Source organism: Variovorax sp. Varisp85 (assembly GCF_047304045.1).
Classification (GTDB): Bacteria; Pseudomonadota; Gammaproteobacteria; order Burkholderiales; family Burkholderiaceae_C; genus Variovorax.
In genome coordinates this window covers 1-54409 of sequence record NZ_JBGLYN010000032.1, presented here as the reverse complement: position 1 = coordinate 54409, position 54409 = coordinate 1, and the positions used below count along the sequence as shown (strand labels likewise).

Here is a 54409-nt window from a genome sequence, read left to right as displayed (position 1 = left end):
CGCCTGACGGTTGGGCGTCGCGCATCTGGATGATCGGCTGGCCGCTGTGAGGCACCTGGATGACGCCGGGGACGATGCCGTGCGAGCGCAGTTCCATCGGCGCGATGGGGCGCAGCGGCTCGCCTTCGAGGCGGTAGCCGTAGCGGTCGCTCTGCGGGGTGATTTTCCATTCGCCGGCCCAGAAGGCCTCGCGCGAGGCCGGCTCGAAAGCCATGTACTCGGCGGCGGGCAGCACGCGCACGGCCGCGACGCCGTCGCGCTCCAGCGGCAGCGCGATCGCTGGCGGCACCAGGCCGAAGCCGGTACGGAAAGTGCTGCCCGTGGCCGCTGCGCGAAGCACATCGCCTCGGCGCAGCGCGCGTCCCTCGTGCCCGCCGAAGGCACCGCGCAGTTGCGTGCTGCGCGAGCCCAGTACCTCGGGCACGTCGATGCCTCCAGCCACGCACAGCACGGCGCGGCTGCCGCGCTGCGCGCCGCCTTGCGGCAGGCCCAGCGTGAGCACCTGGCCGGCGCGCGCCTGGTGCACCCACCAGGGCAGCAGCGGTTGGTCGTCGAGGCGGGCGGCGCAGTCAGCGCCCGTGAGTGCGAACGCGCAATCCTCGGCGAAACGGACCTTGAACGGGAACACCGGCACCTCGATCGCGGCGGCACCCAGTTCGTTGCCCAGCAGCAGGTTGCCCGCGGCCAGCGCGAGGTTGTCCATGGCGCCGGAGGTGCCGACGCCCCAGCGCAGGCTGCCGGTGCGCCCCAGGTCCTGCACGGTGGCGAGCGCGGCCGAGGAAAGGATTTCGATCATCGGACGATGCCCTCCACGCGGAAGCGGATCATGTCGCCCGGCTGCAGCATGGCGGGCGGGTCCTGCGCCGGATCGAAGAACACCATCGAGGTGCTGCCGATGGTGTTCCAGCCGCTGGGGCCGGCCGAGGCCGACACGCCGGTCTGCGCGCCGCCGATCGACACCGCACCGCCCGGGATGCTCAGCACGGGCACCTTGCGCCGCGGCGTCGCGATGCGCGGGTCCATGCCGCCCAGGTAGCAGTAGCCGGGATGGCTGCCGAGTGCATACACCGGATAGAGCGGCGCGCTGTGCAGCTCGACGACGGCATCGATGCCCAGGCCCGTGTGCGCCATCACGTCGGCCATGTGCGGGCCGCCTTCGCCGCCGTAGACCACCGGGAGCTCGACCACGCGGCCTTCGCGCGGCAAGGCAGTAGCGGAGTCCCAGGCGTCGCACAAACGCGTGCGCAGCGCATCGAGGTGGCGCGGCGCACGCGTGAAGGTGAGCATCAGGTTGTTCATGCCCGGCACGGCCTCCCGCACTTCGGGCCAGGTCTCGGCCTCGCGGGCCAGCGCCCAGATGCGCTGTTGCGAAGGCAGGCTCATGTCGCCGGGCGCTTCGAACAGCAGCGCGGTGGTGCCCAGCAGGCTGGTGGACGGCGAGGTCGAAGATGTCTGTGCGCTCACGCCGCGCTCCTTTGCTGCAGCCAGCGTTCGAGGTGGTGGATGTCGACGCCGCCCGCCGCAAAGCCCTCGTCGCGCAGCAGCGCGCGGTGCAGCGGCACGTTGGTGGCAATGCCTTCGATGCGCGTCTCGGCCAGCGCAAGGCGCATGCGGTCGAGCGCATCGGCGCGGGTGTCGCCGTGCACGATGAGCTTGGCGATCATCGAGTCGTAGTACGGCGGCACGCGGTAGCCGGCGCCCGCGTGCGAATCGACGCGCACGCCGAAGCCACCGGGCACCTGCCAGCCGGTGATGCGGCCGGGCGCGGGCGCGAAGGTGTCGGGGTTCTCGGCATTGATGCGGCACTCGATGGCGTGGCCCTGGCAGCGCACGTCGGCCTGCGCGAGCAAGAGGCGCTCGCCGCGCGCCATGCGCAGCTGCTGCTGCACGATGTCGATGCCGGTGGTCATCTCGGTCACCGGATGCTCGACCTGCAGGCGGGTGTTCATCTCGATGAAATAGAAGGCGCCCTTCTCGTAGAGAAACTCGAAGGTGCCCACGCCGCAATAGCCGATCTGGCGGCACGCGGCCGCGCAGCGCTCGCCCACTTCGGCCATCAGCGCGTCGTCGATGCCGGGCGCGGGCGCCTCTTCGATCACCTTCTGGTGGCGGCGCTGCAGCGAGCAGTCCCGGCTGCCCAACCAAACGGCGTTGCCATGGCTGTCGGCCAGCACCTGGATCTCGACGTGGCGCGGGTGCAGCAAAAACTTCTCGATGTAGACCTCGGGGTTGCCGAAGGCCTGGCGCGCTTCCTCGCGCGTAAGGGCCATGGCGTCGAGCAGCGCGGCCTCCTCGTGCACCACGCGCATGCCGCGCCCGCCGCCGCCGCCCGCGGCCTTCACGATCACCGGGTAGCCAATGCCGCGCGCCAGGGCGAGCACGGCGGCCGGGTCCTCGGGCAGCCCTTCGTCGGGACCGGGCACGCAGGGCACGCCGGCCTTGCGCATCGCACGCTTGGCCGAGACCTTGTCGCCCATCGTGCGGATGCAGGCGGCACTGGGCCCGACGAACACGAGGCCCGCTTCCTCGACGCGTGCGGCGAAGCCCGCGTTCTCCGAAAGAAAGCCGTAGCCGGGATGGATCGCCTGCGCGCCGCTCAACTCGGCGGCGAACAGGATGGCAGACTGGTTCAGATAGCTCAGGCCCGGCGCTGCCGGCCCGATGCACAGCGCCTGGTCGGCCTGCGCGACGTACATCGCGTCGCGGTCGGCCTCGGAGTGCACGGCCACGGTGCGCAGGCCGAGCCCGCGGCAGGCGCGCTGGATGCGCAGGGCGATCTCGCCGCGGTTGGCAATGAGCACGGTATCGAACATCGCGCGTGCCTCCTCATGCGAAGCGGAACAGGGGCTGCCCCGCTTCCACTTCCTGGCCCGATTGCACGAGCACCTCGCGCACGGTGCCCTCGCGCTCGGCGCGGACCTCGTTGAACATCTTCATCGCCTCGATCACGCACAGCAGCTGGCCGGCTTCCACGGCCTGCCCAGGCTGCAGGAAAGGCGGCTCGCCGGGCGCGGGCTGCAGGTGCACCACGCCGTGCAATGGGGCGAGGCATTCGGCAGCGTCGAGCGGCACTGCTTCTTCGGGGGAGTGCCTTGGCGCCCTGCGCGCGGCAGGCTGCCTCGGCGCAGCGGACGCGCCCGCCAGAGCCGACAGCTTCACCAGCCGCAGCGTGCTGCCGTTCTCGCTGAACTCCAGTTCCGCCAGGTCCGATGCGGCCAAAGCGTCGATGAGCGTCTTGATCTGTTCCTGCTTCATGCCGGGGCTGTGGTGGCCGACGCGTTCCGCGAACGCGTGACGGCATGCATGAAAGGTAACGGGCCATGGACACAAAGCCCAAGACGGAATGGCTGTGCCGGGATAAGGCCGGCTTATGACAGCGCGGCAAGCTCGGGTTCGGGCGTCGACGCAACCTTGCCGGCCAGGTCGACCACGAGTTCGAGCAGGATGTCCTTCACGGCCTGCGCGGGTTCGGACAGCGGCAGGTGGTCGGACTGGCACAGCGCCAGCGGCGCCTCGATGACCGGGTCGACGATGGGGAATTGCCAGGCTCCGCAGCTCGCGACCACCTCGCGCGCCATCGACGCGGGCAGGATGGTGGCGCCCAGCCCGTCGGCAATGGCGGCCGTGAGCGTGAAGGCCGATTCGATCTCCGCCACCACGCGCGGCACCATGCCGGCGCGCACGAAGGCCGCGTCGACCAGCTTGCGCACCACGTTGTACGGGCGCGGCAGAAAGAGCTCGATGTCGCGCAGGTCGGCCAGCTTCACCGGCTGCGCGGGCACCGGCATCGCGGCCGGCCCGACCAGGAACAGCGGCTCCTTGAGCAGCGGCACGAAGGTGAGGCCATGGATGGCCTTGTCGCCATAGAGCACGGCCAAGTCCATGCGGCCGTTCATGATGAGTTCGCTCAGCGTGGTGCCGTAGTTCTCGTTCAGGTACAGCAGGATGCCGGGGTGGCGCGCGCGCACGGTGCGCAGCAGCGGCAGCGACAGCGCCGATGCGGCTGTGCCGGGCGCCAGGCCCACCGACACCTGGCCCGAGAGCCCCTCGCCGGCCGCCTCCATGTCGACGCGGGCCTGCTCGCACTGGCGCAGGATGATCTGCGCATGGCGGTACAGCACCTTGCCGGCCTCGGTAGGCGTCACGCCGCGCTTGGTGCGCACCAGCAGTTGCTGGCGCACCTCGCCTTCGAGCGTGGCCAGCTGCTGGCTCAGCGCGGGCTGGGCAATGAAAAGGACTTCGGCGGCCTGCGTGAGGCTGCCGATGTCCACGATCTTCACGAAATATTTGAGGCGTCGCAGGTTCACGCCTTGTCCCCAAGCAAAAGCCAAGCCTAGCACCGCCCCTGCGCGGCCGGTAGGGGGACTCACCATAAGCTGCGCCTATACGACCAGTGAAAAGTCGTCTTGGCCTCGCCCGATCGATGTGCGTACCGTTCAGTCCATGCAAGCCACCACCTCCCACGTTGCCTCCCGCATTGCCGCCCGCGTGCGGCGCATCAAGCCCTCGCCCAGCACCTCGGCCGCCGACCGCGCCAACGAACTGCGCAGGCAGGGCAAGTCGATCGTGAACCTCGTGGTGGGCGAGCCCGACTTCGACACGCCACCCCACATCCGCCAGGCCGCGGCCGCCGCCATCGAGCGCGGCGCCACGCGCTACACGCTGATGGCGGGCACGGTGGAGCTGCGCGAAGCCATCGCCGCCAAGCTCGAGCGCGAGAACGGCCTGCGCTACGCGATGAACGAGATCATCGCGACCAGCGGTGCGAAGAGCGCGATCTACAACGCCTTCGCCATCACGCTGGAGCCGGGCGACGAGGTGATCATTCCCGCGCCCTACTGGGTGTCGTACCCCGACATGGTGTTGGCCTGCGAGGGCACACCCGTCACCGTGGCCTGCCCCGAGGCGAACGGCTTCAAGCTGACGCCCGCGCAGCTGGAGGCGGCCATCACGCCGCGCACGCGCTGGCTGCTGATCAACTCGCCGAGCAACCCGACCGGCGCCAGCTACACGGCGGCCGAATACGGCGCACTGGCCGAGGTGCTGCAACGCCATCCACACGTGATGGTGATGACCGACGAGATCTACGAGCACATCCGCTTCGACGGCGAGACGACGCCCCACATCCTCGTGGAGGCGCCCGCGCTGCGCGACCGCACGCTGATCGTGAACGGCGTCTCCAAGACCTACGCGATGACGGGCTGGCGCATCGGCTATGCGGCCGGGCCGGTGGACCTGATCAAGGCGCTGGACACGCTGCTGTCGCAATCCACCGGCAACTGCTGCTCGGTGAGCCAGGCAGCCGCCGCGGCCGCGCTGAACGGCGACCAGAGCTTCGTGGCCGAGAGCGTGGCCGTGTACAGGCAGCGGCGCGACCGCACGCTGGCGCTCATCAACGCCATTCCCGGCCTGGGCTGCGCCACGCCGCCCGGCGCCTTCTACCTCTACATCAACTGCGGCGGCCTGATCGGCAAGACCACGCCCGAGGGCAAGCGCCTGGCAGAAGACGGCGACGTGGTGATGTACCTGCTCGAAAGCGAGGGCGTGGCCGTGGTCGCGGGCACCGCATACGGCCTGTCGCCGTACTTCCGCCTGTCCATCGCCACGTCGATCGAGACGCTCGAAGAAGGCTGCAAGCGCATCGCGCGCGCCGTGGCTGCACTGCACTGAATTCATAAGGACGAACCCATGCCCTACAAAGCCATCCGCAAGAACCCGTCGGCCCCGCAGGTGGCGCCGCACATCATCGCCGCGCTGCACGACATCCCGGTGGCTGCGCTCAGCGACAACATGCACCGCAACATCGGCAGCGTGGGCCTGCAGCCGTACCACCGCCCCGGGCACAAGACCATGGCGGGCACGGCCGTGACCGTGAAGACGCGCGGCGGCGACAACCTCACACCGATGCGCGCCTTCGAGTTCTGCCGGCCCGGCGACGTGCTGGTGATCGACGCGGGCGGCGATGTCACGAACGCGGTCATCGGCGGCATCCTGTCGTTCTATGCCGCGACCATCGGCACCGTGGGCCTGGTGCTCGACGGCGCCGTGCGCGACGTGGCCGAGATCCGCGAGCGCGACTACCCGGTGTACGCGCGCGGCGTGAACCACCGCGGCCCGTACAAGGACGGCCCCGGCGAGATCAACGTGCCGGTGTCGGTGGGCGGCATGATCGTGAACCCGGGCGACATCGTGGTGGGCGACCAGGACGGCCTGATGGCCTTCTCGCCCGACGAGGCCGAGCTGCTGATCGAGAAGGCCCGTGCGCACCTGGAGACGGAAGCGCGCACGATCCTTGCGATGAAGGAGGGCCGCTGGGACCGCTCGTTCCTCGACGTGCTGGAAGCGCGCTGCGCGAACTAGACCTCCCCCAGGCTTTGCGCACTTCGTGTCGCTGCGCCACCCCCCTCACCGGGGGCGACACCGGTGGCCCGGCAAAGCCGGATCCACGGTGTCCCCCGAACAAGCCATATCAGTTTCAAGCGTTGCTGGCAGCAGCGGCTCAGGTAGCTGAGGCACCCTCGCTGACCAGCTTCCACAGCGCCTCGGCCACCGGCGCCATCTGCGCCTGCTGGCGGTACAGGCGGATGTCCACCGGCACGCGCCAGCCGCCCGCACCGGCATCGGCCAGCGCGCCGCTGCGCAGGTCTTCCGCCACCAGGCTCATCGGCAGCCAAGCGAGGCCGCGGCCCTCGAGCGCCATGGTGCGCAGCAGCGCGGCATGGTGGGCTGTGAAGACCACCGACAGCGACGCGGCGAAGTCCTTGCCGAACTCGCTGTCCTGGATCGCCCGCATGATCCGCCCCAGGCCCGAGGCCTCGCTGTAGGCCAGTACGGAGGGCGACCGGCCCGTGCCGAGCACGTGCAGCGGCGCGCCCTTCGCGTCCGCCGCGGACACCGGCACCAGCACGTCTTCGCTCAACCGCTGCACCGGGTACTGCGCCTCGTCGAGCCGCCCCGGCGCACCCGCATGGCCGTGGCACAGCACGAACTGCACGCGGCGCTGCAGCATCAGGTCTTCGCAGGCGTACGAACTGTCGGAGACGGTCTGGATCGGGCCCGTGTGCAGGCGCGATTCGACAGTGCCGAGCCAGCGCGGGAAGAAGGTCAGCGACAGCACGTGCGTGGCTGCGAAGCTCAGGCTGGCTGCGTCGAGGTCGTGCGCGGCGCGGGCCTTGATGCGCGCGGCCTGCAGGCCGGCCAGCACTTCCTGCAACAAGGGCTGGAAGCGCTTGCCCGCGGCCGTGAGCGCCGTCGGGTGCGCGCTGCGATCGAACAGATCGACGCCGACCCACTCCTCCAGCGAACGGATGTGGCGGCTGAACGCGGGCTGCGCGATGGAGCGCGCCTGTGCCGCACGCGAGAAATTGCCGGACTCGGCCAGGGCCAGGAAATCTTCCAGCCATTCCAGGTCGAGCGGTCGGTTGCCAGGGCCCATGCGCAGCGCGGTCGGTTGAATAGTTGTATGCGATTCGAGTATTGGACGGCCCATGCCCCGCCGGCAAAAGATGCACCTCATTCCTGCACCTTGAACCACCACGGAGACACAGCATGCCTTCCATCGCGAATTATCGCGGGATCATTCCCGCCATTTCCTGCCCCTTCACGGCCGACCACCGCATCGACGAACCCGCGCTGCGCAAGCTGGCCTCGTGGCTCGCGGGGCATGACGGCGTGGTGGCAATCATGACCAACGGCCACACCGGCGAAGTGTTCTCGCTGACGCCTTCCGAACGCGCCGAGGTGACGCGCATCGTGGCCGACGAGCTGCGCGGCCGCATGCCGGTGATCTCGTCCATCGTGTGCGAAGGCCTGGCCGAGGCCGCCGAGCATGCCCGCGCCGCCCAGGCCGCAGGCGCGGTGGCGCTCGACGTGATGCCGCCGCACCACTGGCTGCGCTTCGGCTTCACGCCCGGCCATGCGCTGCAGTACTTCGAGGCCATCCACCGCGCCGCGCCGGAGCTGGACCTGGTCTGCCATGTGTATCCGGCCTGGACGCGCGCCTCGTACTCGTCGCAGCTGCTGGCGGAGCTGGCCCGCCTGCCCTACCTGCAGGCCTTCAAGGTGGGCCAGCGCGACATGAACAAGTACGCCCGCGACATCCAGGCGATCCGCGAAGCCGATGCGTCCAAGGCCATCCTGACCTGCCACGACGAATACCTGCTGGCCTCGATGGTGCAAGGCGTGGACGGCGCGCTGGTCGGCTTCGCGACCTTCATACCGCAACTCATCATCGACCTGTGGAACGCCGTGAAGGCCGGCGACCTGAAGAAGGCGATGGCGGTGCAGGCGCTCATCACGCCGCTGAAGGACGCGGTGTACGGCGGCGGCGAGCCGACCGGCGAGGCGCATGCGCGCATGAAGGGCGGCATGTTCCTGGCCGGCGTGCTCGACAACGCCACCGTGCGTCCGCCCACCGAGGCGCCGAATGCACGCGAGATGGATGCGCTGCGCGCCGCCGTCGAGCAGGCAGGCCTCTCGAAGCGCTGAGCCCACGGGGCCGCGGTGCCCCGATGAAAACCACAAGGAGACAAGAGACATGCAACGCAATCATTTCCTGCGCACCGCGCTGGCCGCCCTCGCGCTGGCCGCCGCGTCCACCACCGGCTTCGCGCAGACCTGGCCCAGCCGCCCGGTGCGCATGGTGATCCCGTTTCCGCCGGGCGGCACGCTCGACACCATCGGCCGCCTGCTGGCGCAGAAGCTCGGCGAGCAGACGGGCCAGAGCTTCATCGTGGAGAACCGCGCCGGGGGCAACGGCATCATCGGTGCCGACGTGGTGTCGAAGGCGCCGGCCGACGGGTACACGCTGCTGTTCAACGCCTCGACCTTCACCACCGCGCCGATGACCATGAAGTCCGTGCCCTACGACGTGGTGAAGGACTTCACGCCGGTGGCGCTGGTGGCGAAGGCGCCGCTGTCGGTGGCCGTGAACAAGAACCTGCCGGTGAGCGACGTGAAGTCGCTCATCGCGTATGCCAAGGCGCACCCCGGCAAGATGACCTTCGCGGTGGGTTCGATCGGATCGGCGGGCCACCTGTCGACCGAGCTGCTCAAGCGCGCGGGCGGCGGTCTCGACTACCTGATCGTGCCGTACAAGGGCACCGCGCCCGCGTTCCAGGACCTGATCGGCGGGCAGATCGACGGCTTCATCGACCCTATCCTCGGTTCGCTGCAGTACCACAAGAGCGGCATGCTGAAGGTGATCGCCGTCACCTCGGCCGCGCGCGCCGCGAGCCTGCCGAACGTGCCCACTGTGGGCGAGAGCATCCCGGGCTACGAGTTCTACAGCTGGTACGGCCTGTGGGGTCCGGCGAAGCTGCCGGCCGCCGTCACGCAGCGGCTGAACACCGAGGTCAACAAGGCGCTGGGCACCGACATGCGCGAGACGCTGAATGCGCAGGGCCTGCTGCTGACGCCGGGCAGCGTCGAAGACTTCGTGAAGTTCCAGGCCGACGACATGGCGCGCTCGAAGAAGATCATCGTGGAGGGCAACATCCATGTCGAATGAAGCTGCCCCGCACGCAGTGGTAACGGGCAGCAGCGGCGGCATCGGCCGCGCCATTGCGTCCCACCTGCTGGAGGCGGGTTGGCACGTGAGCGGACTCGACCTCGCCGCGCCGACGCTGTCTCACGCGCGCTTCGTGCATATAGCCGTCGACCTGTGCGATGCCGGCGCCATCGACCGTGCGACGGGCGACTTGCAAGACGCACAAGCGCTCGTGCATGCGGCCGGCGTGCTGCGCGTCGGCCCGCTGGGCGCCCTCGACCACGCAGGCGGCGAGCTGATGTGGCGCCTGCATGTCGACGCGGCCACGCGGCTGGCCGACGCGCTCGTGCCCGCGATGGCCGCGCGCGGCTGCGGCCGCGTCGTGTTCGTCGGCAGCCGCGTCGCGCAGGGCCTGCCCGGCCGCGGCCAGTACGCAGCCACCAAGGCGGCACTGATCGCGCTCGCGCGCAGCTGGGCCGCGGAGGTCGCGGCGCAGGGCGTGACCGTGAACGTGGTGTCGCCCGGCGCCACGCAGACCTCGATGCTGCAGGACCCGGCCCGCGCGGGCAGTGCGCCGCGCCTGCCGCCCATCGGCCGGCTGATCCAGCCCGAGGAAATCGCCGCGCTCACGGCCTTCCTGCTGTCGCCGACCGCGGCGGCCATCACGGGGCAGGACATCGCCATCTGCGGCGGATCGTCGCTGCACCGCTGACCTGTCTCCTCTTTCTTCCCCAGAACCACCGACCATGAAAATCGTCAACATCCTCGAGTCCACCCGTCCCATCAAGTCGGACATCCGCAACGCCTACATCGACTTCTCGAAGATGACCTTGAGCCTCGTGGCCGTGGTCACCGACGTGATCCGCGACGGCAAGCCCGTCGTCGGCTACGGCTTCAACTCCAACGGCCGCTACGGCCAGGGCGGGCTGATCCGCGAGCGCTTCCTGCCGCGCCTGCTGGAGGCCGAGCCGGCATCGCTGCTCGACGAGACCGGCGACAACCTCGATCCGCACAGGATCTGGGCCCGCATGATGATCAACGAGAAGCCCGGCGGCCACGGCGAGCGCTCGGTGGCCGTGGGCACCATCGACATGGCCGTGTGGGACGCCACCGCCAAGATCGCCGGCAAACCGCTGTACCAATTGCTCGCGGAGCGCTACGGCACCGGCACGCCGGACCCGCGCGTGTTCGTGTACGCGGCCGGCGGCTACTACTACCCCGGCAAGGGCCTGGAAGGCCTGCAGCGCGAGATGACCAGCTACCTGGAGCGCGGCTACTCGGTGGTGAAGATGAAGATCGGCGGCGCCACGCTGGCCGAAGATTGCGAGCGCATCGAGTCGGTGCTGAAGATCCTCGGCCCCGGCCAGCAGCTCGCGGTGGACGCCAACGGCCGCTTCGATTTGCAGACGGCCGTCGACTACGGCCGCGCGCTGTCGCAGTACCCGCTGTTCTGGTACGAGGAGGCCGGCGACCCGCTCGACTACGAACTGCAGGCCAAGCTCGGCGAGGTGTACGCCGGCCCCATGGCCACGGGCGAGAACCTGTTCTCCATGCAGGACGCGCGCAACCTCATCCGCCACGGCGGCATGCGGCCCGACCGCGACTGGCTGCAGTTCGACTGCGCGCTGAGCTACGGGCTGGTGGAGTACCTGCGCACGCTCGAGATGCTGAAGGCACACGGCTGGTCGCCCTCGCGCTGCATTCCGCACGGCGGCCACCAGATGTCGCTGGCCATCGCGGCCGGCCTCGGGCTCGGCGGCAACGAGAGCTACCCCGACCTGTTCCAGCCCTACGGCGGATTCCCCGACGGCGTGAAGGTACAGAACGGCCACGTCACGCTGCCGCCGCTGCCGGGCATCGGCTTCGAGGGCAAGGCCGACCTGATCACCGAGATGCGCGCACTAGCAGCCTGAAAGCAAGCACGGCCGGTCTGTTCGTGGGGCACCGCGGAACCAGCTTTGCCGGGCCGCAGGTGTCGCCCCCGGCGAGGGGGTAGGCGAAGCGACACGAAGTGCGCGAAGCCTGGGGGAGTATCAAGGATGAAAGCCGGAGCGGCGCACGACCGGCTCCCATTGCTGGCGATAGTTCTTGAGCATCTGCGCGGTCTCGGCCGCGTTGCTGACCACGGACGTGATGTAGAGCGCGTCGGCCGCCTTCTGCAGTCCCGGGTCTTTCATGACGTCGCGAATCGCGTTGGACAGCACTTGCACCTTGGCGGGCGCCATCGTGCTGGGCGCGAAGAAGGTGTTCCAGCCGTCGGCATCGATCTTCATGCCGGCTTCGCGGAAGGTGGGGACGTTGGGCGCGAAGCTCGCGCGCTTCTTGCCTGACGTGGCCAGGATGCGGATCTTGCCGGCCACGTGCTGCGGATAGAGCGAGTCGAGCGTGTCGATCGCGATCGGCAGGCTGCCGCCGCTCAGGTCGGCTGACAGCGGCGCCGAGCCGCCATAGCCCTTGATCTCCGGCTGCACGCTCAGCGCATCGCCCACCATCAGGCCGAAGAAGTGGGGCAGGCTGCCCGTGGCCGGCACGCCGAAGACCGCCTCTTCAGGGTGCGCCCAGAGCCGGCCCACGAGGAACATCGCGCGGTCGAGCTGGAGCTTGTTGCCGACCGCCAGCGCAAAGTCGTAGCTGCTGACTTGCGAGACGGGCACGAAGTCCTTGTCGGGATCGTAGCCCGCGTCCTTGAACACCAGCGGCGCGACCACCATCACGGCGGGGTTGCCGAGCATCAGCACGTTCTGCCCCGCGGGGGCGCGCTTCACTTCCCTGGCCGCGAGCCGGCCGCCCTCGCCCGGACGGTTTTCCACGCTCACCTGGATGCCGAGCTTCGGCGTCAGCCGCTCGGCGATCAGTCGCGCGATGCGGTCAGTGCTGCCGCCCGCGGCATAGCCGACCACGAGCGTGAGCGGTCCGCCCTCGAGCGCGGCGGGCGCCTGGGCATGGACCAAGGGGGCGCAAGCGGCCAGGGCGACGCCCCACGCCATGAGCTTGCGCCTGGAAAGAAATACGGGCATCGGTTCTCCTGCGGGCAGTTGTCGTGAACGGGGGGCGCGCACGGTTTTCACGGCGAAAATCGCGCGCCCGGACTGTTTCCATTCGTTCAAATTTGTTACCGGTTTATACACATACACAAACAGTTGATCTAATTCACTATCCGTCCGCCGAGGCGGGCGAACCACATTTCCTGCCCCTTCTCCCTTCCGTCATTCCTATGCAACAAGCTTTTCCCGATGCAGCAGCGTTGCGCTCGCCCCGCTCCCTGGACGATCTGCTGCTGTACCGGCTGTCGCGTGCCGTGCGCGCAGGCAGCGGCATGGCGACCCGCCTGGTCGAAGGGGGCTTCGGCATCACGCGCCGCGAGTGGGGCATGGTCGCCACGCTCGCGCAGGAGGGCGAGATGACCTCGTCGACGCTCGCCACGCACCTGCACCTGGACCGGGTGCGCACCTCGCGCGGACTGCGCAGCCTGGTCGAGAAGAAGCTGGTGGAGCGGCGGCAGGACTCGCAGGACCGGCGCGAGGTGCATGTGCAGCTGAGCGCTTCGGGCCGGCAACTGTTCGGCCGGCTGTTTCCGCGGATCGCAGAGCTGAACACGGAACTGCTGGAAGGCATCGAGCCTGCGCACCTCGACATCTTCCTGCAGTGCCTGCGGCATCTGGAACAGCGTGGAGTGCAGTTGCTTGCACAGGGGGTGGTCGCGGAGAAGGCGGACCGCCGCTCGGGGGGAACGCGGCATCGGTGGCCGGAGCGCGGGGGCTGACGGCGCCCTTGCATGGCCGCAATCGCGAACTAGACTGAAGCATGAGGGCACCCGCGGTGCCGGGGGCCAAGGAGCGTGCCATGTACAAGCGTGTTCTTGTCCCGACCGACGGCTCTGCGCTCTCGGAGCAAGCGGTCAACACCGCCATCGAGCTGGCCTTGTTGACCAATGCGGAACTGGTGGGCGTCACCGTCGCTCACATCGAGCCCGTCGGCTACTTCGAAGGCTCGATGATGCTGAGCCAGCGGGACATCCAGGCCTCTCAGGCGCAGACGGACCAGGCCGCGCAGCACCTGGTCGACAGGGTCGCAGCCCTCGCGCTCGGCAAGGGGGTTCGCAACGCCCAGGCCATCGTCATGAAGTCGAACCAGGTCGCCGAAGCCATCATCGCGACCGCGAAGAACCAGCAGTGCGACCTGATCGTGATGGCCTCGCACGGGCGACGCAGCCTGGCGCGCCTGCTGATGGGCAGCGAGACGCTGCATGTGCTGACGCACTCGCACGTTCCGGTGCTGGTGCTGCGATAGGCAGCTCGCCGCTGGCGGCGCCCGTTCAGGCCAGGCTCGGTTCGCCGCCTGCCTGGGGCTGCTGAGCCTCCTGATCCAGCCATTGCAATTCACTCAGGAGGTACGGCCTGGAAAGAGTCATTCCGTCCAGCCGGACGCGCACGGCCAGGCCATACACCTTGGTGATCGTTCCCGGCTTCCCCTGAAACTCCACCCGCGCCCCTCTTCGGACGGGGGCCCTGAACTGGGCGTAGATTTCCTTGATATTCATCGCAAGGGTTCCTGTGAGCAGTTGGCCGGAGAACCGCGGTGATGGTTGTGTGGTCTGGTCATTTCGTAGGGGGCAAGCAGCCGGAGGCTGCATCGCGGATGCGTCATCCCGGATTGGGTTCCGCAGACGATGGGTCGCGGGGAGGACGCGAGCATGAATACGTTTGAGGCTGAGCCACCGGCTCCTCATGCTCGGCAGCGCATTCCGCGTGTCCCACCGCGCATTCACGCTCGCCATCGGCCATGACCGCGCTCGGCGCCATGCCGAAACGAGCTCGAAAACGCCGTGAGAAATGCGCAGCCGATACAAAGCCGCAGCGGGCGCAGATCTCGCCGATCGTGGCGCTGCCGCGCCGGGCTCCTCGCAACAGGCCATGGGCCCGCTCCAGCCTGTGCGCCATCAGCTCGGCGCCGAAAGTCATTCCGTCCTGGGCCATCCGCGCATGCAGGCTGCGCACCGAGATGCCCAGCTTCTCGGCGACGACCTGGGGATTCAGGGCGGGATCGGCATACATCTGTTCGACGACCTGCCGCACCTTGCGCCTGAAGAAGCTGCGCTCCCTGCGAACCGTCGTCAGCTCCCCTTCCCTTGCGCCAAGAAGAACAGCATGCACGGCTCCAACGAGCAGATCGGACAGCCTCTCGGATTCGGCCTTTTCGAATGCATGCGGCCACGCGCTGAGCATGCGCATCTGGCCGGCCAGAAGGTGGAGTGCGGCGTTTTGTGGCTGGGGGCGCGCAATCAGGCTTTCAACGGCACTCGCGTGAGGACCCAGCGCCGCAAAGGGTATGGCCAATGCGAGCATGCTGACCGACTGCCGATGGTCGAGCCGGTATTCACGCCTGCCGTCGATCAGGAATGGCTGCCCGGGCGCCGCCTGCATGCCTCGTTCGAGTTGCAGGACGTCGCATTTCCCCGAGGTATAGAGATCGATGAAGAGAAACGGCCGTTCGAGGCGTGCCAGGTCCGAGGCCGTGCACTCGACGTCATGCGGCGAGCAGACCTGCACATGGTTGAGCGCCAGCTCCTCGAAGCCGCGCGTCGTGAGCGTGGCTTCGAAATCGTCGGGCCACGGCACGTTCGGGGTCACCGGCGTCTTCGCCTTCTGGCCCGCCTCGCGCCAGAATTCCGCTCGGCGCTTCGGCTCGATGTGCAGCGTCGACCATCGGTTGAAAATCATCGCGCAGCAGGGCGATCGAGGTCCGCGATCTGTTTTCGATCCGGCACCGGAATCACAGCCATTGCAGGGTGTGCCCGATATTTCCTCTTTCGCCCCGCCCTCCCTTCACTCGGTTTTCGGGCGAGAGAATAATCACAAAATCGATTTTTCCGCGATGGACTTGTCTATAAGCGCAGGAAAAATTGACTCCTGGCGCAGTTCGCCCTCCAGCCCGGCTCGCCCATCGCGTAGCCAGCAGCGTCTCGATGTCGTGTACGCGGCGCCCTGTGGCGCAGGGTCGGCCTGCTTCACGATGCGCTCGGGCGATGTGCCAGTGACCACATGGAACCGGACCGGAATGCCATGGCGGAAAAAGGTCTCGGGATTGCCGATGTCGCCCGTCGGCCGCGAAAAGCGCGTGTCGAGCATCAGCACGCCGAGGAAGGCGCCGGCATTTTGGGTCATGTCCGTGGGGCTGGCCATTCATTCATTCCACCGTGCTGCGGCGGTCGATCTTGCGGCTCAGCACGATGGAGGTGTGCGTCTGGTTGATGCCGTCGATCTGCCCCATCTGGTCGAGGAGCTTGTCGAGCTGTTCGGGAGTGCCGCAGCGCAGCAGGACCATGTAGTCGAACTGGCCGCTCACGGCCCATACCTCCTCCACCTCGGGCAACCGCTCAAGCGCCTTGATGGTCGCGGGGGCGCCCTTCGCATTGACGCTGAGGCCGCAGAAGGCTCGCACCACGGCCTGTTCGAGCCGCTGGCCAAGGCGCACGCCATACCCCGAGACGATACCCTCGCGCTCCAGCCGGGCAATGCGCGCGACCACGGTGGTCCGTGCGATCTTGAGCTTGCGCGCGAGGTTGGCGGCAGGCTCGCGGGCGTTGGCTTGGAGCAGCGTCAACAGATGGCGGTCCAGGTCGTCGAGTCGTTGGTCCATGGCAGCCCCTGCAGCGGAAATGAGTGGATTGTGACCCGCGCGAAGCGAATGCCCGGGCGCCGGTGTCGGGAGCATCACCATCGTCAACGCAGCGATCGATGGACAGCGAGAAGCCGGAACAATTTCATGTCAAACTGGAATCAACGCGGGCCGTCATCTGCCACGCCTTATTAGAGAATTACGCTAGCGATCTTACGTTTTAGTCATCATGTTCAGACGCGAATTTCTTCCCCCCATGGGCCAGCTGCTGGCCTTCGAAAGCGCAGCGCGCCACGCCAGCATCTCGCGAGCCGCGCAGGAACTCCACCTGACGCAGAGCGCCATTTCGCGGCAGATCAAGCTGCTGGAAGAGCAACTGGGCACGGCGCTTTTTCATCGCGTGCGGCAGCGCGTGGTGCTCACCGAAGCCGGCCGCGTGTATGCGGCCGAGCTTCGCGGCGGCCTGGACAGCGTGTCCAACGCCACCCAGCGCGTGGTGACCATGGGCGGGATGGGAGAGGTGCTCAACCTCGCGGTGCTCCCGACATTCGCAACGCGATGGCTGATCCCGCGCATGAAGCGTTTTGCCGCGCTGCATCCGGGCGTGACGGTCAACTTCGCAGCGCGGACCGAGCCCTTCGATTTCGCGCGCGAGCCCTTCGACGCGGCGATTCACTTCGGCGCCGATTTCTGGCCGGGCGCTTCTTGCGACTATCTGCTCGGGGAGAGCGTGGTCCCGGTGTGCAGCCCCGAGTTCAAGCGCCGCAGCGGCATCCACACGCGCGAGGACCTTGCGGGCCAGTGCCTTCTTCATCAGTCGTCGCGCCCCATGCAGTGGTCGGAGTGGTTCGAGCAGGTCAAGGTGAGCGCCGCGCATGCGATGCGCGGCCCGCGCTTCGAGCACTTCGCCATGCTCGCGCAAGCGGCGGCGAATGGCCTCGGCGTTGCGCTGGTGCCGAAGTTCCTCATCGAAGAAGAGCTGGCCTCCGACCGGCTGGTGGTGCTGTTCCGCGAGGCGCTGCTGACGCAGCGGGCCTACTACGTGGTGGTGCCGGAAGTCGCCGCCGAAAATCGCCTGGTGCTGGCGTTTCGCGATTGGCTGGTGGCCGAGGCGGCCGCGTCGCGGCCGTCGAGTGCCTCGTCGAAATCAACTCCGCCTGCGGCCGCCGGACGTTGAATCGCCTCGAGCAGCGGCTGGGCAAGCAGGATCACAAGGAGCACTCATTCGAGATCGAGATTGGAAGCGCCCAACCTGACGAACCGCGTCGTCGAAACGACGAAGCGTTCAGCCCTTTCGCCGATCTGCTCTCTACCATCCGTCAAAACTCGCTTCTACAGTTCTTTTCACAGGGCAACGGTGCCCCGCAGGAGAAATGAAATGACGAAAGTGAAGATCGAAAATGTGCTGGTCCTGGGCGCCGGCAAGGTCGGCAGCACCGTGGCCGACATGATCGCGGAGTACCACCGCCTGCCCGTGACGCTGGCCGACGTGAGACCGGGCCGCAACGATGAAAGCGACCCGCTGGTGCGGCGCATTGCGCTCGACGTCGAAAACAACGAATACCTGCGCACCGCGCTGCGCGCGCACTCGGTGGTGATCAACTGCCTGCCGTTCTTCCTCGCGCAGCGCGTGGCCACCGAAGCGGCGGCATGCGGCGTCCACTACTTCGACCTCACCGAGGACGTGGCGGCGACGAAAGCCATCCGCGACATATCGAAGACGGCCACCTCGGTCCTCATGCCCCAGAGCGGCCTGGCGCCCGGCGTGATCGGCATGCTCGGCGGCTATCTTGCCAGCCGCTTCGACGAACTCTACGACCTGCGCCTGCGCGTGGGCGCCCTCACGCGCAATGCCACCAACAGCCTGCGCTACAACTTCACCTGGAGCATCGACGGCGTCATCAACGAGTACTGCAACCCGTGCGACGCCATCGTGAACGGCCAGCTGGTGTCGGTGCAGCCGATGGAAGGGCACGAGACCTTCACGCTCGACGCCGAGGCCTTCGAAGCCTTCAACACCTCCGGCGGCCTGGGCACGCTGTGCGAGACGCTCGCGGGCAAGGTGCGCAACCTCGACTACAAGACCATCCGCTATCCCGGCCATTGCGACGCGATGAATTTCCTGCTGCACGACCTGCGCCTGATCGAGCGCCGCGACCTGCTGCGCCAGGTGCTGGAGCATGCCGTTCCGCACAGCCGCGAAGACGTGGTGATCCTGTTCGCCTCGGCCTCGGGCCGTCGCGACGGCCGCTTCGAGCAGGAGACGCGCGTCGCGCGGGTGTTCGGAGCGCCGCTGCGCGGCAAGGACCGCACCGCCATCGAGCTGACCACCGCCGCCGGCGTCGTCGGCGTGTTCGAGCTGCTGCGGCAAGGCAAGCTTCCCGCGCTCGGCTTCGTCGGCCAGGAGCAGGTGCCGCTCGGGCAGTTCCTCGCCACCAAGGTCGGCCACTATTACCAGGGGCTCGGCGTGGCGTCTTCCGCACCTGCGCCCAGGCCCAAGGGCGAGCCCGCGCACGCCTGACCGCCTCTCTGGCCAACCGCGTGCTGCCGGTGTATTCCTGGCTCGCCAGCAAGGAGCTCGATCCGCTGGCGCCGAGGCCCGGAGACGTCGCGTACCTGGCTTGGGGGTTGTCGCTTCGTACCGTTACTCGAACCGTATCTCGGCCACCGTAGGCGCATTCGGTTCCCTGGTGTTGGCGTTCGCGAGGGCGCCGTCCTTTTCGATCCTGAACCAGTAGCGGCACCCGGTTCGCGAAATCATCGTCACGCACATCGCACCATCGGGGTTGAGAAACCATTTGCCCGACGCTCGGCCGGGGCCGCTCCGGTTGGCGAAGTCCACGCGGCCGTCGGCGTAGAACTGCCAGCTCGAGACCATGCCGGTCGCGAGATTGTTTGAAACGATGGGTTTGCCGATCAAGGTGCTCTCGATCTCGGTCTTGCTCAGAAACACGCGATCATGAGTGGGCGCCGACTCATCGGAGATGGCGGGGACGGCAGCAATGCAAAGCAGCGTGCGGATGGCGTAACGTGTGAACATGACATGCCCTTCTGACGTCGCCGAAAACGTCATTCGGAGGGGGCAAGCTCGGCCAAAATGTTGGCCCGTCGCGCTGAGGTGCGCGCGGTGGCGAAGTTGTTCTTCGACAAGTCTGCTCAGTTGAATCATTTCCTCTAGTAGTGGTCGGCTGTCATCCAGCCAGATTCGCTTGAATGCATGCGTGAATGCATTCGTGTACGGTTGCATGCGGGAGCCGGCGCCCCTCGGTGCGTGCACCGCTTGATCAATGAACGTTCTCGTTTTGCCGCCAGCATTCCAGGAAGCCGGCACGCATCGCGATGCGAGCCATCGACTTCAATGGCGTTACAGGGCATTAACCAAAAAGTGTCCTTGTCCCGCGCATCGGGTAAGACCCATGTGCAGGAATATGGCTTGCTTTTTTCTGCTTTCCACAGCCTCTCGGGGCGGTTGTGGCCAGAAAGCGGATCGACAAAGGCGGTGTTCGATTTCAGCAATGACACAACGGTGCTCCGATTGCCCTTCGGTGAGTGACCGAAGAGCGGTCTGAGATGGCGGTCGGAGGCGACTTCGCAAGACGCCGGAGATCGCGGGAATGCACTGTGAAGGCAACTTCGATCCTGCTTGTATTTCGTTGTGTCGCATGTACTGCGTTTGTAGCACTCATGATCTGGCTGCCCTGGTCGATGTCGAATATCTCAGCGACCTCCCGAAGCCGTGCAACGCAGCCGCCTGACGCTTTTCGCCAATCGCCGGGAGTACCGCTGCCATTGCCGCGAGGCACCCGCGGTGTGCCAAGATCGAGGCGCTGGGCCTGCAGGTGGCCGGCGGCAAGCCCGAAGCGTTCCAGAAGACGGTACGGGCGGACGCCGCCATCTACGCGAAGATCATCAAGGACGCGAACATCCGCCTGGCGCCCTGAAGCCGCGCCACCGCTGCGCGCCAGTGCCGCGCACATGGCGCAGTGGCCTGGATCGACGGATTCCCTAGGGGCCTGGGGATGGGCCGCAGATCGGTGCGCATCCTTGTCGCTGGAGCGTACTCGCTGGGTAGTCTGCCTTCGTGCAGAACCGCTTTCGGCAAGGCCGTTCAGCTCCTGCACGCGCGGTACCGGGCACTCGCCGCAGGCGGCCGGAGGTCGGCTTCCGCTGCTGCAAAGCCGACCTCCGCTTCCCGCACAAGCTGAGGATCAGTTCTGCGCTGGCGTCGCAGCGGAAACGGCTGCGCGCAACCCCAACTCATAACTGTCTACGCCGAAACCGCAGATCTGTCCCCGCACGATCTCTGCGAAGACCGAGTGGTGGCGGAACTTCTCCCGCGCATGGATGTTCGACATGTGCACCTCCACCACGGGCACCGTCAGAATTGCCAGCGCATCGCGGATTCCGTAGCTGTAGTGCGTCCATGCACCGGCATTGATGAGCACTGCGTCCACGCCCTCCGAGAAGGCGCGATGGATGCGCTCGCACATCTCGCCCTCGCTGTTGGTCTGAAAGCTCTCGATCCCGGCACCCAGCTCCTTGCCCAGAGCTTGCAGCCGCTGGTCGATTTCCTCGAGGGTTGTCGTGCCGTACTGCTTCGGATCGCGCTTGCCGAACATGTTGTGGTTGATGCCGTGAAGCATGAGGATCTTCATGATGCGTCTCCGAAATGAGCTGTCAGACCAAGGGAATGGTCATGCGGTCGATCACGGCGCGGGTGTCGGGGCGCACGCCGCGCCACCATGCGAAGGCTTCCGCGGCTTGCTCGACCAGCATGCCGACACCATCGGCCAGCCTTGGCACGCCGGCGTTTTGCGCCAAACGCAGGAAGGGAGTGAGCCCTTTGCCGTAGGCCAGTTCATACGCCAGGCGCGCGCCCTGCAGGGCCTCGACCGGCAAGGGCGGCAACTCGCCCCTGAGACTGGCCGAGGTGCCGTTGATGACGATGTCGAATTCTTCGCCCGAAAGATCGCCGTAGGCGCATCCCTCGACCTTGCCGTGAGCCGCGAACTGCCTTGCAAGATCGTCCGCCTTGCCCTGCGTACGGTTCGCGAGCACCAGCACCGCTGGTTGCTGTTCGAGAAACGGAAGCAGTGCGCCACGGACCGCACCACCTGCGCCGAGCACCAACATGCGCGCCCCCTTGAGCGCGAAGCCAAGGTTGCGTTGGATGTCATTGGTGAGCCCCAGGCCATCGAAGTTGTCGGCCACGATACGGTCACCCTCGAACTTGAGTGCATTGGTCGCGCCTGCAAGTTGCGCGCGTTCAAGCCTTTCCGTGGCCAAGGCAAAGGCCTGAAGCTTGAACGGCGCCGTCACGTTCATGCCGCGTCCGCCAGCGCTGCGAAATGCATGCAGATCGTCGGCGAAGTGATCGAGAGATCCTTCGATCGCGCTGTAGTCGATGTCCTGTCCGGTCGAGGCTGCAAAACTGCCGTGGATGTAGGGCGACTTCGTGTGCCCGATGGGGTTGCCGATGACGGCGTACTTGTCGGTCATCTCGAGAAGCTCCTTATGCGCTGTAAAGCACGCCGTCGGCCTGCATGTCTGCGATCTGTGCGGCGTCGAAACCCAGGCTGGCTGCGATTTCCGCGTTGTGCTCGCCCAACTCGGGCGCGACCTGCATGATCGAGGTATCGCCGCCCGACATGCGGAAAGGCAGGTTCGGCAGGCGGATCTTTCCGAGCACCGGGTGGTCCTGCTCGACCACCATTGCGCGCGCCTGGATCTGTGGGTCGGCCAGCACTTCGTCGATGCGCTGGACCTTCGCGGCCGGCACGTCGATGCCGTCCAGCATCTTCAGAAGTGCCGCCACCGGTCTTGCCGATACCCAGGGCTTCACCACTTCGAGGATGCCGGTGCGCTGTGCGTTGCGACCCGCCGAGGTATGCAACATCGTGTCGGTGCCGAAGCCTGCCGGGCCACCTGTCTGTTCCACCAACGCAGCGAACCTCTTCCAGGCGTCGTCGACTTGCGCCGCGATGACGACGTCGCCGTCCTGCGCGCGGAACACGCCGTAGAGCGTCGAGTTGGGCATGTCGTGCCCTGTCTGCACCGGTACTTCCTTGCCTCCCGACAGCGTGTAGCACTGCACCGCGTATTCGTGCATCGACACCAACGTGTCGTACAGCGCCATGTCGATGTGCTGCCCGCGCCCGGACTTCACCCGACCGAGGAGGGCCGCATTGATGGCCGCCACCGCATGGATGCCGGTGTACATGTCGCCTAGCGAGATCCGCAGCAGAGGCGGCGCTTCACCGGGATTGCCGACCATCTGCATGATCCCGCTCTTGGCTTCGGCGATGAGGCCGAAACCGGCGCGGTGCGAGTCGGGGCCGGTATGTCCGTAGGCCGAAATCGAGCAGTAGACGAGGCCGGGGTTGGTCTCGGCCAGTTCGGCATACCCCAGGCCGAGCTTGTCGAGTGCACCGGGCCGGTAGTTCTCGACGAACACGTCGGCACTGTCGACGAGCTTCTTCATCAGTGCGCGGCCGCGGGGATCCTTGGTGTTGACGCTCAACCCCTTCTTGCCCATGTTCTGCTGCAGGAAGTAGCCGCTGTGGTCACCGACGAACCAGGCATGCTGGCGGCCTGCGTCGCCCGACCCCGGGCGCTCGACCTTGATGACTTCCGCACCCAGTGCGGCGAGGCAGCGCCCCACATACGGACCGGCCAGGAAGTGGCTGTAGTCGATGACGCGCATGCCGGCCAGCGGCAGCGCTTGTTGCGACGACGCGCTCATGCCGGCCTCCTTGGCACCATCACGCGGTGCTCGCCCTTCTGCACGACCTCATCGCGCTGGTTGATCAGTTCGGACGGCAGCACGAGGATGCCCCAGCCCGGCTTGCTCTTCGATTCGCGCTTGGTGCCCACGTGGAACCTCACTCGCACCGTGTCGCCCAGCTTGATCGGGCCAACGAAGCTCCATTCCCAGCCCAGCGACATGCCGGGCATGAAGCGCAAGTCGCTCCTGGTCTTCAACCCGTCGGCGATCGACAGGCCGAACAGGCCGTGTGCCACGCGAGTGCCAAACGGCGTCATGCGGGCATAAGCCTCGTCTGTGTGCACGGGGGTGTGGTCGCCGCTGAGGTCGGCGTAAGCCATCACGCGCGCCTCCGTCACTTCGTAGGGCGGGCTGACGCAGGTGGCGCCGACGACGGCGTCGTCCCAATACTTGTCTTCGATGGTCAGTGATGTCATGGGTGTCTCTCCTGGATTGAAAGGTTCAGGCGCGTGGATCGATGGCAAGCGCGCGGGCCACGGTGCCTGCGCTGGCCTGGATGAATTCGACGGCCAGGCCATCCGGCAGGCGCAGCCAGTTGCGGCCTTGCGGCATCTCGGTGACGCCGAAGGCTTGTGCAGCGGCGAGTGCGGCCTCGAGGTCTTCGCACATCACGCCGATGTGGCCGAGGCGGCCCTCGGGTCCGGCGTAGTCAGGCTTGGCCATGAACTGCATGCCGCCGAGCGTCCAGTATTGGATGGGCTCCTCGAAGGTGCCTTGCACCTCGCGCATCGTCATGCCGCAGACATCGTGAAAGAACCGGATGTGCCAATGGATGTCTGCCACCCAGATGGCGACATGTTCGACGTAAGCGCGCGGACGGGTCATTTCGCCTCCATACGGCGTTCGATGCCCTTGATGGCAGCGACCAGCGTCTGATTCACGGGGGTCGGCACGCCGTGTTTCAGGCCCGCGCGCACAACGGCGCCGTTGATGAAGTCGATCTCGGTGATGGAACCCTTCTCCAGGCTTTGCAGCATCGAGGTCTTGAACTCGTAAGGAAGCCCTTCGGCAGCCATCATCCAGGCGTCGCGCGGCGAGCCGATGGACAACTTCACGCCACCCGCTTCGGCAACAGCCATTGCCTCGCCCACTGCTGCAAGGGCTGCAGCTTCGATCTCCGGTACTGCGTAAAGGCTGCCGTACACCTGCCCCGTGATCGCACTCAACGCGCCCGTGGAGACGTTGATGAGGAGCTTGTCCCAGATCACGCCCGTGATGTTGTCGCTGACCTCGCACGGCAGCGCAGCGCGTTCGAATTCGGCGGCAATGGCCGCAGCCCGTGCACTGATGCGGCCATCGAGTTCGCCGATCACCGTGCGCTTGTTGCGTGTGCCCGCGATGATGTGGCCCGGCCCGAGGAACACGCCGCCGACATAGGTCTTGCCGGCCAGCACATGCTCCGCGCCGGCGACCTCCGCCAGGATGTCTTCATGCCCCATTCCGTTCTGCAGCGACATCACGGCGGTGTCCGGACCGACGACGGACAACGCGCCCTCGATGGCTGCACGCGTATGGAAGGACTTGACCAGCACGATCACCAGATCGGCCGGAGGCAAACCTTCGACGCTGGTGACGGCACGCACCTTCACCATGCGCTCGTTGTCGCCGTCCTTCATGCGCAGGCCATCGCGTCGGATGGCGTCGACGTGGGCCTGGAACGGATCGATGAGCGTCACATCGGAGCCACCCGCCGCGAGGGTGCCCCCGATGGCGCATCCGAGGGCGCCTGCGCCCAGAAAGTAGATCTTCATGCGTGTCTCCTGATGGAATGACACAACGATAGTTTTTTCAGGCCATGTCACCAATGACATGGATGAAATGGTCTACATTCCGTTTTGAAATGGAAGCGGGCGACTATCCGACGAATACGGGGACCGGCATGGTCAGCGTCAAGCTGCTGTGCCTGTTCGACCTCGTCTACAGCACACGCAGCGTGACGCGCGCGGGTGAGCAGATGGGGCAGAGCCAGCCGACCGTGAGCAATTGGCTCGGCCGCTTGAGAAAGCAACTCGGGGACGAACTTTTCGTGCGCACGGTCGACGGCATGCAGCCAACGCCGCGCGCGACGGAACTCATCGTTCCTGTACGCGAAGCCTTGGCGGCATTGCGTCGTGTCGCTGCGCCCGAGCCGGCCTTCGAGCCGGCCAGCGCCACGCGGCGCTTCCGCATCTGCATGACCGATGCGAGCCACATCACATTGCTGCCGCAACTGCTGGCGCACGTGCGCGCGGCTGCGCCGGGCATCGTCCTGGAGGCTGCACGCATCGACGAGCAGACCGGGCCGGCGTTGCAATCGGGCCAAGCCGACCTGGCCATCGGCCTTGTGCCTTGGCTCGAGTCAGGTTTCTTCCAACAGGTGCTCTATCCGCAGGACTGGGTGTGCCTGGTCAACGCCAAGCATCCGCGTGTGAACGGCAAGCGCATGGGCTTGCGCGAATACCGGGCCGAAGCGCACGTCGGCATCTCCGGTGGAACTGGCGTTCAGTTGCTGGAAGCCGCGCTGCAGCGTCACCGCGTGGTGCGACGCATCCTGCTGGAACTCCCGGGATTTCTCGGTCTGGCCGCGATCGTGTCGACCACCGACTTGATCGCCACGGTGCCGCGACAGATCGGCGAGACGCTGGCACGGACAACCGGCCTTTCGGTGTTCGATTGCCCCGTGCCCGTGCCGCCTTTCACAGTCAAGCAGCACTGGCACGCCCGATACAACCAGGATCCGGCAAACCGCTGGCTGCGAGGCCTGTGCGAGCACCTGTTCGCGCGAAATTTGCGAAAGGCTCAGTGAAGGCCGTGCGCGCCTGGTGGCAACGAGTACCCGCTTACTTTGCAAACGACTGGCCTGCGCGAATGCTCCGATTGAAATTTAGTGTTGACGAAGCCGGCCCAGATACAGAGGCATACGCAAACCGGGCTCCAGACGCTCCGCGCGCCGAACAATCTTCCCATCAGTCCGGAAGCGCATGCGGATCCGGCTGACCACCATTCCGGTGCTCATCAATCACTTCGGATTCAAGGAAATTTCAAATGACCGATTCCTCTCAGTTGCCCCGTCGCTCTTTCCTGGCCAAGGCGGCGCTCGGCGTGGCTGCCGTCCAGCTGACTTCGATCGTGCCCGCCTTCGCCCAATCTGCCGGCACAGGCGCCGTCAGACGCCTCGAGCCGCTCAAGAGCATCGACGCCGGCAGCCTCAGCATCGGATATTTCGAAGCAGGTCCGGCCAACGGCGCGCCTGTGATTCTTCTGCACGGCTGGCCCTACGACATCCACATGTTCGTCGACGTCGCACCACAACTGGCCGCCGCGGGCTTCCGCGTGATCGTGCCGTACCTGCGCGGCTATGGCACCACCCGGTTCCTGTCGGCCGACACCCCGCGCAACGGCCAGCAGTCGGTGGTCGCCGTCGACATCATCGCGCTGATGGATGCGCTGAAAATTCAGTCAGCCACCGTTGCCGGCTGCGACTGGGGCGCACGCACGGCATGCATCATGGCCGCGCTGTGGCCGGAGCGCGTGAAGGCGCTGGTGTCGGTCAGCGGCTACCTCATCGGCAGCCAGGAGGCCGGCAAGATCCCCCTGCCCCCGCAGGCCGAGTTGCAATGGTGGTACCAGTACTACTTCGCGACCGAGCGCGGCCGCGCGGGCTACGAGAAGAACCGCCACGACTTCGCCAAGCTCATCTGGCAGATCGCATCGCCGAAGTGGAACTTCGATGCGGCCACCTTCGATCGCAGCGCCGTCGCGTTCGAGAACCCCGACCACGTGGCCATCACCGTGCACAACTACCGCTGGCGCCTGGGCCTGGCCGACGGCGAAGCGAAGTACCAGGCACTGGAAGACCGACTCGCCAAGGCGCCCGTGATCGGCGTGCCGACCATCACGCTGGAGGGGGACGCCAACGGTGCGCCGCACCCCGAGCCCAGCGCCTATGCGAAGAAGTTCTCGGGGCGCTACGAGCATCGGCTGGTGAGCGGCGGCATCGGCCATAACCTGCCGCAGGAAGCACCCGAGGCCTTCGCAAAGGCCGTGATCGACGTCGCGCGCGGGTGAGTCGCGTCCGCCGTCGTCGAGCAATCACCTCCAAGGCACAGGAATACAAGCCATGTGGAACATCTATCAGGCATACATCGATGGGACCTTCGTGCCCGTACAGGGCAGCGAGCGGCTGGAGATCGTCAACCCCGCAACCGAGCAGGTCATCGGCACAGTGACCTTGGCGAACCGCGACGATGCGAAGCGAGCGATCGATGCGGCCAATCGGGCACAGCCGGGGCTGGCCGGCAGCACCAAGGCACAGCGCATCGAGATGCTCAAGCGCCTCGAGGCGGCCGTGCTGGCGCGCACCGACCAGATCTGCGAGGCCACGATCGAGGAGTACGGCGGCCCTTTGGCCCGCTCGCAATGGGTCAGCAACTACGCCTCGCAATGCTTCGCGAGCACGGCACGGATGCTGCAAGACTACGTCTTCGAACGCCGCTTGGGCGACGCCACTGTGGTGATGGAGCCCGTCGGCGTGGCCGGCCTCATCGCCCCCTGGAACAGCACGACCGGAAGCATTTGCAGCAAGTTGGCATCGGCCATCGCCGCGGGCTGTGCCTCGGTCGTCAAGCAGAGCGAGTTGGGCCCGCTGCAGGCGCAGGTCGTGACCGAGGCATTGCATGACGCGGGCCTGCCGGCCGGCGTCGTCAATGTACTGCTCGGGCGCGGCGGCGATGTCGGCGACGAGATCTCCACCAACCCGGGAATCGCAAAGATCTCGTTCACCGGTTCCACGCAGACCGGCAAGCTCATTGCGCGCGCAGGCCTGGATACCATGAAGCGCGTGAGCCTGGCGCTTTCGGGCAAGTCGGCCACCGTGATACTGGACGACGCCGACCTGGTCGCCGTGTTGCCCATGGCGCTGAACGCGGCCTTCATGAACAACGGCCAGGCCTGCGTGGCCGGCACGCGACTGCTGATCCCGAACGTGCACATGACGCAGGCGATCGAACGCCTGCAGGCCACGGTGACCGCCATGCGCGTGGGCGATCCGCGCGACGCCGCCACCGCCGTCGGGCCGCTCGCGAGCAAGGCGCAGTTCGAGCGCGTGCAGCATTTCATCCGCCGCGGTCTGGCGCAGGGCGCGACGCTCGTGGCCGGCGGCGAAGGCCGCCCGGACGGTCTTGACAAGGGCTGGTTCGTGCGGCCCACCGTATTCGCCGGCGTGCGCAACGACATAGACATCGCACGCGAGGAAATCTTCGGGCCGGTGCTCTCGGTGATCGGCTATGACGACGAGGATGAAGCCGTTGCCATCGCGAACGACTCCGTGTACGGCTTGCAGGCCTACGTCTTCTCGTCGCAGCCGATGCGCGCCCTCGGTGTGGCCTCGCGGCTGCGCGCCGGCACGGTGCTGGTCAATCGCATCACGCCCGAGTTGATCGCGCCATTCGGCGGCGTCAAACAGTCGGGCATCGGCAGAGAGTTTGGCATCTTCGGCATGGAAGCATTCCTGGAGCCCAAGACCATTGCCATCCCGAACGGCCTTGTGCTGCCCCGTCAGGCAGCTTGAGCACGATCGCTCGCCGGTTGGGTTCACGGCCCCGCGCCGGGGGCACGCTCTACGCCGCCGAGTCTCTCAGCAACCGTTGGGCTGCTTGCAGATCTGCAGTCTCGAAGCCTTCGGTGTAGCGAGCGAGGACGCCCGCGAGCCCAGACCGTACGTTTATCTCAGGTCCAGACTCGCGATAGCTAGAGCCACCCGAACACCCGGCATGAAGAGCCGTGCGATCGCGGCGTCGATGATTCCGACAACGAGCATCCAGAGGTAGTGGCGCATACTTCTTCCCGTGCATATTGGTGGGCCGCCGTCTTCATTGAGCCCAGACTGCCTGGATCACCGAAGACATCGCCACGATCAGCGGATCGCTCGCACGCTCAGCCGAAGTGACAAAGAACAACTGCGCATCGATCCTGGCCGCGCTCCAGACCATCCAGTCTTCCCGCTCGGCTCCCAGCACGGCAACCTCCTCCCGCAAGAGCGCGCAGCCGCTGCCTGAGCGAACAAAATCATCCAGTCCGCTGGTGTCCTCGCTTCGCAGGACCACATTGGGATCGAGCCCCTGCTGCTCGAACAAGGAGCGCAGCATCTGATGGACATGTGATTCGATCGCGCCGTCGATCCATGGAAGGCTCGCCAGAAAGCGCCAGCCCCAGCTGTGCATCTCGGGCTTCAGCCGATTGGGAATCGCCACGCGATAGCTGAGCGATCGCAGAGGATGCCACTGCACGTCGCGTGGCGGATTCGGTGCCACGATGAGTGCGCAGGACAATCCACCGCCCCGCACCTGATCCAGAAGGTGCAGCAAAGGCAGGCTGCGCGTACGAAGCTCTACCAGAGGCAGCCCCTGCTGCATGCCTCCCAGCAACGCGCCGAGCCGAAGAAACTCGGGCGTCTCGCCCGGCACCCCCAACTCAATGCTCCCAGAGAGTTCACCCTTCAGGCGCTGCGCCGTTGCTTGCATCTCGGCCGAGGACTGCAGCAGGGCCTCCGCACAGGGAAGCAGGCGCTCCCCCGCCCGGGTCAGGCTCAGCCGGCCGCCGGCGCGAACGAACAGGGCGATGCCGAGGTCCTGTTCCAGCCCTTTGATCTGCGCCGTCACGGCCGGCTGGGTGACGTGGAGTGCATCAGCCGCCTTGGTCACGTTGCCCAGCCGGGCCACAGAGACGAATGCACGGATCTGGTAGAGCTCCATGGTTCACGAACAAGCGCGTCAGGCTGCGAAAAGACGCACTTGGGAGGGCTCCAACCCGAGACTCACCGCGCATCCGGCGGGGAACTTGGAAAGACCCGCGTAGTGCGGTTGATCCACTTCGACGGCCTGGTTTCCGACCCGCACGCGATAGCGGGAAAACTCCCCGAGGAACTCGCTCGCTTCCACCGTTCCCGGCATCCATACGAAGCGCGCATCGCGCGCCGCGTCGACGACATCCACTCGCAGCGAATGCGGCCTGAACGTTGCCAGTACGCGGTCAGAGGCCGGAGCGTCCGACGGGAGCTGGAACGGCAGCCCTCCCACGCCGTCGATGTCGAGCGTCACGGTGTTGCCCTGGCGACTGCTGACGCGGCCGGCGAGGCAGTTCATCGTCCCCACGAAATTCGCCACGAACGGGTTGACGGGATAGTCGTAGAGCATCGCGGGACTGCCTACTTGCTGCAGCACGCCGCGATCCAGGATTGCCATGCGGTCTGCCGTCGTCATGGCCTCTTCCTGGTCATGGGTGACGAAAATGGTGGTAATGCCGAGCCGCCTCTGCAACGCCAGGAGCTCCTGGCGCATCTGTACGCGCAGCGACTTGTCCAGATTGGAGAGCGGCTCGTCCAGCAAGAGCACCTGTGGCTCGATGACGATGGTGCGCGCCAGCGCAACACGCTGCTGCTGGCCGCCGGAGAGCTGGCTCGGCTTGCGCTTGGCATAGCGCAGCAGGTCCACGGTCTCGAGCGCGGCCGCCACCTTGCGCTTGATTTCCGACCGTCCGACCCGGCGTTCCACCAGTCCGAATGCAACGTTGTCCCACACGTTCAGATGGGGCCACAGCGCATAGCTCTGGAACACCATGCCGATGTTGCGTTTCCATGGGGGCATGCCGCTGACGTCCTTGCCATCCACGAGAAGCTCGCCGTGCTGATGCTGGTTGAAGCCGGCGATGAGCCGCAGCAAAGTGGATTTTCCGGACCCCGAAGGTCCCAACAGCGCAAAGAACTCACCAGGCTCGATGAGCAGGTTGACGTCCCGCAGGACTTCCGTCGCTCCGTACGCGAGCCGGAGATTGCGGCACTCGACACTTACTTTTTTCATGATGTCTCCTCAGATCTTCGCGGGAACCGCCCCGAACGGCAGCGGTGCTTCCTCTTCCACAGGTCGCGCGACGAACCGGCTGCTGGTTCGCTCGACGACAACGTGCGATATGTAGGTACCCAGCGCAACAACGACGATGGCCAGCACGCCCAGGGCCGCCCCGGGGCCGCGGCCCGCGACACTCTGCATGTACAGGTAGATGCCATAGCTCATCGGTGCCTGCGACTGGCTGGTGGTCAGCATGATGGTGGCAGACAGCTCGACGGCAGCCGTGATGAAACTGGTGACGAAGCCCGCCAGAATCCCTCCCGCCATCAACGGCACCACGACGCGCCGGATGGTTCGTGCCTTGGTCGCCCCCACGCTTTCGGCAGCCTCCTCGAGCGAGACGTGAATCTGCTGCAATGCCGCCACGCACGACCGCAGCGCATACGGCAGGCGTCGCACGGCGTAAGCCAGCATGATCATGACCCAGGTGCTGGTGAGAAGCACCTCCGTACCAGGGACCAACACACCCTTGAAAAAGCGCAGATAGCCGATGGCAAGGACCAGGCCGGGGACAGCCAGCGACGCCGTTGCTATCACGTCCAGCCAATGGCGTACCGGCAGCCGCGTGCGCAGCAGCAGGTAGGCGATGGTCGTGCCGAGCACCACGTCGAGGCCGGCGGCGAGCCCGCAGTACAGCATCGTGTTGCCAATCATGCTGCCGGCATCCTGGAATACCGTCGCGTAGTGCGCGAGGGTGTAGGCGTCCGGCAAGGGAGAGAAGCTCCACACGTTCCCGAACGATAGCAGCAGCACGCCGATGTGGGGCGACAGAACCAGCAGCATGACCAGCCCGATCCACCCATAGGCCAGAAGCGATCCGGCGGGCGACAGCACGCGCCGCTGAATGGCCCCGCCACCCTTCTGGATCGTCGAGAAGTCCTTGCCCTTGAGCATCCGTGCAGACAGCGACATGGCGGCGATGGAAAACGCGATCATGATCACGCTGGTCACGTAGCCTAGCGGATCTTCCAGCCCCACCTGGGTGATGCGCAGGTAGGCCTGCGGGGCGAGCATGTTGGTCGTGCCCAGCACCAACGGTGTGCCCAGGTCGTCGAAGACCTTGACGAACACCAGCGACGCCCCCGCCACGAACCCCGGCAGCGCCAGCGGGAAAATAACGCGCCAGAAGAGACGCCAGCCGCGGCAGCCGAGGTTCATTGCAGCCTCCTCCATCGCCCCGTCTATGTTGCGCAGCGCGAGCGTGAGGTTCATCAGCACGAAGGGAAAGTAGTGGATGGACTCGACGAAGATCACGCCGCTCAGCCCATCCATCAGAGGAATCGAGAACCCGAGGTACTCGTTGAGCAGCAGGTTGATGCTGCCCGAGCGCCCGAAGATCAGTTGCAGCGCCACCGCACCGACGAAGGGCGGCATGATCAGCGGGAGGACGCCGAGCGTCTGGATCAGGGCGGCGCCGCGGAACTGGAAGCGAACCGTGAAATAGGCCAGCGGCACCGCGATCAGCGAAGCGAACACGGTCGACATCACGGCCACATAGAGGCTGTTGAAGAACGCCTCCTGCATCAGCGGCTGGGAAAAGAATGCGACGAAGTGCCCGATCGTCGGACTCCCGTCTGCATTCACGAACGCGGTGTAGAAAACCCACGCCACGGGCATGACGAGGAACAGCAACAGGAAGACGGCAACCAGACCTGCAGCGCACCACGCGCCTGACCGCACATCCGATGGAAAAAGACCCAGCATGAAGATCTCCATGGCAGCCCGGCATTGCCGCGCTGCACGACATTGTGGTTACTTGAGGAGGGCCTCGGCCTGCTCGGCCAGGCTCCGCGCCTGGTTGTAGTTTTCCAGCGCCTTGCCGCTCCAGTCGCCCTCGAGGCCGGTGATCCGCTTGTTCGCCTCGGCATCCTTCTTGTTGGCCGCAAACATCGTCAAGAAGGCCTTGTCGGCAACCATCGACGCACTCACCAACGGCGTGAACGCGAGGCTGCGAGCCCTCTTGATCAGCGCGGCCGCCTCCGCATGAGGTTTGCGGGCCAGCGCCGCCTCGGCCCCATGAATGGCCTTGGTCGCGGCCTTCAGCTCCTTGTGCCGAAAGGTGATGGTCTGGTCGAAGAGAGACGAGACGACGTTGTAGCGCGTGGCGGAGAGATCCGCGTCGAATTTGACCTTGGTGCGCCTGGCAACCTCATAGGCGTTCGGAAAGCCGGCTGGCATTTTCAGTTGCTCGGGTGGCAACACCGGAAGACGGGAGATCTGCGGAGCAACGAGCAGTTGTTGCCCTTCCTTCGACAGCGAGAACGCAATGAACTTCCTGGCTTCCTCGGCGTTTTTGGCACCGGCGATCAATGCAATGTTGGCTGGCACCATGGCCGTGACGCTCGGGTAGGCGAACTCCACCGGAAAGCCCGAGTACTTGCCTGCGAGGCCGAAGAAATCGATCACCATGCCGATGCCGAACTGCCCGTTGTTGACACCGTCGGGAACGCCGAAACTGCGCTCCGTGATGGCCGCGCTGTTGCCCGTGATCTGAAGCAGTTCCGACCATCCCTTGTCCCACCCCTCTCCCTGAAGAATTGTCTCCACGGTCAGGTGAGTCGTGCCGGAACGCGAGGGCGAGCTCAGCGCCACGTGGCTGAAATAGATTGGTTTGGTGAGGTCGCTCCATTCCGCGGGCGCAGGAAGCTTGTTGGCCGACAGGTACCGCGTGTTCCACATCAGTCCGTACCCGCCGAGTGCCTGGCCGAGGTACATCCCCGAGGCCTCGTTGAGGGGGTAGCTGCCCACGGTCTTGGGGACGGACGGATTCGCCAGCGCCGCAATGGGCTCCAGCAGTTTCCCGTTGACCAGGACCTCGAAGGCATCGGGTGCCGAAGCCCAGAAGACGTCGGGGCGCTGTCCTGCCGGCATTTCGCGGACATAGGCGACGCCTGCGGTGGTGCTCTTGTTCAGGATTTCAAGCTTGATCGAGGGGTTGGCTTTCTCGAACGCCGTCTTGTACGCTTGTGTCAGCTCCTTGGGAAACGATGTCACGACCGACACGGTGCCGGCGTGCAGCGCTGCGCAACCAGCGAGGGCGGCCAGCGTCAGCAAGGGCCGAAAGTCAATGCGCATGGAAGTCTCCGTTGTCTTGGTGATAGTGGGCCCGAGCTTATGGCCGAGGCGGAACGCATTCCAATCACAGTTTTTGATTCGAGGCATTGCCGGGAGCCTCACTCGGGTTTGCCCGTGCAAGTGGCTGCGACAGGTCGCCACCATCTGGCCCCTTGCCGTCATTGCCTTGCATACTCCCCTCTTTCCCGCTTCACCATCGGCCCTCGAAACCGCACCGCCCTTCACTCGCCGTCGGACCACTCTTTCATGCCAAATGACATCTTCATGAAGAAGGTACGCGTGGAATGTCGTCACATTCACTTCTCTCACGGCCCGGCAAAGGCATTGAACGACGTCAGCCTCGACATCGCACCGGGTGAATTCTTTGCCTTGCTGGGGCCATCGGGCTCGGGAAAATCGACGTTGATGCGGGTCATCGCCGGGCTCGAGGCGCCTGACCTGGGCCGCGTGCTTCTGGACGGCCGCGACGTGTCCGAGGAGCCCGCCTGGGCCCGGCAGGTCGCCATGGTGTTCCAGAACCACGCCCTCTGGCCTCATATGTCCGTGGCAGAGAACATCGCCTTCGGCCTGATCGAACGCCGGGTCGAAGCACCCATCGTTCGCATCGCGGTCTCCCGGTGGCTGAGTGCCATCGGCCTGCAAGGCCAAGGAGATCGTGAACCGAACCAGCTTTCGGGGGGGCAGCAGCAACGTGTCGCATGGGCACGGGCCCTTGCCGCCGAGCCCCGACTGCTGTTGTTGGACGAACCGTTCTCCAACGTGGACAAGACGCTGAGACTGGGACTGCGGCAACAGCTGCGCACTTTGCAGCAACACCTTGGCATCACGACCGTGCTCGTCACGCACGATCAGGAAGAGGCACTCGGCTCGGCAGATCGAATTGCCGTGCTGGACAACGGCGCCGTCCAGCAGGTCGGCAGCCCCACCAGCCTGTACGACTACCCGGCCAACACGACCGTTGCCCGTGCCGTTGGTCAATGGAACCTGCTCATCGGCTCGGTGCGCTCGCGGCAAGGTGGTGTGCTGCTGCTCGACGTTGAAGGTGTCGGCGAACTGCGCGTGCCGCTGCGATCGGACACACCCGCCACCTCGCGGCTCTCCATCGGCTTCCGCCCGCATGCCGTGAAAGTCGGCCATCAGGACGACGTGCACGACGCCCGCTACACATGGCTCGCAGGCACGGTGGAGAACGTCGAATTCCTGGGCAGGGCCATCCGCTACCGGGTGCGAATAGGCGATCACGCCGTGCTGGTGGACGAGCCGCATCATCGCGGCGCATCGCGCCAGGCTGTCGGTACCGACATCACGCTCGGAATCGAATTGGCTCGGTGCCGGCAATTCGCGGCCTAGCTTTTCGTCTCGGATTCGCGCCCCCAATGCGTCTTTGATCTCGACCCGAGCGCACCGAGCGCGATGGCCTTATGGCCGTCATCAGAAGACGTGATTGGAAGGATGCCACCTGCTCTGCTATTTTTGCGTCGCCTGCCGCCCCAACCACGGTTGACGAGGGCTATCACACCGGGCGCGCACCGTGAACCCGGTCGTCCTGCCCATGCCGGACGCCCGATCCGCGGTCGCTCCGCACAACGAACGGAGATACTCAATGCGCATCATCACCCGCCAGCTTTGCTGGCTATCCCTTGTCGCCTTCTTGTTCACCGGCTGCACGACGCAAGTGCCGCCGCCGGCCGGCGTGCCGCGGGTCTACGAGAAGACCATCGCCTCGCCGGTCAAGGACGAAACCTACCTCGATCCAGCGCAGATAGACACCACGCGCTTCCTGGCACCACCTCCCGATGAAACGTTCACTCGACGCGAAATTGAGCAGATGCTCGTGCTGCAGCAGCTGCGCACGCCGGCGCAGGCGGAACGATCCATCGCCGACCTAGAACAAAGTATTTTTCGTTTTTCCGACGTGATGGGCGAGCGGTTCAGGAAGGAAGACCTGCCGCGGACCGCCCAGCTGTTCGAGACGCTGTACAGAACCGAAAGCAGTCTCAACAAGCAGGGAAAGGAAAAATGGCAGCGCACGCGGCCTCCGCTGTTCGATCAGCGCATTCAACCGGTGGCACGGTATTCTTCCAGCGGCTCCTACCCGAGTGGTCACTCGACCTTTGCCTACCTCGCCGGGATCGTGCTGGCCGACATGGTTCCGGAAAAGCGTACACGAATCTTTGAGCGTGCCAGCGAGTTCGGCGAAAACCGCGTCCTCGGTGGCGTTCACTACCCTAGCGATACCGAAGCGGGTCGTCGCCTGGCGACGATGATCGCCGTCCTGATTCAGCAGAATCCCGCGTATCAACGCGATTTCGCCGCCGCCCGAAAGGAACTGCGCGCGTTGCTCGACCTGGACAGATGATCGTTGAGCGCGGCCAGGCAGGTTCCGGGGTCGACGCGTCATCTATCGCCATCCGGCAGGAACGTGAAGTACTCGCGCATCGGCCTTCGCTCTGGCAAAACGTAAATCACACCATGCGCATTGCCAAACAGCGGCTTCACATGCGTGTCGTAGAAAAGCGCTGAAACATTGATGCATCCATAGGAGATACGGTGATCTTCTGCGTTCGTCGATGCAAGTCGCTCCAATCGCCGCTCGGCCTTGTTGCTTGTCCGCACTCGATGCATGGACACTGCTGCGTCGTAGTCGACCCAAACGACGTCTTCGCCCTGCAAGTTGACCCCGGGTTCCGAGACGAAACGCCCGGCCGGCGTGGTGACCTGCTCGGTTTAGTCGAGACAGTTATTCCTAGAAGACGGCGGGTTGCAGGTCTTGGCGCAGTTCCTGTTTGAACTGCGCCGGGGTCAAGTACTGCAGGCTGCTGTGGGGACGTACCTCGTTGTAGTGATTGCGCCAGGCTTCGATCAGAACGGCGGCTTCGCGGCGCGAGCGGAACCACTCGATGGACAGGCACTCGTCGCGGAACTTGCCGTTGCAGCTCTCGTCGGTGCCGTTCTGCCAAGGCTTACCGGGATCGTTGAGCACGGTGGCGATCCCAGAGCCTGAGATCCACTCCAGGATGGCCTGGCTGACGAACTCCGGCCCGTTGTCCGAACGCATGAATAGCGGCGCACCGTGCAAGCTGACCAGGCGCGAGAGCACCTCGATCACCCGTTTGGACCGGATGGCTCCGGCCACATCGATGGCCAGGCACTCGCGGGTGTATTCGCCTTGAACGGCGTGTGAACGCGCGGGCGCACCGAGGCGATGCGCTTGCGCGGCCGTGCGCTGCCCCCGACTTTCGTAGCGCACGACCGCTTCGACAGGCTCCAGGTCGCTCAACTTGGACATGCCCGCTCGCGCCAGAACGCGACTGACCGTGGATTCCGAGACGCCCACGCTGCGCGCAATGCGAGCCTGCAGCATTCGACGTTTGCGCAGCTCGACGATGAGCAAGGCCTTTCCTGCATCGATGGCCCTGGGAGAGCGCGTGGGCCTGGAGGACGCATCGGCCAAGGCGGCTTCGCCGCCGGCCAGATAGCGACCGAGCCACTTCCTGGCCGTGGGCGCGGTGACGCCGTGTGCGGCTGCGGCTCGCACGGCATCCAAGCCCTCCACTGTCATCTGCTTGACCATCTCGAATCGGCGGGCAAAGGTAAGTCGGGCATGCTTATGGGTGTTCATCCGGTTGGGCGTCCTGAGTGGATTGGGTGTTTGGCGACTTCCAGTCTCTCAAACCCAATCCGGATGAACACCGGATACAACCTATTGAAGCTTCACAGCTAGTCGGCCGCTTTCAAATAGTGGCCGAAGCCTTCTTTAGTTCCCGGATCGAGCACACCCTCAACATCCACTTCCCCCGACGTCGCAAATCCGGGACATGGCTTGATGTCATTCATTCCGCTGCTGAAATGCGCATCAAGCACTCCCCGATGAGCGCATGCAGTGCGCTGGCATTTCGGCTCCCAATCAACTGATGGACTTTGGCTTGGGCCATGCTCCAGTGAGGCATGCCCTCGGCACATTTATCGCGGCCCGCAGCGGTGATACGCAAGCTCCGAGTGCGCCCGTCAGTCCCCGGCCCAAGATCCACCCAATCTGTCGAAATAAGGGGCTTGAGAGTGCGTGTCAGCGTTGATGGAGAGAGCGACATCGTCTCGGCCAGATCGCAGGGGCGCACCGGCCCGTGTGCCAGGACTTCCATCAACAACCGGTACTGCGTGATTCTGAGACCGACTTTGCTGAGTTCCGCATCATAGTGCTGCCTGATCACGCGGGCGAGCTGATGCGCCTTGGTGTCGGTACAGGCTGACCGCTGAAGGCCCGCGGCAGCGATCACGTGCGTCTGCGGCGCAGGGAGCGTTTGCATTGGCGCACGCGCGGGAGTGGCGCGCCTGGACAACATCGGCTTCGGCTGTCAGGACACTTTGGACGGCTTTGTGGAAGCCTCATCCAGCGCATGCGTCTGGTCGATGAAACGGCGGCTCGAGGCCAGGATTTCCTTGCGCGTGCGCTCGGATTCCACCGCGCGGGACAGAACCAGCGCCCCCACGCACTGGGCAATCAGCGCCCATGCCGCATCGGGGTCGCCGATGCGCGAGCTCCAGCTCTTCTGCAGGCGCTTCAGGCCCTCTTCGACCGCCCCGCGCACCTCGGGCCCGGCCCTGGCGATCTCGGGCCCCAGTGCCGGCAGCACGCAGCCGGTTTCGGGATGCAGCGCGTGGTACGAACTCAGGTAGCTGCGCAACCGCTTGGCGACGTGGTCGGGCGGCGAGTCGCGGTCTCCGGCCAGCATGTCGGTGCTGTTGGAAATTTCATGTTCGAGCAGTTCGGCGAACAGCGCCTCCTTGGACGGGAAGTGTCCATAGAAAGCGCCCCCGGTCAGGCCGATGCTCGCCATCAATTCATCGACGCCGGTGGTACCGAAGCCGCCCTTCTTGGCGATGGCACGGGCATTCGCGAGCAGTTTCTTGCGGGTTTCCTCTTTGTGGGTGGACGGATAGCGCATGAGCGGGCCTCTGCAGATCGTGGAGGCGTTCATCATAGCATGCCACTCGTTTGATAAACGGTCGTGATTCCATTGTGCTCCATATCAAGGGTTTCCCCCTGCTGGAAACCTGCTCGAGCGTGTTGACGCTGCCCTCGCCGCAAATCTATAGTCCACTATCGTTTATTAAACGATCTCTATTTAAAAGAAAGGCGAGCGAAGCGACGGCGATGAGGGGCCGCCGCCCGCCCTGCGCCTGAGCCGCTCGGCTGCCGCGAGCCGATGCGCCAACCTGTCTAGCCACCCCCTGGAGTCCGACCATGAGAGAAGCCGTCATCGTTTCCACCGCACGCACGGGCATCGGCCGCGCCTTCCGCGGCGCGTTGAACAACATCAAGTCGCCCACGCTGATGGGCCATGCGATCCAGCACGCCGTGCAGCGGGCGGGCGTCGATCCCAGCGAGGTGGAGGATGTGGTCATCGGCAGCGCGATGGCCGCCGGCACCGCGGGCATGAACATCGGACGCCTTGCGGCGCTCGCGGCGGGACTGCCGCAGTCGGTGCCGGGCCAGACCATGGACCGGCAATGCGCCTCGGGCCTGATGGCCATCGCGACGGCGGCCAAGCAGATCATCGTCGACGGCATGGACGTGACCGTGGGCGGGGGGCAGGAGAACATCTCCTCCGTGCAGAACCCGTTCGTCAAGTGGGTGGGTGAAGAGGCCGACCCGCAGCTCATCGCGCGCGTGCAGCACGCCTACATCCCGATGCTCCACACGGCCGAGATCGTCGCGAAGAAGTACGGCATTTCACGCGAGGCGCAGGACGCCTATTCCGCGGAAGCGCAGCGCCGCACCGCGCTGGCGCAAGAGCGCCACCTGTTCGATGACGAGATCGTGCCGATCACGGCGCGCATGGCCGTGGCCGACAAGCAGACGGGCACGATCAGCTACCGCGACGTCACGCTGGACCGCGATGAAGGCAACCGCCCCGACACCACGCTCGAAGGCCTTGCCAGTCTCAAGCCGGTGGTCGAAGGCGGCGTGATCACCGCGGGCAATTCGAGCCAGCTGTCGGATGGCGCATCGGCCTGCGTGCTGGTGGAGCGCGCGGTCGCCGAGCGCCGCGGGCTCAAGGCGCTGGGCACGTACCGCGGCATCGCGGTGACCGGGCTCGCGCCGGAAGAAATGGGCATCGGCCCGGTCTTGGCCGTGCCCAAGCTGCTGAAGACCCACGGGCTCAAGGTGAGCGACATCGGCCTCTGGGAACTGAACGAGGCCTTTGCCTGCCAGGTGCTGTACTCGCGCGACCGCCTGGGCATCGATCCGGAAAAGCTGAACGTCAACGGCGGCGGCATCACGATCGGCCACCCCTACGGCATGACCGGCTCGCGGCTGGTCGGGCATGCGCTCATCGAAGGCAAGCGGCGCGGTGCGCGCTTCGTCGTCGTGACGATGTGCATCGGCGGTGGCATGGGCGCCGCGGGCTTGTTCGAAGTGGCTTGAGACAGGAAGATCACGATGACTTATCAGGCTCCCATGCGGGACATTCAATTCGTGCTCCACGAGGTGCTCCAAGTGCCGGCCATGCTGGAGGCCTGCGGCCAGCCGGAGTTCGACGCCGAAACCATCGACCAGGTGCTCGCCGCGGCCGGCCAGTTCGCATCCGAGGTGATCGCACCGCTCAACGGGCCCGGCGACGAGCACGGGTGCAGCATGCCCTCGCCCGGCGTGGTGCAGACCCCGCCCGGCTTCAAGAAAGCGTACGACGAGTTCACCAAGAACGGCTGGGCCGGCCTGGCGTGCAGCCCCGAGTTCGGCGGCCAGGGCTTTCCTTCAGTCGTGGCCAATGCGGTCTATGAAGTCTTCGGCGGCGCCAACATGGCGTGGTCGTCCTACCCCGGCATGTCGCACGCCACCTACGTGAACGTGGCGGCCAACGGTTCCGAGGAGCAGAAGGCGCTTTACCTGCCGAAGATCGCCTCGGGCGAGTGGGCCGGAACCATGTGCCTGACCGAGCCCAACGCGGGCACCGACCTGGGCCTGATGCGCACGCGCGCCGTGCCGCAGCCCGATGGCAGCTACAGCATCACCGGCAGCAAGATCTTCATCTCGGGCGGCGAGCAGGACCTGACCGGCAACATCATGCACCTGGTGCTCGCGCGCATCGCCGATGCGCCGCCCGGGGTGAAGGGCATCTCTCTTTTCATCGTTCCCAAGTTCCTGCCCGATGCAAGCGGCACGGCCGGCGCGCGCAATGCGGTGGTCTGCGGCTCCATCGAGCACAAGCTGGGCATCCACGGCAACTCGACCTGCACCATCAACTTCGACGGTGCCACCGGCTGGCTGCTGGGCGCGCCCAACAAGGGGCTGGCGGGCATGTTCGTGCAGATGAATCACATGCGCGTGCTGGTCGGCGTGATCGCCATCGGCCTGATGGAAGCGGCCTACCAGAAGGCCCTGGCCTATGCGAAGGAGCGCCTGCAGGGCCGCGCCAGCGGCGCCAGATCGTCCAGCGAAGCAGCGGACCCAATCATCGGGCATGCCGACGTGCGCCGGATGCTGCTCACGCAGAAGGCGAACATCGAGGGCGCGCGCGCCCTGGCACTGTGGGCCGCGCAGCTCAGCGATCTTCAGCGTCTTCATCCCGACGCCGCCAAGCGCAACGAGACGGCCGAACTGCTGGGCCTTTTGACCCCGCTCGTGAAGGCGCTGTCGAGCGACCTCGCGGTGGAATGCACGCTGCTCGCGATGCAGGTGTTCGGCGGGCACGGCTACATCCGCGAGAACGGCGTGGAGCAGCATCTGCGCGACGTGCGCATCGTGGGCCTCTACGAGGGCACGAACGGCGTGCAGGCCATGGACCTGCTCGGCCGCAAGGTGCTGGCCGACCAGGGCCGGCAGATGGGCGTCTTCCTGGACATGGCCGGCGCATTTGCCGAGGCCTGCAGCCCGCGCGAGGCGATGCGCGAGTTCGCGCAGCCGCTCGCCGGGCTGGTCGCCGACATCACGCAGCTCACCCGCGAACTGGTGGACACTTCGGCGCAAGACCCGCACGCCGCAGGCGCGGCTGCTGCGCCCTATCTGCGCCTGGTCGGGCACCTGGCGCTTGCCTGGAGCTGGGCGCGCATGGCCGAGGTGGCGCTCAGGAACGCCGATTCCACCGACCCGATCTATGCGTCGAAGATTGCCACGGCCCGCTTCTACTTCCAGCGGCTGCTGCCGCAGACGGCAGCGCTGTGCGGCGAGATCCGGGCGGGCTCGTCCGCATTGATGGAACCGGCCGTCGATCTTTTCTGAACCCGCGGCATGTACCACCTGAGCCGCTTCGCAGCCGCCACGCCCGGCAAGCTGGCGGTGCATTTTCTCGAATCAGGCGAGGCGTTCAGCTTCTCGCAGCTCGAACGCGAGGCGAACCGCGCGGCCAACGCCTTGCTGTCGCTCGGCCTGAAACGCAGCGACTGCATCGTGCTGTGCATCGAGAACGCGCCGGAGTTGCTCTTTCTCGCGCTCGGCGCGCAACGCATCGGGCTGTACTACGTGCTCGCCTCGACGCGGCTGTCGGCCGCGGACTTCGAGTACATCGTCAAGGATTCGGGGGCATCGGTCGCCGTCGTGTCGTCGGCCTGCATGAGCGCCGAAACGGCCTCGTCGCTGGATCTCAGCGGCGCACAGCGCATCGGCATCGGCTTTGCGGATACAGCTATGGAACGCTGGGAGACGCACTTTCTCGCTGCGCCGGACGGCCTGCCGCCCACGCCCGCGCCAGGCCGCGAGATGCTGTATTCATCGGGCACGACCGGCCGGCCCAAGGGCGTGCGCAAGCCGCCCTTCGAAGGCGCCTTCGATGCGGTGGACAACCGCAACGCCGCGGTGGCGCGCTCGTTCGCGCTCGACGCCTCCGCGGTCTACCTGTCCACGTCGCCGCTGTATCACAGCGCACCCAACCGGTTCCTGTCGGCGGCCATCCATGCCGGCGCCACCAGCATCGTGATGGCGAAGTTCGATGCCGAACGCGCGCTCGCCGCCATCGCCCACTTCGGATGCACCCATTCGCTCTGGGTGCCGACCATGTTCCACCGCCTGCTGCACCTGCAAGCGGAGGTACGCAGCCGCTACAGCATGGCCTCCATGCGCCACGCTGTCCATGGCGCGGCGCCCTGCCCCGCGCACGTCAAGCAGGCGATGATCGACTGGTGGGGTCCGGTCCTGCATGAGTACTACTCGGGCACCGAAGGCATCGGAGCCACGGCCATCAGCTCGCGCGAATGGCTCGATCACAAGGGCTCGGTCGGGCGCGCGACCGACGGCATCCTGCACATCCTGGATGACGCGGGCCGCGAGCTGCCGCCGGGCGAAACCGGGAACGTCCATTTCGAGAGCGACGCGCAGTTCGAGTATTGGAACGACCCCGCCAAGACCCGCGCAGCGACGAGTCCGCAGGGCTGGCGATCCTTCGGCGACATCGGCCATCTCGATCGCGAAGGCTACCTCTACCTGACGGATCGCAAGGACTTCGTCATCATCTCCGGCGGCGTCAACATCTACCCGCAAGAGATCGAGGACGTGCTGCTGCAGGATCCCCGCGTTGCCGATGCCGCGGTCTTCGGCGTGCCGAACGACGAGTACGGCGAAGAGATCAAGGCCGTCATCCAGCCGGCGCATCCGGATTTCACGGGCCCGGCCGTCGCCGAGGCGCTGAAGGCACGCTGCCGCGAGTTGCTCGGTCCGCTCAAGGTGCCGAGAAGCATCGATTTCGAGTCCGACTTTCCCCGGCACGCGACCGGCAAGCTTTACAAGAAGTTGCTGCGCGATCGCTACCTGGCCTAGAGGGTGCGAGTCGCCGGCCCGCTTCGCAGCGAGCCGGCGGATGCCCAAGGTTAGGCCAGCGCAGGCTCCAGGAACCCGGCGAGCCGCTGCACGATCAGCTGCTCGGCTTCTTCCATGATGCGATCGATCAGCTCCTGCACCGTCGGAATGTCGCGGATCAGGCCGACCACCATGCCGCAGCTCCAGGCGCCGGCATTCATCTCGCCTTGCAACATCACGCGCGGATAGACCCCCGCGACTTGGTCGATGATGTCCTCGAACTTGAGGTCGGCGCCCTTTTCCTTCTCGATCCTGATCAGCTGCTCCACGGATGAATTGGTCAGCACGCGCTCCGTGTTGCGCAGGCCGCGCATCACGAGCCGCGTGTCCAGCTCGGTGGCCGCCACGATGGCGTCCTTCACGTTCTGGTGGATCGGCGCTTCCTGTGTGGCCACGAAGCGCGTGCCCATGTTCATGCCCTCCGCGCCCAGCGCCAGCGCCGCCACCAGGCTGCGCGCATCGGCCATGCCGCCGGAGGCGACGAACGGGATCTTCAGCTCCTCGGCCGCGCGCGGCAGCAGGATCATGTTCGGCAGGTCGTCCTCGCCCGGGTGGCCGCCGCATTCGAAACCGTCCACGCTCACGGCGTCGCAGCCGATGGCCTCGGCCTTCAGCGCATGCCGCACCGACGTGCACTTGTGGATCACCTTGATGCCGGCCTTCTTGATCGCGGGCATGTAGGCCTCGGGGCTGCGCCCTGCCGTCTCGACGATGCGCACGCCCCCCTCCGCAATGGCCGCGATGTATTCCGGGTACGGCGGCGAAGACAGGGTTGGCAGGAACGTCAGGTTCACGCCGAAGGGCTGGTCCGTCATGTCGCGGCAGCGGGCGATCTCCTTGGCCAAGAGCTCGGGTGTCCTTTGGGTCAGGCCCGTGATGAGCCCGAGCCCGCCGGCATTGGAGACCGCCGCGGCGAGTTCCGCGAAGCCGACGTAGTGCATCCCGCCCTGGATGATCGGGTGGCGGATGCCGAAGAGTTCAGTGATGCGTGTTTTCATGTGTCTTTCACCAGGTTTCCATGTAGGGGCGCAGGTCCATCTCGAAGGTCCAGGCGTCTCGAGGCTGGGTGTGCAGGTACCAGTAGTTTTCCGCGATGTGCTCGGGATTCAGGATGCCGTCCTGCTCCTTGAGCGCATAGCGTTCGGGGAAGTTGCTGCGGATGAACTCCGTGTCGATGGCGCCGTCGACCACGATGTGCGCCACGTGGATGCCGCGCGGGCCGAGCTCGCGCGCCATGCTCTGGGCCAGTGCGCGCAGGGAATGCTTGGCGCCTGCAAAGGCCGCGAAATTCGCTGCACCGCGAGTCCCCGCCGTCGCGCCGGTGAAGAGAATCGTGCCGCGTCCCCGCGCGACCATCCTGCGGGCGACCTCGCGTGCATTCAGGAATGCGCTGAAGGCGGCCATCTCCCAGATCTTCATGTACTTGCGCCCCGTCTCCTCCAGGATGCTGCTGGGCACGTTGGCGCCGATGTTGAAGACCATCACCTCGATCGGGCCGTGCTCCTTCTCGATCTGGTCGACGAGGGCGACGACCTCTTCCTCCTTGCGCGCATCGCTGCCGTAGCCGAACGCCTGGCCGCCGGCGGCGCGGATGCGTTGGACGGCCGGCTCCAGCTTGTCAGCCGAGCGCCGAGTCAGGCACGCGACGTAGCCCTCTCGGGCGAAGCGCGCTCCGATCGCGCTGCCGGTGGCGTCGCCTGCGCCGACGACGAGGGCCACACCGCGTTGGTTGGCTGTTGGGTCCATGCGTTCTCCTTTAAAAAACGTTCGTTAAGTCATCGCACGTTAATCAATGAACGTTCGCTTGTCAATCAAGAAGGAAGTCCAGTGAAACCCCCGTTGACGTGAGCGCGGCAATCACATAGCTTCCGTTAACCAAACGTTCGTTAACTAAAAGGAGCCCGTGAATGCGCAAGTCAGTTGATTTCTTCTTCGATGTCGGCAGCCCCTCGTCCTATCTGGCATGGACGCAGTTGCCCGGCCTGTGCGCCAGCCATGGCGCCGACCTCGTCTACCGGCCAATGCTGCTGGGCGGCGTCTACCAGGCCACGGGCAACGCCTCGCCGGCCAACATTCCCGTCAAGGGGCGCTATACTCAGATGGACTACGAGCGCCATGCGCGCCGCTATGGCGTGCCGTTCCAGGGCAATCCGCACTTCCCGGTCATCACGCTGTTCCTCATGCGCGCGGTTACAGGCATTCAGCTGCGCCGCCCCGAGCAGTTGCAGCAATTGCTGGGCTGCGTGTTCAAGGCGCTCTGGATCGACGCGCTCAACTTGAACGATGCGCAGCTCACGGCCCGCATTCTGGCCGAGGGCGGGTTCGATCCCGCCGAGATCGAGCGCCTGACGCAGGACGCCGAGATCAAGGCCGCGCTGAAGGCCACGACGCAGGAAGCGGTCGAGCGCGGCGTGTTCGGTGCACCCACGCTCTTCGTCGGCGATCAGATGTTCTTCGGGCAGGACCGCATGGACTTCGTTCGCGAAGCCCTGTCCTGAGTCGCCGCCAACCGCATGAAGGAAAAACTCATGGAACACCGACCCTGGCATGCCTCTTACCCCGCAGGGCTTCCCCGCGAGATCGTCCTGGACGACAGTGAATCCCTCGTCACCTTGCTTGAACGTGCGTTCACGAAGCACAGTACCAGGACGGCCGTCACCTGCGCCGGAGAATCGCTGACCTTCGCGCAGGTCGAGCATGCGTCGGCGCTGCTCGCGCGGTCCCTGCAAGCAGCCGGGCTCAAGCGCGGTGACAGGGTCGCCCTTCTGCTGCACAACAACCTCATCTACCCCGTGGCTTTGGCCGCCGTCCTGCGCGCGGGCATGGTGGGGGTGACCATGAACCCGCTCTACACGGCACGCGAGCTGGCATACCAACTGGCCGATTCGGGGGCGTCCGCACTGGTGGCTGCCGAGCCGTTCATGGGCGTGGTCACCGAGGTCCTCGGCCAGACACAGCTTCGGTATGTCATGACCGTGCCGATGCAACAGGTGAAGCAGGCATTGTTCGCGACGGGCGGCGATGCAGGTGCGCCAGCTGCGAACGATGAACCTCGCGTCGTCGGTTTGCGCGACGCGACCGCCGCGCTACCGGACGCCGATTTCGCCAGCGAGCACGTGCGCCCCTCCGACCTGGCCTTTCTGCAGTACACCGGCGGCACGACGGGTGTTTCCAAGGGCGCTTGCCTGACACACCGCAGCGTGCTTGCCAGTTCGCTGCAGATGCGGTCATGGCTGGGGTTGGCACTCGACATCGACAACTTCGAAATCGTAACGCCGTTGCCGCTGTATCACATCTTTCCACTCGGCATGGCTCTGACGGCCCTTGCCAGCGGCGCTCACAACCGCTTGGTCGTCAATCCGCGCGACGCCCAGGCGCTTTGCGCCGAACTCGAGCGCGCGCCCTTCGACATGCTGATCGGCGTCAACACGATGTTCAATGCCTTGGTGGCGTTGCCCGAGTTGCCCGGCATCGACTTCTCCCGCTGCAACGTGGTCATCGGCGCCGGCGCCTCGATCCAGTCGGCCGTTGCAGCCAAGTGGGTTGCGGCCGGCGGCCCACCCATCACCGAGGCCTATGGGCTTACTGAAACGTCGCCCAGCGTTACCTTCAATGCGCCGGGGCGCAACGGCACCATCGGCGCGCCAGTGCCGTCAACCGACGTTCTCATCGTCGACGAGGCGGGCGAACCAGTGCCGCTCGGCACGCCCGGCGAGTTGCTGATCAAGGGCCCGCAGGTCTTCGCGGGCTACTGGAACCGCGAGGAGGAAACGCGCAGGTCTTTCACGCCGGATGGCTGGTTCAAGACCGGCGACATCGTCACCATGGATGCACAAGGTTTGATGTACATCGTCGACCGGAAGAAGGACATGATCCTGGTCTCTGGCTTCAATGTCTACCCGAACGAAATCGAAGGCGTGGTCGCCATGCACCCAGACGTGCTCGAATGCGCCTGCGTCGGGGTGCCTGACGAGCGCTCGGCGGAGGCCCCCCATCTCTTCGTCGTTCGCCGCGTACCTGGGCTGAGGGCGGAAGAGTTGGAAGCGCATTGCCGCAAGCTCCTTGCCGCATACAAGGTGCCTCGCCACATCACGTTCCTCGAGTCGCTGCCCAAATCAGCAGTGGGAAAAATTCTGCGCAAAGAACTGAGGCCAATTTCCGGCGGTGCCACGGACGCGGCACCCAAGGTTGAAGTCGCCGGATGAGTAGCTGAATCGACGTCGTCGGGGCGCGGCGTTCGAACGAACAACATCACGATTCGAAGATGAGGACCGGCCCATACCTTCATCGAATCCCCGGTACTTCGGCACGACCTCGCTAGAAAATTTTGTCTTTGCGTCGTTTGCCCACGCCGGAATGCTTTTCTTCAGAGTGTCCAAGTCGAGCTTTGTTCGACCAGATCGCGGACAAGTGGTCGATGATGATTCTGGCCGTGCTGGATGACGAGCCGCACCGGTTGACCAGCGAGGGCTTTGATCTTCTCGTGAGTGACTGACAGGCCAATGGTCCGGCTCTTGCCAAACTCATGCTGCTGAGGAGCCTCGCACGGCGACCGAAACCTGCTGGCCAAGATGCTTGTCGGTCGCCACGGCACCAGATGTTTGCGCCCGCCCGAACACCGACGTGCAACCCAGCTATTCGGCCCTGATGTCGGGCGACGCAATTGTGGGCACCCCCTGCGAGATGGCGGCACCGTTCTGGGTCACCATCGCGCGCCGGTAAGCAGGCCTCGCCTGCAGGCGTTCCCAGTAGGCGCGAACCGAAGGCGTGAACTGCTGGTCGAGGCCGAGATGCTCGGCCAGCAGCAGCGCGTAGCCGACCGAAACATCGGCGGCAGTGAAACGATGCGCACAGAGGAACTCCTGCTCCACTAAGAGGGGTTCCAGCGTCCGCAACCTCGCGAGGAACCACTTGCCGTAGTCATGGGCCACCTGGGGCTGACGCCGCTCGCCCGTTTCGAAGTGCAGATAGCGCAGCACCAGCGTCTGCGGGAACGTCAAGGTCGCTTCGCCGAAATGCAGGTAGTTCAGGTAGGCGCCAAAGGCCGGCTCATCGACGCCGACATCAAGCTTTCCCGGTGAGAAGCGCGCCGCCAGATACTGGCAGATTGCGGAAGACTCTGTCATGCGAACAGTCCCGTCGATCATGGCCGGTACCGTCCCCAGGGGGTTGATCTCCAGGTACGACCGGGCAAGCACGCGAGGCGGGAACGGCATCATCTTCAGGTCGTACGGAATCCCGAGTTCCTCCAGCATCCACAAGGGACGAAACGAACGTGCGCTCACGCAATGGTGCAGGGTGATCATGGCTTCAGTGCTCGGAAATGGCGGGTGTCGGTCCGCTTTTTACAGCGTTGGCAATGAGGTCACCCATGCGCGCCGTTCCAACCAGCCGAGCGCTGCTGCATTGGATGTCCGCGGTTCGGTAGCCTCGGCCGAGCACCGAGCGTATCGCAGCCTCGATGGCCGCGGAAAGATCGGGCCGGCGCGCGGAGTGGCGCAACAGAAGCCCAAAGGCGCGGATGCAGGCGATCGGATTCGCGACATCCTGCCCGGCGATGTCGAGCGCAGTACCATGCCCTGCCTCAAACATGCCCTTGGCGCCTTCTCCCAGCATCGCCGATGCCGACAACCCGATCGATCCTGTCAGCGCCGACGCCGCGTCGCTCAGGAGATCACCAAAGAGGTTGCCCGCCACGATGACGTCGAAGGATGCGGGACGCCCGATGAGCTGCATCAGCGCGTTGTCGGCGTACAGATGCGTGAGTTCCACGTCGGGGTACTGCGCTGCCAGCTCGCCCACCACCGAACGCCAGAGGCCGGACGTTTCCAGCACATTGGCCTTGTGCACGCTCGCGAGTTTTCCGCGTCTCGAGCGCGCCATGTCGAAGGCGACGCGCGCGATGCGGCGCACCTCTTCTTCCGCATACCGCATCGTGTCGAACCCTTCCCGCTGTCCCTCGAAAGCCCCGTCCGGTGCGCTGCGCTGGCCGCGCGGCAGACCGGTGTAGACGTCTCCGTTCAGCTCGCGCACCACCAGCAGGTCGGTGCCCGCGACGCGTTCGGCACGCAACGGCGAGAGCCGCGCCAGATCCGGCGGAACGACGACCTCGCCTGGCAGCATCGCGATCCTGAATGCCGGCATGGCCTCAGTCCAGTGTGGCGCCGGACTGCTTCACCAGCTTCTGGTGCTTCGCCAACTCGGACTGGAAAAAGGCTGGCGCCAGGTCAGGCCCCGTGTTCAGGACCGTGAGCCCCTGGCCGGCGATGACGGTTCTTGCTTCCGGCGATACCAAGGCCTCTTGCACCGCCGCGGCATAGCCGTCGACCACGGGTTTGGGCAAACCGGCCGGACCGATCAAGGCAATCCAGGCGTCGAAGCTGTACTTGGGCACACCCGACTCCATCATCGTCGGCACGTCGGGCAAGGCCGCGGAGCGCGCCGGCGTCGACACCGCCAATGCGCGCAGTGCCCCGGCCTTGACCTGTGGGGCGACCTGCGAGATCGAAACGAACGCGAGTTGCACCTGCCCGCCGATCAGATCGGTGATGAGCGGTCCAGTGCCGCGATAGGGCACGTGCTTCATGTCGATGCCGGTCTCGCTCACCATCAGTTCCCCCGCCAGGTGGAGCACGCTCCCGTTGCCGGCGGACCCGTAGTTGAGCTTGCCGGGATTGGCCTTCGCATAGGCCAGCAGTTCCTTCACGCTCTTCACCGGAAGCGCGTTGTTCACCACCAGCACGACCGGCACCGTGGCCAGTACCGCGATGGGCGTGATGTCCTTCATGCTGTCGTAGGGAATCGTCTTGTAGATGCCTGGATTGATGACATGGTTGGACGACACCATGCCGAGCGTGAGCCCATCCCTGGGTGCCTTCACGATCTGTGCGGTGCCCGGAATTCCTCCAGCGCCGACGACGTTCTCCACCACGATCGGATGGCCGGTCGCGCGTCCGAAGGCCGGTGCGACTGCGCGGGCGACCGCATCGACCGTCGAACCTGCGGCCAGTGGAACGACGAGCCGTATCGGCCGGTCGGCATTCGAGGATTGCGCGGCGGCGAACAAGGACGTGGCAAGCAACGCTGCCGCTAAAGAAACGGAAATGGTTTTCCGGAGGAAATGTGCATGCATGGGTTTGTCTCTCTTGCTTTGTTGGAATTCATGGATGGCGCGCCTGGAGCTCGGCAAACGAAACAAGTTCGCCCGCAATCGCGCTGGCCGCCACCGTGGGCGGGCTGGCGAGCCAGACTTTTCCGGGGCCGCCCCGGCCGGGGAAGTTGCGGTTGATGGCGCTCACGGTGACCTGGTCGGCCCGCACCGAACCACCCGGCCCGCAGTTGCCGCAAGCGCCGCAGGAGGGCTGAAGAATGCGCGCGCCCACGCGTTCGAACGCATCCATGTACCCGGCTGCAATGCAATGGTCGCGTACCGCGGTGGTCCCGAACTGGAGATACAGGTCCACCCCGGGCGCGACCTTGAGTCCGCGGTCCACCGCCCACCTGAGCACCGCGTGGTAATGGTCGAAGTCTTCGCGCTTGCCGGCCGTGCACGAGCCCCCGTAGGCGATGTCGATGCGCACCCGCTCGCCGACCGCCGCCAGCGGCAGGCCGTTGCCGGGATCGCCCGGTGCCGCGACCATGGGGGAAAGCTGCGTGCAGTCGACGTGGAGCGTCCTGGCGTAGACCGCGCCGTCGTCGCTGCGCATCCAGGGCTCGACTTCGAAACCGATGCCGCGGCGCTCGCGCAGGAAGCGCGCGGTCTCCGCATCGGGAGCGACCAGGCCGGTGAAGCCACCGAGTTCCGCCGTCATGTTGGTGAGCGTGGCGCGCTCGTCGGTGGTCGCGCGCCGCACCACCTCACCCGTGAACTCGAACACCTTGCCCACCCCGCCGCCGTCGCGCACGAAGGGCAGCGCGAGCAGATGCAGCACGACGTCCTTGGCGGTCACGCCAGGGGCAAGCGAGCCATCCAGCACGATCTTCAGGGACTGCGGCACCGTCAGCCGCACCGCTCCCGTCACGAAGGCATTCGCCATGTCCGTGGTTCCCACGCCAAAGGCCACGCAACCAAGGGCACCGCTGTGCGGCGTGTGCGAATCCGTGCCCACCACCAGTTGGCCCGGCAGCGCATAGTGCTCCGCCACCATCGCGTGCGAGATGCCGGCCACGTTGGTGCCGTCGTCCTTCGCAGCCTGTTCCTCCGTCAGTGTGCGGTGCGAGCGCAAGCCGTAGGCAGCCGCGAATTCGCGCTGCGCCTCGACCATGCGATGCACATTCGGCACCAGGCCGCCGCGCACGTGCGCGGGGCTCTCCTCGACATAGGACGTGTGGTCTTCGAAGACGACGATGGAATCGGCGTCGTGCAGCACCAGCGGCCGGCCGAAGGTGGCGTGCAGCATGTGCGCGGCCATGCCGGTGTAGTACTCGTGGATGAAGCGAAGGTCGGCGCGCACGAAGGCACCGACGCCCGGCGCGGGATGCGCCTGCGTCAGTTCGGTGGCGAGCGCGTGGCGCGCCACGATCTTCTCGAACAGCGTGCGCGGACGCGCGCCCTGAGTCTTGGGCGGCACCGTGATGTCGCGCATGAATCGCTGGCCGAACCTCAGCAGCCCGCCGCTCTTCAGGATCGCCGCGGCCAACGCGTCGCGGCCGGCCACGAGGTCGTCGACCGGAATCGCCTCGCCCGCCTGGACGCGCGCGACCAGGCCGAAGTCGGTCGAGGTGAACAGGCCGATGTTGTCGGCGTTCTGCCGGTACAGGCGCTCGAAGCCTTCGGCGATGACCAGCCGCACGCCGGCCGCCTTCTCGGCGGTGGGGCTGTGCTCGCGCGAGGAGCCCTTGCCATAGCGCCTGCCCGCGACCACGACCTCGATGCCCGACGCTCGGATGGCATCGGTGCCGATCGGGAATGCCTCGCCCGCCTTGAAGCCGGTGTAGGGGTAGCGCCCCAGCTTGTCGTCGTAGTGCGTGAGGATCGGAAGCGGCGTGATCTCGTCCGTCGAAACATCGTCACGCAATGGCGACGCGTCGGCGAGTTCAAGGCGCTCGCCCTTCAAGCTCAGCTCGACCATGCGTGCTGAACAGCTCAGGAAGAGGACGCGCGGGTCGAACCGGATGCATTCGGCGCTGGCGGCGGCTGGCGTGGAGGCTGTCATGCCCCGATGTTCGCGGGCCGTGGCAGCGCCATAAAGCGCTCGCTCGGCACAGGGGATCTCGCCATCCGCGAGATCGGTGATTACCCTCGCAGACTCTCGATCAGGGCTGCAACTGCGCGAGGCTGCGGGGTCTTGCGCAGGGCGTAGATGTTCAGGACGCGGTCGGCCCACTCTTCCGCCAGCGGACGCCTGGCAAAGCGGTCGGTCCCCGCATAAGCCGTCACGGCACTTCGAGGCACCACGGCGATGCCGAGGCCCGCCTCCACCATGCGGCAGACGGCATCGAAGCTGCTGACCGTCACCTTCGGATTGAAACGCCTGCCCAATGCTGCGGCGCGCTCGTTCAGGGATCGGTCCATCGCGCCGCCCTGGTGAATGCCCACCAAAGGAAATTCGAGCGCACGCGCAAACGTGACGATCTGCAAGGCCGCCAATTCATGCCCCGAGGGAAGCACCACGAGCAACGGGTCGGAGGCGAAGCGCCAGGCATCCATGCCCGCCGGCACCGCGACGTCGACACCCACACCGACATCGGCGCGATCATCCAGACAGGAGCGCAGCACGTCGCGCGTGTCTTCCTCGCGCAGGGCGACCTCCACGCCCGGATATGCCTCCATGAAGCGGTGCAGGCGCTCGGGCAGGAAACCGATGACGGAGGACATGTTGGCATGAAGGCGCACCCTGCCCCGCACTTCGCCGCCTTCGCTCTGCACTTCGCGCAACAAGGCTTGCAGTTCGTCGTCGAGGCGTTCGCCCCGCGCCAGCACCAGCCTGCCGGCATCGGTGAGTGCAATGCCACGTGGCGACCGCACGAGCAGCGGCGTCTCGAAGGCATGTTCCAGGTCCGCGATCCTCCGGCTCAAGGCCGAAGGTGCGATGTTCTCCGCTGCAGCAGCACGGACGATGGAGCCGGCGCGGGCCGCCGCTACGAACAACCTGATGCTGTAGGAATCGATTCGACGGTTCACGGGCTTCATCGCTTGGTGGGCTGCCTAGTGTGGCACACGGATTTGCTGCGTCGCCTCCTACCCTGCAAGTGCGAAGCACCGTTCGCGAGGAGGACATGACGCGCGAGATCGTGATCGATGCGCTGCGAATGGCGTGGTTCAAGTGTCATCCGGGCAAGCAGGGAAAGATTGATCTTTCAAAGCAAAGCGACTCAGGCCGCCCAGTACGCCAGTCACGACTTCGGGGATGCATTCAAGGAGTACGGCATCGGCCAAGGACGAAACCGCTGCGTGGCTGCTCTGGTACATCAGCCAGCTCACGCTGGAAACCGAGCAGGCGGAAGGTGTTGAAGGGCAGGAAGGCGCCGGCACCGACGAGTGAGAAACGGGACCGGCGTCCAGATCTTCGCTTGGCGCCAAGTGCTCGCGACCTCAGGCCGAATCGGGGAGCCTACGCGCCGTACGCCGCCATGAAGACCCGTACAGCCTCGCGCAGAAGAGCCCTGTTTTCCCGGGAATCCGGCATCTCGAGCTTCAGCAGTCCGCGGATGTGCCCGGAGCCCAGGAACATCGACAGGAACAGGTCCGCTGCCTGAAGCGGGTTCCGCACCTTCAGCGTGCCCGCCGAGTTGGCACGGCGCAGGTATGCAGCCAGCGCGTCGTTCAC

56 protein-coding genes (1 of these 56 cut by a window edge) are annotated in these 54409 nt (G+C 65.8%); 22 read left to right on the top strand and 34 right to left on the bottom strand.

What is annotated here, in order from left to right; genetic code table 11:
* From ACCC97_RS14830 to nac, 5 genes are all read right to left on the bottom strand, one after another.
* Window positions 1-796, bottom strand: the 5' portion of a protein-coding gene (locus ACCC97_RS14830; RefSeq protein ID WP_007829011.1) for a biotin-dependent carboxyltransferase family protein. Its footprint begins 185 nt before the window's first position; the window shows 796 of its 981 coding nt (coding positions 1-796); its start codon is at window positions 794-796; its stop codon lies beyond the left edge, outside the window.
* On the bottom strand, window positions 793-1464 hold the full coding sequence (pxpB, locus tag ACCC97_RS14825) for a 5-oxoprolinase subunit PxpB (RefSeq protein WP_007829010.1): 672 nt from the start codon (window positions 1462-1464) through the stop codon (window positions 793-795). The genes ACCC97_RS14830 and pxpB overlap by 4 nt, the downstream gene beginning before the upstream one ends.
* Entirely contained in the window at window positions 1461-2813 is a 1353-nt protein-coding gene (accC, locus tag ACCC97_RS14820; protein WP_413333526.1) for an acetyl-CoA carboxylase biotin carboxylase subunit, read from the bottom strand. The genes pxpB and accC overlap by 4 nt, the downstream gene beginning before the upstream one ends.
* 13 nt (window positions 2814-2826) lie before the next feature.
* Window positions 2827-3255: an acetyl-CoA carboxylase biotin carboxyl carrier protein gene (locus ACCC97_RS14815; protein WP_413333524.1), complete on the bottom strand. Its 429-nt coding sequence runs from the start codon at window positions 3253-3255 to the stop codon at window positions 2827-2829.
* Window positions 3256-3368: 113 nt separating this feature from the next.
* Window positions 3369-4307, bottom strand: coding sequence for a nitrogen assimilation transcriptional regulator NAC (gene nac, locus ACCC97_RS14810; protein WP_042672744.1), 939 nt, complete (start codon window positions 4305-4307; stop codon window positions 3369-3371).
* A gap of 136 nt (window positions 4308-4443) precedes the next feature.
* Between nac and ACCC97_RS14805 the strand changes: the two genes are divergently transcribed.
* Window positions 4444-5670 carry an aspartate transaminase gene (locus tag ACCC97_RS14805; protein WP_413333521.1) on the top strand — a complete coding sequence of 409 codons (1227 nt, stop codon included), beginning with the start codon at window positions 4444-4446 and terminating at the stop codon, window positions 5668-5670.
* 18 nt (window positions 5671-5688) lie between these two features.
* Window positions 5689-6360: an RraA family protein gene (locus ACCC97_RS14800; protein ID WP_413333519.1), complete on the top strand. Its 672-nt coding sequence runs from the start codon at window positions 5689-5691 to the stop codon at window positions 6358-6360.
* Window positions 6361-6499: 139 nt separating this feature from the next.
* Here ACCC97_RS14800 and ACCC97_RS14795 read toward each other — a convergent pair whose 3' ends face one another.
* Window positions 6500-7435 carry a LysR family transcriptional regulator gene (locus ACCC97_RS14795; protein ID WP_007829003.1) on the bottom strand — a complete coding sequence of 312 codons (936 nt, stop codon included), beginning with the start codon at window positions 7433-7435 and terminating at the stop codon, window positions 6500-6502.
* A gap of 113 nt (window positions 7436-7548) precedes the next feature.
* On the opposite strand from ACCC97_RS14795, the gene ACCC97_RS14790 reads away from it, so the two are divergent.
* From ACCC97_RS14790 to ACCC97_RS14775, 4 genes are read left to right on the top strand one after another with little or no spacing between them, the layout of a single operon-like run.
* The gene (locus tag ACCC97_RS14790; protein WP_007829002.1) at window positions 7549-8487 is read left to right on the top strand and encodes a dihydrodipicolinate synthase family protein; all 939 of its coding nucleotides are present in this window, start codon (window positions 7549-7551) and stop codon (window positions 8485-8487) included.
* A gap of 49 nt (window positions 8488-8536) precedes the next feature.
* Window positions 8537-9508, top strand: coding sequence for a Bug family tripartite tricarboxylate transporter substrate binding protein (locus tag ACCC97_RS14785; protein ID WP_413313979.1), 972 nt, complete (start codon window positions 8537-8539; stop codon window positions 9506-9508).
* Window positions 9498-10199: an SDR family NAD(P)-dependent oxidoreductase gene (locus ACCC97_RS14780; RefSeq protein ID WP_413333517.1), complete on the top strand. Its 702-nt coding sequence runs from the start codon at window positions 9498-9500 to the stop codon at window positions 10197-10199. The genes ACCC97_RS14785 and ACCC97_RS14780 overlap by 11 nt, the downstream gene beginning before the upstream one ends.
* 34 nt (window positions 10200-10233) lie before the next feature.
* A complete protein-coding gene (locus ACCC97_RS14775; RefSeq protein ID WP_413333515.1) occupies window positions 10234-11400 on the top strand; it encodes a mandelate racemase/muconate lactonizing enzyme family protein in 1167 nt (388 codons plus the stop codon).
* Between the two features lie 120 nt (window positions 11401-11520).
* Here the strand turns inward: ACCC97_RS14775 and ACCC97_RS14770 are convergent, their stop codons facing one another.
* A complete protein-coding gene (locus tag ACCC97_RS14770) occupies window positions 11521-12504 on the bottom strand; it encodes a tripartite tricarboxylate transporter substrate-binding protein (RefSeq protein ID WP_413333513.1) in 984 nt (327 codons plus the stop codon).
* Window positions 12505-12701: 197 nt separating this feature from the next.
* Between ACCC97_RS14770 and ACCC97_RS14765 the strand changes: the two genes are divergently transcribed.
* Both ACCC97_RS14765 and ACCC97_RS14760 read left to right on the top strand, forming a co-directional pair.
* Complete coding sequence (locus tag ACCC97_RS14765) at window positions 12702-13250, top strand: MarR family winged helix-turn-helix transcriptional regulator (RefSeq protein WP_007828994.1); 549 nt, start codon at window positions 12702-12704, stop codon at window positions 13248-13250.
* Between the two features lie 80 nt (window positions 13251-13330).
* The gene (locus ACCC97_RS14760) at window positions 13331-13777 is read left to right on the top strand and encodes a universal stress protein (protein ID WP_007828992.1); all 447 of its coding nucleotides are present in this window, start codon (window positions 13331-13333) and stop codon (window positions 13775-13777) included.
* A gap of 25 nt (window positions 13778-13802) precedes the next feature.
* Here the strand turns inward: ACCC97_RS14760 and ACCC97_RS14755 are convergent, their stop codons facing one another.
* The 4 genes from ACCC97_RS14755 to ACCC97_RS14740 all read right to left on the bottom strand — a co-directional run bounded on the left by ACCC97_RS14755 (window position 13803) and on the right by ACCC97_RS14740 (window position 16126).
* On the bottom strand, window positions 13803-14027 hold the full coding sequence (locus tag ACCC97_RS14755; protein ID WP_007828990.1) for a hypothetical protein: 225 nt from the start codon (window positions 14025-14027) through the stop codon (window positions 13803-13805).
* A gap of 103 nt (window positions 14028-14130) precedes the next feature.
* The gene (locus ACCC97_RS14750; protein ID WP_007828987.1) at window positions 14131-15207 is read right to left on the bottom strand and encodes a helix-turn-helix transcriptional regulator; all 1077 of its coding nucleotides are present in this window, start codon (window positions 15205-15207) and stop codon (window positions 14131-14133) included.
* Between the two features lie 132 nt (window positions 15208-15339).
* On the bottom strand, window positions 15340-15669 hold the full coding sequence (locus tag ACCC97_RS14745; RefSeq protein WP_413333511.1) for a hypothetical protein: 330 nt from the start codon (window positions 15667-15669) through the stop codon (window positions 15340-15342).
* A 4-nt stretch (window positions 15670-15673) separates the two neighbouring features.
* A complete protein-coding gene (locus tag ACCC97_RS14740; RefSeq protein WP_413333509.1) occupies window positions 15674-16126 on the bottom strand; it encodes an Lrp/AsnC family transcriptional regulator in 453 nt (150 codons plus the stop codon).
* A 208-nt stretch (window positions 16127-16334) separates the two neighbouring features.
* Between ACCC97_RS14740 and ACCC97_RS14735 the strand changes: the two genes are divergently transcribed.
* Genes ACCC97_RS14735 through ACCC97_RS14725 form a run of 3 tightly spaced genes read left to right on the top strand, consistent with a single transcriptional unit; the run spans window position 16335 to window position 18626 of the window.
* On the top strand, window positions 16335-17282 hold the full coding sequence (locus ACCC97_RS14735) for a LysR family transcriptional regulator (RefSeq protein WP_413333507.1): 948 nt from the start codon (window positions 16335-16337) through the stop codon (window positions 17280-17282).
* Window positions 17279-17482 carry a hypothetical protein gene (locus ACCC97_RS14730; protein WP_413333505.1) on the top strand — a complete coding sequence of 68 codons (204 nt, stop codon included), beginning with the start codon at window positions 17279-17281 and terminating at the stop codon, window positions 17480-17482. The genes ACCC97_RS14735 and ACCC97_RS14730 overlap by 4 nt, the downstream gene beginning before the upstream one ends.
* Before the next feature lies 1 nt (window position 17483).
* Window positions 17484-18626, top strand: coding sequence for a saccharopine dehydrogenase family protein (locus tag ACCC97_RS14725; RefSeq protein WP_413333503.1), 1143 nt, complete (start codon window positions 17484-17486; stop codon window positions 18624-18626).
* 123 nt (window positions 18627-18749) lie between these two features.
* On the opposite strand, the gene ACCC97_RS14720 is transcribed toward ACCC97_RS14725, so the two are convergent.
* The 7 genes from ACCC97_RS14720 to ACCC97_RS14690 form a co-directional block, all read right to left on the bottom strand.
* Entirely contained in the window at window positions 18750-19145 is a 396-nt protein-coding gene (locus tag ACCC97_RS14720; RefSeq protein WP_007828978.1) for a hypothetical protein, read from the bottom strand.
* Between the two features lie 1168 nt (window positions 19146-20313).
* Complete coding sequence (aroQ, locus tag ACCC97_RS14715; protein WP_007828976.1) at window positions 20314-20760, bottom strand: type II 3-dehydroquinate dehydratase; 447 nt, start codon at window positions 20758-20760, stop codon at window positions 20314-20316.
* 22 nt (window positions 20761-20782) lie between these two features.
* Window positions 20783-21604, bottom strand: a complete 822-nt coding sequence (aroE, locus tag ACCC97_RS14710; protein ID WP_413333501.1) for a shikimate dehydrogenase — start codon at window positions 21602-21604, stop codon at window positions 20783-20785.
* Window positions 21605-21617: 13 nt separating this feature from the next.
* The gene (locus ACCC97_RS14705) at window positions 21618-22847 is read right to left on the bottom strand and encodes a CaiB/BaiF CoA transferase family protein (RefSeq protein ID WP_413333500.1); all 1230 of its coding nucleotides are present in this window, start codon (window positions 22845-22847) and stop codon (window positions 21618-21620) included.
* Window positions 22844-23296 (bottom strand): MaoC family dehydratase, encoded by a 453-nt coding sequence (locus ACCC97_RS14700; protein ID WP_413333543.1) that lies wholly within the window; start codon window positions 23294-23296, stop codon window positions 22844-22846. Before ACCC97_RS14700 ends, ACCC97_RS14705 begins: the two co-directional genes overlap by 4 nt.
* Window positions 23297-23330: 34 nt before the next feature.
* The gene (locus ACCC97_RS14695) at window positions 23331-23714 is read right to left on the bottom strand and encodes a VOC family protein (protein ID WP_413333498.1); all 384 of its coding nucleotides are present in this window, start codon (window positions 23712-23714) and stop codon (window positions 23331-23333) included.
* On the bottom strand, window positions 23711-24640 hold the full coding sequence (locus ACCC97_RS14690; RefSeq protein ID WP_413333497.1) for a ketopantoate reductase family protein: 930 nt from the start codon (window positions 24638-24640) through the stop codon (window positions 23711-23713). The genes ACCC97_RS14695 and ACCC97_RS14690 overlap by 4 nt, the downstream gene beginning before the upstream one ends.
* An 89-nt stretch (window positions 24641-24729) precedes the next feature.
* Between ACCC97_RS14690 and ACCC97_RS14685 the strand changes: the two genes are divergently transcribed.
* The 3 genes from ACCC97_RS14685 to ACCC97_RS14675 all read left to right on the top strand — a co-directional run bounded on the left by ACCC97_RS14685 (window position 24730) and on the right by ACCC97_RS14675 (window position 28437).
* Window positions 24730-25674, top strand: coding sequence for a LysR family transcriptional regulator (locus tag ACCC97_RS14685; RefSeq protein WP_413333541.1), 945 nt, complete (start codon window positions 24730-24732; stop codon window positions 25672-25674).
* Between the two features lie 239 nt (window positions 25675-25913).
* A complete protein-coding gene (locus tag ACCC97_RS14680) occupies window positions 25914-26936 on the top strand; it encodes an alpha/beta fold hydrolase (protein ID WP_413333495.1) in 1023 nt (340 codons plus the stop codon).
* Between the two features lie 52 nt (window positions 26937-26988).
* The gene (locus tag ACCC97_RS14675; RefSeq protein WP_413333494.1) at window positions 26989-28437 is read left to right on the top strand and encodes an aldehyde dehydrogenase family protein; all 1449 of its coding nucleotides are present in this window, start codon (window positions 26989-26991) and stop codon (window positions 28435-28437) included.
* 301 nt (window positions 28438-28738) lie between these two features.
* Here ACCC97_RS14675 and ACCC97_RS14670 read toward each other — a convergent pair whose 3' ends face one another.
* From ACCC97_RS14670 to ACCC97_RS14655, 4 genes are read right to left on the bottom strand one after another with little or no spacing between them, the layout of a single operon-like run.
* Window positions 28739-29620: a LysR family transcriptional regulator gene (locus tag ACCC97_RS14670; protein ID WP_007835746.1), complete on the bottom strand. Its 882-nt coding sequence runs from the start codon at window positions 29618-29620 to the stop codon at window positions 28739-28741.
* An 18-nt stretch (window positions 29621-29638) separates the two neighbouring features.
* Complete coding sequence (locus tag ACCC97_RS14665; RefSeq protein ID WP_007835747.1) at window positions 29639-30724, bottom strand: ABC transporter ATP-binding protein; 1086 nt, start codon at window positions 30722-30724, stop codon at window positions 29639-29641.
* 9 nt (window positions 30725-30733) lie between these two features.
* Complete coding sequence (locus ACCC97_RS14660; protein WP_007835748.1) at window positions 30734-32476, bottom strand: ABC transporter permease; 1743 nt, start codon at window positions 32474-32476, stop codon at window positions 30734-30736.
* A 48-nt stretch (window positions 32477-32524) separates the two neighbouring features.
* Window positions 32525-33847 (bottom strand): ABC transporter substrate-binding protein, encoded by a 1323-nt coding sequence (locus ACCC97_RS14655; RefSeq protein ID WP_413333492.1) that lies wholly within the window; start codon window positions 33845-33847, stop codon window positions 32525-32527.
* A 264-nt stretch (window positions 33848-34111) separates the two neighbouring features.
* Between ACCC97_RS14655 and ACCC97_RS14650 the strand changes: the two genes are divergently transcribed.
* Both ACCC97_RS14650 and ACCC97_RS14645 read left to right on the top strand, forming a co-directional pair.
* Window positions 34112-35197, top strand: coding sequence for an ABC transporter ATP-binding protein (locus ACCC97_RS14650; RefSeq protein ID WP_413333539.1), 1086 nt, complete (start codon window positions 34112-34114; stop codon window positions 35195-35197).
* A 253-nt stretch (window positions 35198-35450) separates the two neighbouring features.
* A complete protein-coding gene (locus tag ACCC97_RS14645) occupies window positions 35451-36206 on the top strand; it encodes a phosphatase PAP2 family protein (RefSeq protein ID WP_413333490.1) in 756 nt (251 codons plus the stop codon).
* Between the two features lie 38 nt (window positions 36207-36244).
* On the opposite strand, the gene ACCC97_RS14640 is transcribed toward ACCC97_RS14645, so the two are convergent.
* From ACCC97_RS14640 to ACCC97_RS14625, 4 genes are all read right to left on the bottom strand, one after another.
* Window positions 36245-36520: a hypothetical protein gene (locus tag ACCC97_RS14640; protein WP_413333488.1), complete on the bottom strand. Its 276-nt coding sequence runs from the start codon at window positions 36518-36520 to the stop codon at window positions 36245-36247.
* 73 nt (window positions 36521-36593) lie between these two features.
* Window positions 36594-37469, bottom strand: a complete 876-nt coding sequence (locus ACCC97_RS14635; RefSeq protein WP_413333486.1) for an integrase core domain-containing protein — start codon at window positions 37467-37469, stop codon at window positions 36594-36596.
* Between the two features lie 211 nt (window positions 37470-37680).
* The gene (locus ACCC97_RS14630; protein WP_413333484.1) at window positions 37681-38154 is read right to left on the bottom strand and encodes a MarR family winged helix-turn-helix transcriptional regulator; all 474 of its coding nucleotides are present in this window, start codon (window positions 38152-38154) and stop codon (window positions 37681-37683) included.
* A 48-nt stretch (window positions 38155-38202) separates the two neighbouring features.
* Window positions 38203-38793, bottom strand: a complete 591-nt coding sequence (locus tag ACCC97_RS14625; protein ID WP_413333482.1) for a TetR/AcrR family transcriptional regulator — start codon at window positions 38791-38793, stop codon at window positions 38203-38205.
* Between the two features lie 299 nt (window positions 38794-39092).
* Between ACCC97_RS14625 and ACCC97_RS14620 the strand changes: the two genes are divergently transcribed.
* The 3 genes from ACCC97_RS14620 to ACCC97_RS14610 are packed head-to-tail and all read left to right on the top strand — an operon-like array spanning window position 39093 to window position 43601.
* Window positions 39093-40277, top strand: a complete 1185-nt coding sequence (locus tag ACCC97_RS14620; protein ID WP_413333480.1) for an acetyl-CoA C-acyltransferase — start codon at window positions 39093-39095, stop codon at window positions 40275-40277.
* Window positions 40278-40292: 15 nt separating this feature from the next.
* Window positions 40293-42071: an acyl-CoA dehydrogenase C-terminal domain-containing protein gene (locus ACCC97_RS14615; protein ID WP_413333479.1), complete on the top strand. Its 1779-nt coding sequence runs from the start codon at window positions 40293-40295 to the stop codon at window positions 42069-42071.
* 9 nt (window positions 42072-42080) lie between these two features.
* Window positions 42081-43601: an AMP-binding protein gene (locus ACCC97_RS14610; RefSeq protein WP_413333477.1), complete on the top strand. Its 1521-nt coding sequence runs from the start codon at window positions 42081-42083 to the stop codon at window positions 43599-43601.
* 50 nt (window positions 43602-43651) lie between these two features.
* Here ACCC97_RS14610 and ACCC97_RS14605 read toward each other — a convergent pair whose 3' ends face one another.
* Both ACCC97_RS14605 and ACCC97_RS14600 read right to left on the bottom strand, forming a co-directional pair.
* On the bottom strand, window positions 43652-44638 hold the full coding sequence (locus ACCC97_RS14605; protein ID WP_413333475.1) for an NAD(P)H-dependent flavin oxidoreductase: 987 nt from the start codon (window positions 44636-44638) through the stop codon (window positions 43652-43654).
* Window positions 44639-44645: 7 nt separating this feature from the next.
* On the bottom strand, window positions 44646-45386 hold the full coding sequence (locus ACCC97_RS14600; protein WP_413316049.1) for an SDR family oxidoreductase: 741 nt from the start codon (window positions 45384-45386) through the stop codon (window positions 44646-44648).
* Between the two features lie 161 nt (window positions 45387-45547).
* Between ACCC97_RS14600 and ACCC97_RS14595 the strand changes: the two genes are divergently transcribed.
* Together ACCC97_RS14595 and ACCC97_RS14590 are read left to right on the top strand one after the other, a co-directional pair.
* Entirely contained in the window at window positions 45548-46138 is a 591-nt protein-coding gene (locus ACCC97_RS14595) for a 2-hydroxychromene-2-carboxylate isomerase (protein ID WP_413333473.1), read from the top strand.
* 15 nt (window positions 46139-46153) lie between these two features.
* Window positions 46154-47845 carry an AMP-binding protein gene (locus tag ACCC97_RS14590; protein ID WP_413333471.1) on the top strand — a complete coding sequence of 564 codons (1692 nt, stop codon included), beginning with the start codon at window positions 46154-46156 and terminating at the stop codon, window positions 47843-47845.
* 429 nt (window positions 47846-48274) lie between these two features.
* Here ACCC97_RS14590 and ACCC97_RS14585 read toward each other — a convergent pair whose 3' ends face one another.
* The 5 genes from ACCC97_RS14585 to ACCC97_RS14565 all read right to left on the bottom strand — a co-directional run bounded on the left by ACCC97_RS14585 (window position 48275) and on the right by ACCC97_RS14565 (window position 53772).
* The gene (locus tag ACCC97_RS14585) at window positions 48275-48946 is read right to left on the bottom strand and encodes a glutathione S-transferase family protein (RefSeq protein ID WP_413333469.1); all 672 of its coding nucleotides are present in this window, start codon (window positions 48944-48946) and stop codon (window positions 48275-48277) included.
* 4 nt (window positions 48947-48950) lie between these two features.
* Window positions 48951-49784 carry an isocitrate/isopropylmalate family dehydrogenase gene (locus ACCC97_RS14580; RefSeq protein WP_413333467.1) on the bottom strand — a complete coding sequence of 278 codons (834 nt, stop codon included), beginning with the start codon at window positions 49782-49784 and terminating at the stop codon, window positions 48951-48953.
* 4 nt (window positions 49785-49788) lie between these two features.
* Window positions 49789-50706 carry a Bug family tripartite tricarboxylate transporter substrate binding protein gene (locus ACCC97_RS14575; protein WP_413333537.1) on the bottom strand — a complete coding sequence of 306 codons (918 nt, stop codon included), beginning with the start codon at window positions 50704-50706 and terminating at the stop codon, window positions 49789-49791.
* A gap of 94 nt (window positions 50707-50800) precedes the next feature.
* The gene (locus tag ACCC97_RS14570) at window positions 50801-52795 is read right to left on the bottom strand and encodes an aconitase family protein (RefSeq protein WP_413333465.1); all 1995 of its coding nucleotides are present in this window, start codon (window positions 52793-52795) and stop codon (window positions 50801-50803) included.
* An 80-nt stretch (window positions 52796-52875) separates the two neighbouring features.
* Window positions 52876-53772 carry a LysR substrate-binding domain-containing protein gene (locus tag ACCC97_RS14565; protein ID WP_413333463.1) on the bottom strand — a complete coding sequence of 299 codons (897 nt, stop codon included), beginning with the start codon at window positions 53770-53772 and terminating at the stop codon, window positions 52876-52878.
* Window positions 53773-53989: 217 nt separating this feature from the next.
* Here ACCC97_RS14565 and ACCC97_RS14560 point away from each other — a divergent pair, with 217 nt between their 5' ends.
* Window positions 53990-54124 carry a hypothetical protein gene (locus tag ACCC97_RS14560; protein WP_413333461.1) on the top strand — a complete coding sequence of 45 codons (135 nt, stop codon included), beginning with the start codon at window positions 53990-53992 and terminating at the stop codon, window positions 54122-54124.
* 69 nt (window positions 54125-54193) lie between these two features.
* On the opposite strand, the gene ACCC97_RS14555 is transcribed toward ACCC97_RS14560, so the two are convergent.
* Window positions 54194-54409, bottom strand: a 216-nt coding sequence (locus ACCC97_RS14555; RefSeq protein WP_413333459.1) for a TetR/AcrR family transcriptional regulator C-terminal domain-containing protein, incomplete at its 5' end; no start/stop codon positions are given.

Coding starts and splice junctions, on each gene's coding strand:
- ACCC97_RS14725 (WP_413333503.1), top strand. CDS start 17,484: ATGACGAAAGTGAAGATCGAAAATGTGCTGGTCCTGGGCGCCGGCAAG.
- ACCC97_RS14660 (WP_007835748.1), bottom strand. CDS start 32,476: ATGCTGGGTCTTTTTCCATCGGATGTGCGGTCAGGCGCGTGGTGCGCT.
- ACCC97_RS14805 (WP_413333521.1), top strand. CDS start 4,444: ATGCAAGCCACCACCTCCCACGTTGCCTCCCGCATTGCCGCCCGCGTG.
- ACCC97_RS14755 (WP_007828990.1), bottom strand. CDS start 14,027: ATGAATATCAAGGAAATCTACGCCCAGTTCAGGGCCCCCGTCCGAAGA.
- ACCC97_RS14630 (WP_413333484.1), bottom strand. CDS start 38,154: ATGCAAACGCTCCCTGCGCCGCAGACGCACGTGATCGCTGCCGCGGGC.
- ACCC97_RS14760 (WP_007828992.1), top strand. CDS start 13,331: ATGTACAAGCGTGTTCTTGTCCCGACCGACGGCTCTGCGCTCTCGGAG.
- ACCC97_RS14635 (WP_413333486.1), bottom strand. CDS start 37,469: ATGAACACCCATAAGCATGCCCGACTTACCTTTGCCCGCCGATTCGAG.
- ACCC97_RS14705 (WP_413333500.1), bottom strand. CDS start 22,847: ATGAGCGCGTCGTCGCAACAAGCGCTGCCGCTGGCCGGCATGCGCGTC.
- ACCC97_RS14610 (WP_413333477.1), top strand. CDS start 42,081: ATGTACCACCTGAGCCGCTTCGCAGCCGCCACGCCCGGCAAGCTGGCG.
- ACCC97_RS14775 (WP_413333515.1), top strand. CDS start 10,234: ATGAAAATCGTCAACATCCTCGAGTCCACCCGTCCCATCAAGTCGGAC.
- ACCC97_RS14675 (WP_413333494.1), top strand. CDS start 26,989: ATGTGGAACATCTATCAGGCATACATCGATGGGACCTTCGTGCCCGTA.
- ACCC97_RS14605 (WP_413333475.1), bottom strand. CDS start 44,638: ATGAAAACACGCATCACTGAACTCTTCGGCATCCGCCACCCGATCATC.
- ACCC97_RS14795 (WP_007829003.1), bottom strand. CDS start 7,435: ATGGGCCCTGGCAACCGACCGCTCGACCTGGAATGGCTGGAAGATTTC.
- ACCC97_RS14695 (WP_413333498.1), bottom strand. CDS start 23,714: ATGACCCGTCCGCGCGCTTACGTCGAACATGTCGCCATCTGGGTGGCA.
- aroE (WP_413333501.1), bottom strand. CDS start 21,604: ATGACCGACAAGTACGCCGTCATCGGCAACCCCATCGGGCACACGAAG.
- ACCC97_RS14690 (WP_413333497.1), bottom strand. CDS start 24,640: ATGAAGATCTACTTTCTGGGCGCAGGCGCCCTCGGATGCGCCATCGGG.
- ACCC97_RS14595 (WP_413333473.1), top strand. CDS start 45,548: ATGCGCAAGTCAGTTGATTTCTTCTTCGATGTCGGCAGCCCCTCGTCC.
- ACCC97_RS14560 (WP_413333461.1), top strand. CDS start 53,990: ATGCATTCAAGGAGTACGGCATCGGCCAAGGACGAAACCGCTGCGTGG.
- ACCC97_RS14565 (WP_413333463.1), bottom strand. CDS start 53,772: ATGAAGCCCGTGAACCGTCGAATCGATTCCTACAGCATCAGGTTGTTC.
- ACCC97_RS14670 (WP_007835746.1), bottom strand. CDS start 29,620: ATGGAGCTCTACCAGATCCGTGCATTCGTCTCTGTGGCCCGGCTGGGC.
- ACCC97_RS14625 (WP_413333482.1), bottom strand. CDS start 38,793: ATGCGCTATCCGTCCACCCACAAAGAGGAAACCCGCAAGAAACTGCTC.
- ACCC97_RS14580 (WP_413333467.1), bottom strand. CDS start 49,784: ATGCCGGCATTCAGGATCGCGATGCTGCCAGGCGAGGTCGTCGTTCCG.
- ACCC97_RS14655 (WP_413333492.1), bottom strand. CDS start 33,847: ATGCGCATTGACTTTCGGCCCTTGCTGACGCTGGCCGCCCTCGCTGGT.
- ACCC97_RS14585 (WP_413333469.1), bottom strand. CDS start 48,946: ATGATCACCCTGCACCATTGCGTGAGCGCACGTTCGTTTCGTCCCTTG.
- ACCC97_RS14570 (WP_413333465.1), bottom strand. CDS start 52,795: ATGACAGCCTCCACGCCAGCCGCCGCCAGCGCCGAATGCATCCGGTTC.
- ACCC97_RS14680 (WP_413333495.1), top strand. CDS start 25,914: ATGACCGATTCCTCTCAGTTGCCCCGTCGCTCTTTCCTGGCCAAGGCG.
- ACCC97_RS14815 (WP_413333524.1), bottom strand. CDS start 3,255: ATGAAGCAGGAACAGATCAAGACGCTCATCGACGCTTTGGCCGCATCG.
- ACCC97_RS14735 (WP_413333507.1), top strand. CDS start 16,335: ATGTTCAGACGCGAATTTCTTCCCCCCATGGGCCAGCTGCTGGCCTTC.
- ACCC97_RS14720 (WP_007828978.1), bottom strand. CDS start 19,145: ATGTTCACACGTTACGCCATCCGCACGCTGCTTTGCATTGCTGCCGTC.
- ACCC97_RS14780 (WP_413333517.1), top strand. CDS start 9,498: ATGTCGAATGAAGCTGCCCCGCACGCAGTGGTAACGGGCAGCAGCGGC.
- ACCC97_RS14765 (WP_007828994.1), top strand. CDS start 12,702: ATGCAACAAGCTTTTCCCGATGCAGCAGCGTTGCGCTCGCCCCGCTCC.
- ACCC97_RS14745 (WP_413333511.1), bottom strand. CDS start 15,669: ATGGCCAGCCCCACGGACATGACCCAAAATGCCGGCGCCTTCCTCGGC.
- aroQ (WP_007828976.1), bottom strand. CDS start 20,760: ATGAAGATCCTCATGCTTCACGGCATCAACCACAACATGTTCGGCAAG.
- ACCC97_RS14590 (WP_413333471.1), top strand. CDS start 46,154: ATGAAGGAAAAACTCATGGAACACCGACCCTGGCATGCCTCTTACCCC.
- ACCC97_RS14645 (WP_413333490.1), top strand. CDS start 35,451: ATGCGCATCATCACCCGCCAGCTTTGCTGGCTATCCCTTGTCGCCTTC.
- ACCC97_RS14740 (WP_413333509.1), bottom strand. CDS start 16,126: ATGGACCAACGACTCGACGACCTGGACCGCCATCTGTTGACGCTGCTC.
- ACCC97_RS14620 (WP_413333480.1), top strand. CDS start 39,093: ATGAGAGAAGCCGTCATCGTTTCCACCGCACGCACGGGCATCGGCCGC.
- accC (WP_413333526.1), bottom strand. CDS start 2,813: ATGTTCGATACCGTGCTCATTGCCAACCGCGGCGAGATCGCCCTGCGC.
- ACCC97_RS14785 (WP_413313979.1), top strand. CDS start 8,537: ATGCAACGCAATCATTTCCTGCGCACCGCGCTGGCCGCCCTCGCGCTG.
- ACCC97_RS14770 (WP_413333513.1), bottom strand. CDS start 12,504: ATGCCCGTATTTCTTTCCAGGCGCAAGCTCATGGCGTGGGGCGTCGCC.
- ACCC97_RS14665 (WP_007835747.1), bottom strand. CDS start 30,724: ATGAAAAAAGTAAGTGTCGAGTGCCGCAATCTCCGGCTCGCGTACGGA.
- ACCC97_RS14790 (WP_007829002.1), top strand. CDS start 7,549: ATGCCTTCCATCGCGAATTATCGCGGGATCATTCCCGCCATTTCCTGC.
- ACCC97_RS14750 (WP_007828987.1), bottom strand. CDS start 15,207: ATGATTTTCAACCGATGGTCGACGCTGCACATCGAGCCGAAGCGCCGA.
- ACCC97_RS14800 (WP_413333519.1), top strand. CDS start 5,689: ATGCCCTACAAAGCCATCCGCAAGAACCCGTCGGCCCCGCAGGTGGCG.
- ACCC97_RS14600 (WP_413316049.1), bottom strand. CDS start 45,386: ATGGACCCAACAGCCAACCAACGCGGTGTGGCCCTCGTCGTCGGCGCA.
- ACCC97_RS14685 (WP_413333541.1), top strand. CDS start 24,730: ATGGAAGCGGGCGACTATCCGACGAATACGGGGACCGGCATGGTCAGC.
- ACCC97_RS14615 (WP_413333479.1), top strand. CDS start 40,293: ATGACTTATCAGGCTCCCATGCGGGACATTCAATTCGTGCTCCACGAG.
- ACCC97_RS14650 (WP_413333539.1), top strand. CDS start 34,112: ATGAAGAAGGTACGCGTGGAATGTCGTCACATTCACTTCTCTCACGGC.